This is a genomic window from Desulfovibrio piger (assembly GCF_012843875.1).
Lineage (GTDB): Bacteria > Desulfobacterota > Desulfovibrionia > Desulfovibrionales > Desulfovibrionaceae > Desulfovibrio.
The window spans coordinates 1-40570 of the sequence record NZ_JABAFY010000021.1; the positions used below are offsets into that span (position 1 = coordinate 1).

The following is a 40570-nucleotide window of genomic DNA, read 5'->3' on the forward strand; positions in this document are numbered from 1 at the left end:
CCGGGGGGAGCCGTGGAGTAGGGGGGACGAGAGGGGAAGGGGCGTTTTTTGTAAAAACTGCCCCTTCCCCTCTCGTGCTCTCCCCAACCCCGAAAAAACTTTTGTCAGGGGCTGGCCGTCGGTCCCCGTCGTTGTCCGTCAGTTGCCGGCGACTTTTCATAACCCGGAAAGGATGGAGGGCGGAGGGGATGCCCGTTCTTCCCGGAGGCAGGGAGGGGGGCTGCCGTGGCTGGGCGTGAAACGCTGGAACGGTATGCAGGGGAATAAGTGACGGTGGCGTCCGTATCACCACGTCACGGGGGAAGCAGGTTTTCCGTCTATGGTTCGGCCGCTACATATCTCGTGACTTCCTGTCCGTTTGCAGAGGACGATGCTGACGCTTTTTGTCCGGCGACGGGGACTTTCCCTATCGTTCAGAGAAAAAGCTTTGGGAGGGGAGGGGGATGCAAGGAGGAAGCCTTTTCCCAAAAAGGTCTTCCCGCCCCCTGCGTGCCCTGCATCTTTCCAGAACACTTGCTACTTTCTTTTTGGGAATATATCCTGATAAAAAAGGAGGTACCATGAACTACTGGTTGTTCAAGAGCGAGCCGGGCTGCTACTCCTGGCAGGATCTGGAGGCCGCGCCCGGGCAGACCACGTCCTGGGACGGCGTACGCAACTATCAGGCCCGCAACTTCATGAAGGCCATGAAAAAAGGCGACCTGGGCTTTTTCTATCACAGCGGTGCCGACCCCTCCATCGTGGGCGTGGTGGAAGTGGTGCGCGAGGCGTATCCCGACCATACGGCACAGGACCCTGAGAACAATCATTTCGACCCCCGGGCCACGCCGGAAAAGCCCATCTGGGAGATGGTGGACGTGCGCCTGCACAAGGCCCTGCCTGCCCTGAGCCGCAAGGAACTGTCCGCGCATGCAGCCCTGGCCGGCATGGAGCTCATGCGCCGGGGCAGCCGTCTCTCCGTTCAGCCTGTGAGCGCAGAAGCCTTTGAATATATTATGTATTTGGCGAATGAGAAAAAATAGACAATCTCAAAGCCTGCATAGGGAGCAGAAAAAGTGTTTCCGGAAGATTCTGGACAGGATATAGAAAAATTTTTTGTTTTGATTTCTTACCAGTAAGATAAGTGTGCATGAGAGAGACTGAAGTAATGTGCAAAATGAAGAGCATATTGCATATCTATTCTTTCTCTTTTGTGTGGACGTTCTTTGGAAAAGAGTGATTGTATCATCTGTGTTGCCGCATTTTTTGTACATTTTGCCTTAATAAAAGAAGAGAAGGAGTTTATGGCCGTATTTTATAAAATATTTTTAAAAATACAAGAAAAAGAGGATCCTCTTTTTTCTTTGCAACAGCAGGTTGGGGAGCAGTTTTACCTTTTCAAAAAAAGAAATTCTTGCTAAAAAAATTCATTCGGCCCGGATCAACCTATTCTTCGGAGCAGGTCTTGCTGCGTGCTCTTTTTTTCGTGTTCCGGGTAGATTGGGTGCAGGCCCGGTCGGGAGCCCGGGTTGATGAGCATATTTCATGAGTAACAGGAGGCCCTTATGGCAAGCCAGGCGCTTATCAAAGAATTTGAAGATCTCCTCGGCAAGGAAAACGTGTTCAGCTCCGAAGCTGACCGCCAGAGTTATTCCTATGATTCCGCGGTGCTGCCCCCCGTGGTGCCCGCCTTTGCGCTGCGTCCCACCACCACCGAGCAGCTCGGCATCTGTGTGAAAAAACTCTATGACTACGGCATTCCCATGACCGTGCGCGGTGCCGGTACCAACCTGTCCGGCGGCACCATCCCGGACAGCAAGGAAAGCGTGGTCATCCTGACCAACGGCCTGAACCGCATCCTTGAGATCAACTCCGACGACCTGTACGCCGTGGTGGAACCCGGCGTGGTCACGGCCACTTTCGCTGCCGAGGTTGCCAAGAAAAACCTGTTCTATCCCCCGGATCCGGGTTCCCAGGCCGTGTCCACCCTGGCCGGCAACATCGCCGAAAACGCCGGTGGTCTGCGTGGCCTGAAGTACGGCGTCACCAAGGACTACCTGATGGGCCTGGAATTCTTTGACGCCACCGGCGAGCTGGTCAAGAGCGGTTCCCGCACCGTCAAATGCGTCACCGGTTACAACCTGGCCGGCATGATGCTGCAGTCCGAAGGCACCCTGGGCATCATCTCCCAGGCCGTGCTCAAGCTGGTGCCCCCGCCGCAGGCCTCCAAGGCCCTGATGGCCGTGTTCGATGACATGCAGAAGGCCGCCGAAGCCGTGGCCGGCATCATCGCCGCCCACGTGGTGCCCTGTACGCTGGAATTCCTCGACAACAACACCATCGTGCGCGTGGACGACTACACCAAGGCCGGCCTGCCCCGCGACGCCGCGGCCATCCTGCTCATCGAAGTGGACGGCCATCCCGCCCAGGTGGCTGACGAAGCCGTGGTCGTGGAACGCGTGCTGCAGCAGACCGGTGCCGTGGCCGTGCATGTGGCCAAGGACGCCGCCGAAAAGTTCAAGCTGTGGGAAGCCCGCCGCCAGGCCCTGCCCGTGCTGGCCCGCTGCAAGCCCACCACCGTGCTCGAAGACGCCACCGTGCCGCGCTCCCAGATCCCTGCCATGATGAAGGCCGTCAACGACATCGCCAAGAAGTACAATGTCGAAGTGGGCACCTTCGGTCATGCCGGTGACGGCAACCTGCATCCCACCTTCCTGTGCGACAAGCGCGACAAGGAAGAATTCGCCCGCGTGGAAGCCGCCGTCGACGAAATGTTCGATGTGGCCATCAGCCTGCACGGTACCCTGTCCGGTGAACACGGCATCGGCACCGCCAAGTCCAAGTGGATGGAAAAGGAAACCTCCCGCGGCACCATCCTCTTCTCGCAGCGCCTGCGCCGCGCTCTGGATCCCAAGGGTCTGCTCAATCCCACCAAGCTGGTGGGCATTTAGGGAGACACGCCATGAGCGACCTGAAGAAACTGGCAAAGCGTCTGATGACGCTTGACGACCGCATCATCGCCTGCATGAAGTGCGGCATGTGCCAGGCTGTCTGCCCCATGTTCGGCGCCACCATGATGGAAGCCGACGTGGCCCGCGGCAAGCTGGCCCTGGTGGACAATCTGGCCCACGAAATGATCGCCGACCCCGATGCCGTGGCCGACAAGCTGGGCCGCTGCCTGCTGTGCGGCTCCTGTGAGGCCAACTGCCCCTCCGGTGTGAAGATCATGGACATCTTCATGGAGGCTCGCGAGATCGTGAACATCTATCTTGGCCTGCACCCGGTCAAAAAGATGGTGTTCCGTGCCCTGCTGCCGTACCCCGGCCTGTTCAACTTTGCCATGCGGGTGGGCGCGCCCATGCAGCGCGTCATCTTCCGCAGCAACAAGGACACCCAGAACACGGCCTGTGCTCCCATGCTCAACTTCATGCTGGGCGACCGCCACATCCGTTCCCTGGCCCTCAAGCCCCTGCACGCCATCTACGGCAACCTGGACGAGCCCCGCGTCATGGGCGGTCTGAAGGTGGCCTTCTTCCCCGGCTGCATGGGCGACAAGCTGTACGTGGATGTGTCCGAAGCCTGCATCAAGGTGCTGCACCACCATAACGTGGCCATCTACATGCCCAGCAGCTTCGCCTGCTGCGGTATCCCGGCCCTGTCCTCCGGCGACGCCGAAGGCATGGTGAAGCAGATGGCCAAGAGCCTGGCCGCCTTTGGCGAAAGCAGCTTCGACTACGTGCTGACCGCCTGTTCCTCCTGTACCTCCACCATCAAGGAACTGTGGCCCCGCTACGCCGCCCGCCTGGGCAGCGTGGAACAGCATCAGGCCGAGGCCCTGGCCGCCATCACCATGGACATCAACGAATTCCTGGTGAAGGTGCTCAAGGTCGAAGCCGTGGAAAGCCTGCCCGGCGCCAAGACCGTGACCTATCACGACTCCTGCCACCTCAAGAAGGCCCTGGGCCTCTCCGAGGAACCGCGCACCATCATCAAGACCAACCCCAACTACAAGCTGGTGGAGATGAAAGAAGCCGACCGTTGCTGCGGTTGCGGCGGTTCCTTCAACCTCTTCCACTACGACCTGTCGCGTGTCATCGGCCAGCGCAAGCGTGACAACGTGGTGGCCACGGGCGCCCATGTGGTGGCCGCCGGCTGCCCCGCCTGCATGATGCAGCTGGAAGACGTGCTCTCGCACAACAATGACCCCGTGCAGGTCAAGCATACTATCCAGATCTATGCCGAGACCCTCAAATAGGGTGCGGCATTCATTATAAGGAGACATCAATGGCCCCTGAAGAAATCCAGGATCTTGTTCAGGACTTCACCACCAAAGCCACGGCCGTCAACGCCGTGGTGCAGGAGCTGCCCAACATGGCCGCCGCGCTGCAGTATGTGGTGGACGTGTGCGAAAACAAAGCCCCGTGCGAACTGATGGCGGACGAGGACGTGGAAAAGGGCCCCAACGGCCCCAACGGTGTGCCCACCCGCGTGCAGCGCATCGTGGCCGCTCCTGTCCTGAACGACGAAGACTTCGCCACCCTGGAAGCCGCCTGCAAGGAAAAGGGCTTCCTGTGCATCCGTGAAGGTCTGCGCAACCATCTGGCCGGTATCGACGTGGGGCTGACCTCCGCCGAGATGGGCGTGTCTTCCAGTGCCACCTGTCTGGTGAACACCGACAACGAAAATGCCCGTCTGGCCGGTATGATCAGCGAGATCCACGTGCTGCTGCTGGCCAAGTCCAAGCTGGTGCGCACCCTGCCCGAGATCGCCGGTCGCATGCGTGAGCTGCTCATGGCCAACCCCAAGGGCGGCAACTACACGACCCTGATCAGCGGCCCCAGCCGTACCGCCGATATCGAGCGCGTGGCCGCCGTGGGCGTTCATGGCCCGCTGGAATTGCATATCATTCTTCTGGAGGACTAAGCCATGAGCCACACCGCACCCAAAACCCTTTCGGATTACCGCAAGGATATTGATTCCGCCCTTGAGGACAGCTTTCTGCGCCGTACCCTCGACACCTTTGCCGTGGCCTACCGCGCCAACCGTGAAGCTGTGTTCAAGGAAGTGGACGAACGAGGCCTGATCAAACAGATCGCCGACGCCAAGGACGACGCCTGCAAGCACATGGAAGAACTGTACGAACAGTTCCGCCGTGTGGCCGAAGAGCGCGGCGTGCATGTGCACCGTGCCGCCACTGCCGAGGATGCCAACCGCATCATCGCCAGCATCGCCCGCGAGAACAACGTCAAGCGCGTCATCAAGTCCAAGTCCATGACCGCTGAAGAAATCCAGCTGAACCCCTACCTGGAAAAGGAAGGGTTCATCGTGGACGAGACCGACCTTGGTGAATGGATCATCCAGCTGCGCCACGAAGGTCCCTCGCACATGGTCATGCCCGCCATCCACCTGTCCCGCTATCAGGTGGCCGACGACTTCACCAAGGAGACCGGCGTCAAGCAGGATGCCGAAGACATCCAGCGCCTGGTGAAGGTGGCCCGCGTGCAGCTGCGCCGCAAGTTCATCAACGGCGACATGGGCATCTCCGGCTGCAACTTCGCCGTGGCCGAAATGGGCGCCGTCAGCACCGTGACCAACGAAGGCAACGCCCGCATGGTCACCACCCTGCCTCGCGTCCATGTGGCCATCGCCGGCCTGGACAAGCTGGTGCCCAACCTGGAAGTGGCCCTGACCGCCCTGCAGGTGCTGCCCCGTAACGCTACGGCCCAGCGCCTGACCGCGTACGCCACCTTCATGGCCGGTGCCGGCGAATGCGGCGCCTGTGAGGACAACAAGAAGGTCATGCACGTGGTCTTCCTGGACAACGGCCGTACCGAGATCGCCCGTGATCCGCTGTTCTCCCAGATCTTCCGCTGCGTGCGCTGCGGCGCCTGCGCCAACGTCTGCCCCGTGTTCCGTCTGGTGGGCGGCCACAAGATGGGCTACATCTACATCGGCGCCATCGGCCTGATCCTGACCTACTTCTTCCATGGCAAGGACAAGGCCAAGGTGCTGTGCCAGAACTGCGTGGGCTGCGAATCCTGCAAGAACGTCTGCGCCGGCGGCATCGACCTGCCCCGCCTGATCCGCGAGATCCGCTCCCGCCTGACCGACGAGCAGGGCGGTGGTGTGGAAGGCACCCTGATGGCTGCTGTGATGAAGAACCGCAAGATGTTCCACAGCCTGCTCAAGTTCGCCTCCTACGCCCAGAAGCCCTTCACCGGCGGCACCCAGTTCCAGCGTCACCTGCCTGCCATGTTCCTTGGCAAGCACGGCTTCAAGGCCCTGCCCGCCATCGCCAACGAAGCCTTCCGTGACCGCTGGGCCAAGATCGCCCCGCGCGTGGCCACCCCGCGCTACCGTGTGGCCATCTTCGGCGGCTGCGCCCAGGACTTCATCTATCCCGAACAGCTGGAAGCCTGCGTCAAGGTGCTGGGCGCCCGCGGCGTGGCCGTGGAATACCCCATGGCCCAGACCTGCTGCGGCCTGCCTCTGGAAATGATGGGTCAGCGCAAGACCTCCGTGGATGTGGCCAAGCAGAACCTGGAAGCCTTCGACGCCAGCAAGTACGACGCCATCATCACCCTGTGCGCCAGCTGCGCCTCCCACCTGAAGCATGTGTACCCCCACATCCTGGAAGGCAAGGCCGACGCCGCCCGCGTGCAGCTCTTCTCCGACAAGGTGACGGACTACAGCTCCTTCGTGCATGATGTCCTCGGCCTGACCGAGAAGGACTTCAACAACAGCGGTGAAAAGGTGACCTACCACGCTTCCTGCCACATCTGCCGTGGCCTGGGCGTGACCAAGGCCCCGCGCGACCTCATCGCCGACGCGGCCACCTATGTGCCGTGCGCCGAAGAAGACGTGTGCTGCGGCTTCGGTGGTACCTACTCCATGAAGTTCCCCGAGATCTCCGGTACGCTGCTGGCCAAGAAGCTGAAGCACATCGAAGAGACCGGCGCTTCCCGCGTGGTCATGGACTGCCCCGGCTGCGTCATGCAGCTGCGTGGTGGTGTGGAAAAGCAGGGCATGAAGGTCAAGGTTTCGCACATCGCGGAACTGGTGGCCGAAAACCTGAAGCACTAACCGTAAACGAGCGGCGGCGTGCCTTGTGGCGCGCCGCCGCCTTGCCATGCGGGCCTGACCTGTCCGGGCCTGCAGGGATCGCCGGCCTTGTGCCGGGCCGGGTGCAGCCCAGGGCGCCCCGGCAGCAGGGACAGGAGGGATTTTTGAACGGACACCGGGTTTCCCGGGCGGTTTTGAGGAAGACCGCGGTCTGTTCGAAAACGCCGTATGATCAAGGCCTTTTCCTGGCGAACCTGAAGGAGCGCCGGTGGGCCCACGGCCATGCGGCAAGGTCACGACCGTAATGCGGCATGATGACATGCCGCCGGTTTGGGGAAGGTCACGGCTGCGTGTGGTGCGAAAATATGCGGCCGGGACATGTTCAACATGGACACTTGCAGAGGAGGTCTCATGTCCATCGGTCTTCTGGCATTTCTTGCCTTCATCCCGATCCTGATTGCCCTGATCCTCATGGCCGGCATGCGCTGGCCCTCCACCCGCGCCATGCCCATCGCCTGGCTTGCCGGTGTGGTGCTGGCCTTTGCCTTCTGGGGTCAGGAACCCCTGCGTCTTGTGGCTCTGTCCATCGAAGGCACCATCACGGCTGTGGGCGTGCTGATCATCGTGTTCGGCGCGCTGCTGATCTACTACACCATGCAGTACAGCGGCGCCATGGAAACCATCCAGGCCGGCATGAAGAAGATCAGCCCCGACAAACGTCTGCAGACCATCATCATCGGCTTCATGTTCGCCGCCTTCATCGAAGGTGCCGCCGGTTTCGGTACGCCTGCCGCTCTGGCTGCTCCCCTGCTGCTGGGCCTGGGCTTCCCGCCCCTGTGCGCCGCCGTTATCTGTCTGGCCTTCAACAGTGTGCCCGTGACCTTTGGCGCCGTGGGTACCCCCGTGCTGCAGGGCTTCAAATCCATCGAGACCTTTGCCATGCAGGCCATGAACTTCTCTGACCCTGCCATGGCCTACAAGACCATCGGTGAATACGTCACCCTCATGCACCTGCCCATGGCCATCATCCTGCCCATCTTCATGCTGGGCTTCATGACCCGCTTCTTCGGCAAGAACAAGTCCTGGATGGAAGGTTTCCGCGCGTGGAAATACTGCATCATGGCCTCTGTCTGCTTCCTGGTGCCGTACCTGATCCTGGCCTGGCTGGTGGGTCCCGAACTGCCCTCCATGCTCGGTGGTCTGCTGGGCCTTGGTGCCCTGGTGTGGCTGACCAAGAAGGGCTTCTGCGTGCCCACCGACGGCGTGTGGGACTTTGCCCGCAACGATGAATGGGATCCTGAATGGACCGGTTCCGTGGAAGCCAGCTCCGCTACCGAATACAAGGAACACATGAGCCAGACCATGGCCTGGCTGCCCTATGTGCTGTGCGGTCTGCTGCTGGTGCTGACCCGCGTGCCCGCCTTCCACCTGAAGCCCATCGTCACCGACCCCATCTTTAGCGTGGGCCTGACCAACATCCTGGGTTACCAGGGCGTGACCTCCAAGATCGCCCTGCTCAACCTGCCCGGTACCATTCCCTTCATCCTGGTGTCCATCATCACCATCGGTTTGCACAAGATGAGCGGTGAAAAGGTCCGTCAGGCCTGGGGTACCGCTCTGGAAAAGATGTCCGCTCCCACCATCGCCCTGGTGGCTGCTGTGGCCCTGGTGTCCATTCTTAAGGGTTCCGGCGTCAACACCGCCGGTCCTGACGGCGCGGCCCTGCCCTCCATGCCCATGGCCATGGCCATGTTCGCCTCTGATGTGGCCGGCGGCATCTGGCCCATGCTGGCCGCTGTGGTGGGTGGCCTGGGTGCCTTCATCACCGGTTCCGCCACCGTGTCCGACATGCTGTTCGGTAACTTCCAGTGGGATATGGGCGGTCTGCTGAACTACCCCGCTCTCGGCAAGTACATCATCGTGGCTGCCCAGGGCGTGGGCGGCGCTGCCGGCAACATGATCTGTATCCACAACATCGTGGCTGTGTGCGCTGTGCTGGGCATGATCGGCAAGGAAGGTATCATTCTGCGCCGGACCATCTGGCCCTTCCTGCTGTACTGCCTGGTGGCCGGTACGGTCTGCTTCGTCCTGATTGGCCGCGTCCTGTAGGGCAGCTGTGACTCTGTAAAAGAAAAGGCCCGCTTCGGCGGGCCTTTTTTTATGTCTTTCTGCGGGCGGCACAGCAATAAAAAAACCACCCGAAAGGGTGGTTTCAGCATGGAAGACGCTGAAAGGGAGGAACGCTAATGGCTGGGAAGGGCAGCCGATGTACGCCAGTACCAGTCCGCTACCAGGGTCGTGTCGTCCGGCAGCCATTCCCCGCTGTGTTCGAACTGGAACAGCAGCTCCTCTTCCGCTTCGTCCAGCGGGATGGCCGGATGGGCCAGCTTGCGCAGGTGGACCAGGACGGCCAGGCATTCGAAAAGCGAGAAGAGAGCCTCGGAAGAAAGGTCCGCGGCGGCGATGGTACGCAGCAATTCAGGATGGAAGGGATTGTTGCTGACACGGGCGGCATCATACAGATCGCAATGCCGGCACAGAGAATCCAGAGTATCGGCGACCAGCAGATCCCGTTTTTCCTGAGGGGATCGTTGCCGTAACGCTGCGGCGAACTGGCTGATGGAGGTACGTTTTTCGCGAATGGTCACCGGGAGCTCCTGTTTTCTGATGATTATAGAATAACACATATATAAAAGCAACGTTCTTTAGCACAAGTACGGGGCTGAAGAGCGTACTTTCCTCTCCGGCGGACTGTAATTGGGCACTCGCAACAGTGCACTACGATGCGGCCTTTGCGCAGGGGCAGGATCCCTTTAGTGGCGAGGGTCGAGATAGCGGGGATCTATATGCAGGCGATAGCTCCGTGCCGCCGGATTGCGGCGGGGTGGCAGGGAGATATTGCCCTCGATGGACAGGGGCTTGTCCGAAAGGCCGAAGGGCTGGAGGCCCTGGAGGCCCTGAGGCATGGCGGCCAGCCGGTCGCCCAGGACGTAGAGGACAGGCATGCTGCGCTGGGCGCGACCTGCCAGGAGCATGCTGCCGCCGTGGCTGCTGCCCAGAATGCTGGTAAGCAGGGAGGGCAGGCGCACGTCGGCGCGGCGCAGCAGCTCCAGAAAGTCATTGCCTGTCTGTCCCACGAAGGAAACCAGGGACATGCCGTCGCGGCTCACCAGCAGGCTCACCGGCACGGTACCGCCGTGGATGCCCAGATAGGTGGAGCGGGCGCCCGCGGGCATGGCTGTCCAGCCTTCCGGGAGGGATTGACCGCTGACGGTGGCCGTTTGCTGGGGCGTATCGGCGGTGGTGCTGCCGGCTGCGGTGAACAGGGAACTTTTGTCCAGCGCGGGCCACGCACAGGCCAGGGCGGCCAAGGCCAGCAGGGCGCAGGCCAGCAGGGATTGGAGATGGCGCATGCCGTTATGTCCTTGATACAGGGGTGATTTCCCTTCCTAGGAAGAATGGCGGGACCTTGTCAAGCCAGGGACGGTCTACTCGCCGGTACCGAGGGAGAAGAAGCTCTCCGGGCCTTCCTGGGTACCGAGCCATTCCAGGAAGAATGAGGCCAGTCTGCGGGTCAGCGTGCTGAACAGCTGCTGGCGCAGGGGATCCAGCTCGTCATGGCACATCTCGGGCAGCTCATTGGCCAGGCTGGGCGGACAGGGGGCCATGAGCAGCGACATGTCCGCTTTGTCCAGGAACAGATGGGCGGGCTTTCTGTCCATGCGTTCATACAGGGCCTCGGCATGCAGCGAGGAGATGCTCAGGTCGTCATGCTCAAGGCCCACCAGCAGCAGGTGCGGCTGCTGGCTGGTCAGCCCCTGATGGCTGAACAGCATGCCGAAGGTGGGGCCCACGGCGGCGATGGCCTTGACGCGGGGATCGGTCAGGCTGCGCGGATCCAGCGGGAAATGGCCGCACATGCTGTCCATGCGGGCCCTGGGCTGATCATAGCAGTAGGCATCGTCCTGGGGGGCCTTGCGACAGTAGTCCATCCAGCCGGAGCAGTCGGGCAGGGCGCCGCCCAGCAGCAGGGCGGCCGTAGCGCCGCTGCCGTAGCCCAGGACGCCGATGCGCTTGGGGTCGATGCTGGGGCCGATGTCTTTGTCGGCCAGCAGCAGGTCCATGGTGGCCGACAGTTCCAGAGCCCTGTCCTTGAGCTGTTCCCAGAGGAAAAGATGGTCCATGTTCTCCATGCAGTCGCGGGGATGGGTGGGCGCGGCCACCACGAAGCCGCGGGCCGCCAGGGCTGCCGCCGTATCGTGGAAGGAAAAGCGCGTCCCCGACGAGGGATGGGAGAGCAGGATCAGAGGAAAGCGGCCGGGTACGGGCTTGCCGTTGCGGGCGCCGCGGATGGTCCAGGGCGCGTAGGACAGGGAGCGCGGTGCGCGCACGGACGGATACCAGACGTTGACGTCCACGCGGATGCCGCTTTCCTGCTGCCAGAAGCCCAGAGTGCGGAAACCGGGATTGTAGCCGTTATCGGCCAGGGCCGGGACGGTGATGAACAGGCAGAGCAGGGCCATGATGACGGCGGAACGGACAGGCATGGGACCTCGCGAGACAGGAAAAGGGGTGGAGGCGTCCCCGCAGCGGGAGCAGGGCCGCTGTAGGTGTTGTGCCACAGGCATGGCTGGGATACAAGGGAAAGGCTTTCAGTCTCAAATCCCTATCGAGGTGTACATGGAATTTTTGACATATCTGGTGGACTTCATCCTGCATATCGACGCCCATCTCTTCGAACTGGTGGAACAGTACGGGATGTGGATCTATGCCATCCTGTTCATCATCGTCTTTTGCGAGACCGGCCTCGTGGTCACGCCCTTCCTGCCGGGGGATTCCCTGCTCTTCGCCTCCGGCGTCGTGGCCGGTGCCGGGCTCATGGGCTACGGCCATGTGCTGCTGGTACTGCTGGCCGCCGGTATCATGGGCGACGCGGTGAACTACTTCATCGGCCGTCATGTGGGGCCGGCCATCTTCCAGCGGGATTCCCGCTTCATCAAGAAGGAGCACCTGCTCAAGGCGCATCACTTTTATGAAAAGCACGGCGGCAAGGCCATCATCCTGGCCCGCTTCGTGCCCATCGTGCGGACCTTCGCGCCCTTCGTGGCCGGTATCGCCCTCATGTGCCCGCACCGCTTTTTCCTGTTCAACATCACGGGCTGTGTGCTCTGGGTGGGCGGCCTGGTCTCGGCCGGCTATTTTCTGGGCAATCTGGAATGGGTGCGCCAGAATTTCAGCATCATCGTCTACCTGATCATCATCATCTCCGTGCTGCCGGTGGCCATCGAAGTCCTGCGCGCCAAGCTGGGCAAGAAGCCGGAGCAGGCGGAAGAGTTGAAGAACCCCTTCGAAAAGAAGGATTAAGGCAGTTCTGCGGGGGAAGGGAGGCCCCTTTTGGAAAAGGGGCCTCCCTTCCCCCGGACCCCCATCCCTCTCCGAAAACTTTTCTTCTGGTCCCTGACGGACAAAGTGGTACGGAAGGATGTGCCCTCGGCATCTGTCCCCCGGTGAAGCTGAAAACAGTCTGTCTGTTCTTCACGGTTGTCCGCTATCCCGTCGCCATACTGAAAAAAGCCCCGCACTGTGCGGGGCTTTTTTTGTGGGCGGGTTTTGGGGAAGGAGGGGGGACTGGGGGGAGGAAGACCCTTTTTGCCGCTAGGGAAAGGGTCTTCCTCCCCCCAGAGAATTCCCTATGCCAAAATTTCCAGACGTCCCTGATGCATGCGCGCCCGGCGGTTGATGCAGGACGGCGCGTCGCCCTCGAAGTGGGAGACAAAGACCAGCGAGATGCCGCGGGCGGCCAGCTGGTCCAGCAAATCAAGATACTGGCGGCGGGAGTCTTCGTCCAGGGCGGAGCAGGGCTCGTCCAGAAGCAGGATGTCCGGTTCGCCCATGAGGGCGCGGGCCAGGAACAGGCGGCGCAGCTGGCCGGTGGAGAGCAGGCGGATGGAGCGGTCAGCCAGATGGCCCACGCCCAGTTCGCGCATGACGCGGCGGGCCTGCTCCTGCTCGGCCTTGCTGTAGTCGCGGTAGACGCCCACGGTGTTTTCCAGACCGGTACAGACCAGTTCCAGCGCCGTGATGCTGTAGCCGTAAAGGGCCTGGGAGAGGTCGGAGACCAGACGCACGCCCTTGCGGATCTCTTCCAGCAGCACGGTCTCGCCGCCGTGATGGGGCAGATGACGCACCAGCGTACCGCCCACGGCCACGAATTCGTCCCCGGCCAGCAGACGCAGGAAGGTGGACTTGCCCGAGCCGTTCTCGCCCTCGATGCGCCAGTGTTCGCCCTTACGCAGTGTCCAGTCCACATCGTGCAAGATCTCCTGCCCGTCGATGAAGACCGTGGCATGGCGCACGTCCAGCAGCGGCGCGGAGGGTTCCGGGGCGGACGTCACGGCTCCGGCCAGGCTGATGTCCTCATATTCGCCTTCCTGCGGCGGCAGGGCGCTTCCCGGGGCCAGCAGACGGCCCTGATGGATGACGCGCGTCTTGCGGCACCAGTCCGGCACCTGTTCCGGGCGGTGGCTGCTCATGATGACCGTACAGTGCTCGCGCACGCTGTCCAGCACTTCATAGAAGCGGCGGCTGTGGTCGGCATCCAGCCCATCGCTGCATTCGTCCAGCAGGAGCAGATCCGGCTGCCGGACCAGGGCCCGGCCCAGCAGGAGCAGGCGGAGCTGGCCCTGCGAGACTTCTGGCACCATCCTGTCCAGCAGGTCCAGGGCGCGCAGGCGCCGTGCCATGTCTTCCACCTGCGCATGACGCTGCTCGGAAGTGTTGGTGTAGAGCAGGGGGGTATCTTCGAATGCCGTGAGCAGCAGTTCCCGGCCAGTGATGTACCAGCGCTGGCGCTGGTAGTTCTCCTGCTGGTCGGGCGAGACCAGGGCGCTGACGGCACGGCCCGCGATGGGCGAGGTCTCCTCACCTTCGCTGGTGTGCCAGACGATGCGGCCTTTCGCCGGCCAGAGCAGGCCGTGCATGAGGCGCATGAGCGTGGTCTTGCCGGCACCGTTGTGGCCCAGCAGCAAGTGGTGCTCGCCGCGGCACAGATGCCAGTCGATGTGGTGCAGGATCATTTTCTGCCGGGCATCGCCGGGCAGGAACAGGCTCAGGTCTTCGATGTCCACCAGGGGACTGCCGGGAAGGAGGGGAGACTGGGTTTCCATGAGAGGCTCGTAAAACTGGCGGTACGCATCCGTCCTGCGGACCGCTGAGAGATGGAGAACTGTCCGAAGGACAGCCTGAAAACATATGTACGCGACCGGGCGGGGCCTGTAGCCGTCGGGCCCAGGGAGACCGGAGACGGACGGGTCATCGACTGGGGAGAGTGGGGGAGCGGCCTTGCCCGAGGGTGACCGGGAAATCCGGGCTGGAGGAAAGCCCGGGCCCTCCCGCGCGCCATCTTTGGGATAAAGCGCGCCGGGAAGAGGGCGACTGGGGAAAGGGGGATCCTTCCCGTGCGGGCAACGGCCGGATGGCGGCCCGCAGGGCCGTGCCCGTCAGCGCCGGAGCGGCGTCACGGGCATCGGCAGCGGAGAAGATCTCCCTTTCCCTCCCCAAAATATCCGGGCGCCGTGTTCTTTCCTACAGCGGCAGCACGTACTGCCGGCCCTGCTTGTACCAGACGCTCTGGGTGAAACCGAAGGCGCGGGCATAGCTTTCCAGACGGGGGAAGGCAAAGGCCACGTCGGTGGTGATGTGAGCATCGGAGGCGAAGGTCACGGGCACGCGGAGCTCGGCGGCCAGCTGCATGATGGGCGCGCAGGGGTAGATCTCGCGGCAGGGCTTGCGCAACCCGGCGGACGAGATCTCCATGGCCATGCCCGCATCGCGCAGCTCGGTGAGGGCCGTGCGGATGATGTCGAGGCTGCCGGGCTTGTTGAGCCAGATGTGGAAGCGGTCCACGGAGAAGATCTTGATGAGGTCGGGGTGGGCGGCGATCTGGAACATGCCCGAGGCGATCATCTCGCGCCAGCTCTGGAAGTAGCGCATATAGTTCCGCTCGCACTCTTCCTGCGAAAGGATGTCCCAGTCCGAGGCCTGGTCGTCGAAGCCCCAGTGACCGATGAAATGCACGCTGCCCAGCAGATAGTCGAAATCATAGGCGGTGCAGGCCTGGCGGGCAAAGTCCGCCTGCCCTTCCAGCCAGTCCATCTCCATGCCGAACAGCACCTGACAGGCATCGGGAGCGGCGCTGTCGCGCAGCTCGCAGACCTCGCGGGCATAGGTGGGCATGAAGCGGCTCAGCTGTTCGCGGTATTCGTTGGTATAGTCGAAGCCCAGCGGACGCGGGGAATGTTCGGTGAAGCCCAGCAGTTTGAGCCCGGCCGTGCAGGCGGCGGCGTACATCTCCTGGGGCGTGCTGGCGCCGTGGGAATAACGGGTATGGCTGTGGAGGTCGGCGGTGATCATGATGGTCTCCGGGAGCGCCCCGGCCTGTCAGGGACAGACGGGATGGCCGTGATGACGGCAGGTCGCGGACGCGCTGAGATGGGGGCAGGGCCCGAGGGAAAAAACGGGGAGGGCGGACCCTCCCCGTGATGTGCTGATGCTATGGCCGATTAGCCGAGCAGACGGCGGCAGATCTCCTGACCGGCCCGGCGTCCGGCGCCCATGGCCAGGATGACTGTGGCCGCGCCGGTGACGATGTCGCCGCCGGCGAAGACGTTGGGCAACGAGGTCTCGCCCGTGGCTTCATCCACCTTGATGTAGCCGCGTTCGGTCTTTTCCAGGCCTTCGGTGGCTTCCAGTAGGATGGGGTTGGAACGGGTGCCCAGGGCCACGATGGCCAGGTCGGTGGCCAGTTCGTAGGTGGCGCCTTCCACGGGCACGGGGCGGCGACGGCCGGAGGCGTCGGGCTCGCCCAGTTCCATCTTCTGCAGGGTCACGGACGTGAGCTTCATCTCGGCGTCCCCGTTGAACTTCACGGGGGAGGCCAGCATCTCGAACTTCACGCCTTCTTCCTCCGCATGTTCCACTTCCTCGCGGCGGGCGGGCATCTCGGCCTTGGTGCGGCGGTAGACGATATGCACGCTTTCCGCGCCCATGCGCAGGGCGGTGCGGGCGGCGTCCATGGCCACGTTACCGGCACCGAACACGGTCACATGCTTGCCGAGGTAGGCGGGGGTGTCCTGTTCGGGGAAGGCATAGGCGCGGCCCAGGTTCACACGGGTCAGGTATTCGTTGGCGGAGAACACGCCCACCAGGTTTTCGCCGGGCACGCCCAGGAAGACCGGCAGACCGGCGCCCACGCCGATGAAGACCGCGTCATATTCCTTGCGTAGTTCGTCCACGGTGAAGGTGCGGCCGCCCACGCTGTTGAGGTGGAAGTCCACACCAGAACGGCGCAGGCCGTCCACTTCGGTGGCCACCACGTTCTTGGGCAGACGGAAGGAGGGGATGCCGTAGATGAGCACGCCGCCGGGCTCGTGCAGGGCTTCGAACACATCCACCTTGAGGCCGTTGGCGGCGCAGACGCCCGCACAGGTCAGGGAGGAAGGACCGGAGCCGATGCAGGCCACCTTCTTGCCCTTGACGGGCATGGCACAGGAATTGGTGCCGGTCACCTGTTCACAGGCGCTGGTGGCGATGTAGGTATCGGCCACGAAGCGTTCCAGGCGGCCGATGGCGATGGGCTGGCCCTTGGCGTTGAGGATGCACTTGCCTTCGCACTGGTGTTCCTGCGGGCAGACGCGGCCGCACACGGCAGGCAGGCTGTTGGTGGTCTTGATGATGCGGTAGGCGGCGTCGAAGTTGCCGCGGGCCACTTCGGCGATGAAGTCGCGGATGGGCACTTCCACGGGGCAGCCCTTCATGCAGAGGGGCTTTTTGCACTGCAGGCAGCGGGAGGCTTCCTGCATGGCCATCTCTTTGGTGTAGCCGGTGGCCACTTCGTCGAAATTGTGAGCGCGCACGTCCGCGGGCTGGCAGGGCATGTCCACGCGCGGAGCAATGGTCTTTTGGGGCTTAGTTTCCATGGGTGCTCCTGTACTGGTCGATGGAGACCTTTTCCTGATCGCGGTAGGCGCCCAGACGGCGGCGCAGTTCGTCGAAGTCCACCTTGTGGCCGTCGAATTCGGGGCCGTCCACACAGGCGAACTTGGTCTTGCCGTCCACGGTCACGCGGCAGGCGCCGCACATGCCGATGCCGTCCACCATGATGGGGTTGAGGCTGACGGTGGTGTGCACGCCGTAGGGACGGGTGGTGTTGGCCACGGCGGCCATCATGGGCACGGGACCCACGGCCACCACTTCAAAGACGTCCTTGTCGGATTCCAGGCGGTCGCGGAGCAGGTCGGTGACCAGGCCCTTGTGACCGTAGCTGCCGTCGTCGGTGGAGATGAGCAGCTCGTCCACGAAGCTGGCCAGTTCCTTTTCGAACAGGAGCAGGTCCTTGTTGCGGGCGCCGATGATGCCCACGACCTTGTTGCCGATGCGCGAATGGCCCTTGGCGATGTGGTGCATGGCGGCAATGCCGGTACCGCCGCCCACGCAGATGACGGTGCCCTTTTTCTCGATGTGGGTGGGCTTGCCCAGGGGGCCGCAAACGTCCAGGATCTCGTCGCCGGCCTTGAGGTCTTCAAGGATGGCCGTACTCTTGCCCATGACCAGATAGACGATGGTGATGGTGCCCTTTTCGGCATCCGTATCGGCGATGGTCAGGGGGATGCGCTCGCCCGTGGGGCTCATGCGCAGCATGACGAAATGACCGGGCCGGGCGTGGCTGGCAATGGCCGGCGCATGCAGCACCAGTTTGCTGGTCTTGCCCGGGATGAGGCTTTCTTTTTCCAGAATGGGGGTTGGCATGATGTTCCTGCACTCCTGCTGCGGGATAATGGAAAGTGCCAGCTTACCCAAGCTTTTTGCCGCTTGCAAGCATTGCGGTATGAAATGAGGAATTGTGAAAAGCGGGGGTACCCTCGACGTATGCCACGCAGGCTGGGCAGGGACGCGGCCATAGCGCGCTGCCGTGCCTGGCTGGTGACGGATGGGAAGGATGACTGAGTGATACGGCGATCCGGGAAAAGCCTTGGGCGCTTTCCCGGATCGCTCAATCGTGGTCGGTATGCGGGCCGCAGGTGCGCGGGAGCGGGGCGTCTTCCCCCTCGCCGGGCAGGACGAGGACCACGGTCTGGCGGGAGAGGCCGTTCTTTTCGATGGTCTCGGCCAGCAGGTCGAGGCGGGTGCGGATGAGCTGCTGGTCGGGCCAGCCCAGGCGGAAGGCGCAGATGACGGGCGTGGCGGCGGGCAGGGACTGTTCCAGTTCTTCCTGCATGGCGCGGGCCTGCATGGCGGAAAGATAGACGGCCAGCGTGGTGCCGTGCTTGGCCAGATGGCGCAGGGCCTCCTGTTCGGGCATGGGCGTGCGGCCGGGCATGCGGGTCATGATCAGGCTCTGGGTGGCGCCGGGCACGGTGAAGCTGCATCCGGCAGCGGCAGCGGCGGCGCTGGCGGCCGTGATGCCGGGCACCACCTGCCAGGGGATGCCGTCCCTGTCCAGCAGGGCCAGTTGTTCGCGCAGGGCGCTGTAGACGGCAGGGTCACCGGTATGCAGGTGCACCACCGGCTGACCGGCGCGGGCGAACTGGAGCATGAGGGAATGGCATTCTTCCAGATCCAGCGGGGCGGCGTCGATGACGCTGGCCCGGGGCGATGCCAGATCCAGCAGGGCGGGCGGGATCATGGAACCGGCATAGAGCAGCAGGGCCGCCTCTTCGATGAGGCGTTTCCCCTTGAGGGTGAGCAGTTCCGGGTCACCGGGACCCGCGCCGACGAAACTGACCATGCCTGGCTGCTTTTCCATAGTCTCCTCCAGTAGGCGGGGCCTGTTGTCTCCGCCCCGCGTCCCCGTAATGTCATGCCGGGGGAACGGCGTCCAGAAGGAGGGCTGCCTCCTCCATAAATATACGCCCCCAATGTCCTTCTCTAGTCTTCGTCCTTCTCCTGTTCGGGCTTGTCCACAGCCAGCAGGAAAACAGGGTTGGCGGCGGCCAGGAAAATGTCCTGCCCCAGTGGCCGGGACTGGGCGGACTGTATCTGCATCACCTCGGCGGGCCAGTCCAGGCCCTCGAAGAAGGCACGGCAGCGGGCCAGCGTGTCCAGCAAGATGCAGCTCACCACCAGCCGTCCGCCGGGCAGCAGGCGACGGCAGACCTGTTCCAGCAGGTTGTGGGCCCCGTTGCCGGAAAGACCGCCGCCGATGAAGACCCGGTGCGGGTCAGGCAGGCGCGGCAGGCACTGGGGCACCGTACCCAGACAGACGTCCACCGAGGCGGCCCCGAAGCGGCGGCGGTTCTCCTGGATGTCCAGAGCGCGGGAAGGGGTCCGCTCCACGGCCACCACGCGGCCTTCGTGGGCCAGGCAGGCCGCCTCCAGCGCCACGGAACCGGAGCCGGCGCCCAGATCCCAGACCGTATGCCGGGGCTCGGGCCGCAACAGGGCCAAGGCGGCGGCACGCACGGCGGGCTTGGTCAGCAGGCCGTCCTCGTGCCGCAGTTCGGCGGGCAGCAGGCCGGGATGCGGACGGCGCATCTCGCCCGCGGGCGTCAGCAGCACGGTACAGACAGCCCCGAAGAGGGCCGCGGCGGCTTCTTCCAGGGTGAAATGATGTTCCTGTTCCCCGTCGCTCCCCATGTTATCAAAAACATGCATGGCGAACCAGTCCACGCCCCTGTCCAGCAGATGGCGGGCCAGCAGGTCGGGCGTCATGCGGGCATCGGTGAGCAGGCTGATGGGCCGCTGCCGGTGGATGGCCGCATGGAGGGGCGTCAGATCGTCGCGGCCGTGCAGGGAAAGGCAGATGACGTCATGCCAGGGCAGGCCCAGACGGGCGCAGGCCTGCTGCAGGGAGCTGACCCCGGGCAGGATGCGCACGGCTTCGGGGCCCAGCTGGCGCAGGAGCGTAGTGCCGATGCCGTAGAACAGGGGATCGCCGTCGGCCAGCACGACAACTTTTTTGCCGCCGGCGCGCAGGTGGCTGATGCGGGCCAGCACCGGTTCCAGCGGCGCGGTCAGGGGAAGCTGACGGGCGGGGAGGTCGTCGAAGGCCGCCAGCAGGCGACGGCCGCCACACAGGACGTCGGCCTGTTCGATGAGGTGCAGCCGGGCGGGCGAAAGGCCCTCGCGCAGGGGCAGAGCGCAATCCAGGCCCAGGACCAGCACGGGCTCGGCCGCCGTACCGGCAGGTTCGAAAACGAAGGCGGAGTGCAGCAGGCTCTCCTGCGGGGACCAGGTATCCGTATCGGGCACGGCCGGAGCGGCCGGGGACGGTGCCGGCGGGGTATCGGCCGGACGGGAAGGACGGGGAGCGGGCAGGCTGATGCCGGGGAGGAGGTTCTGCTGTTTCATGTATCTCTGGTTGGAAAGGAACGGGACAGGACGCGCGGAGCGCGCAAAAAAGGGCAGCCGCAGCGACCGGGCGCGAGCCCGGCAGACGGCCGCCCTGAAAAGATCAGGCCTGGGCGTCGGGCAGCCAGACGCGGCCGCGGGCCACGAGGTCCACAGGACCGTCGATGAAGGCCTTGCCCTGGTCATCGTCGGGGATGTGGACATGCAGGGAGCTGCCGCCGGGCTGCATGATGTCCAAAGGCTTGCGGTTGCCCTTGGCGGCCAGCAGCAGGGCCAGGGCCAGGGCGCCGGACCCGCAGGCATTCTCGATGCAGGTGGTGTGGGCATCGCGCACGTGGACCACGGGCAGCATGTCCAGCAGGCCCGCGCGGCGGCCCCACCAGATGACGCCGCTGGCCACTTCGCCGGTCATGCCGTACTGGCGGCGCAACATGCGCGAGGCGGCGATGCAGTCCTCGGGCTGCATGTGCACCTCACCGTCCAGCAGCAGATGGCAGATGCCGGGCAGGCGCACCAGATGGATGCCCTGTTCCGGGTGGGTGATGGGGCAGGGCAGCAATTGCAGCTCGGCGCGCACCTGCCAGTGGGGAGAGGTGCCGCGTACCTGGAGCCGGATGGGGCTCTGCCAGCCGGAGACCTGCACCTCATAGCGGTGCTCGTTGGTCAGCTTCTGGCGGGCGATGCCCTGGAGCGTGGCCTCGGGCGAGGCGCTCTCGCGGAAGGCCAGCAGGGCGCCGAAGGCCCGTGTGGCGTTGACGCAGAACTCACCGCCCGCCATGCGCAGGCGGCGTTCCTCCACAGAGACGAAACCGGCCTGTTCCGCCCCCAGGCTGTCAGGACGCATGGCCTGCCGGGCCAGCTCCGCCTGCCGGGCCGCATCCAGGCCCGCGGCAGGGAAAAAGAGCGTCGTGTTGCCGCCGGGGCTCCATTTGGAAAAATCGAGTGCTGGCATAACCCATCCTTTTGTATCTATTCAGTATGCTACAGGCGGGCCCGACTGTCCAGCCACCGGGCATGCCCGGCAGGTGCCGGGTGACCGCCGGACGGCTCCGTTCCCTGCCGGAAGCCGCGGTGCAGAGGGCGCTGAAAGAAAGAACGCTTGCCCTTTGCTGCGAAACGCGCTAGTTTTTAAAGGTGTCAATACCCTTTCCCATAAAGGAAAAAGGTAGCTGGCGCATATTGCCTGGCATGTTGCAGGCAAAACAATAACTTTTTTGGGAGGCATCATGAAATCTTTCCGCCTGCTGGCCCTTACCGCCGCGGTTCTTCTGAGCTTCGCCGTGGCTGCCGTGGCCGCTCCTGTCTGCAGCAAGAAGGTCAACAGCTTCGACTTCGTCGTGGACTACTCCGGCTCCATGATGATGAAGAATGACAAAATGAAGCAGGACAAGATCGAAGTGGCCAAGATCGCCCTGAAGCGCGTCAACGCCGCCATCCCCGCCCTGGACTTCAAGGGTGGCCTGCATACCATCGCTCCTAACGGCACCGTCATCGAACAGGGCCCCTGGAACCGCGCCGCCATGGATAGCGGTATCAACACCCTGCGCAGCGGCTTTGCCACCTTCGGCCGCATGACTAACATGGGCGACGGCCTGCAGACCTACGAGCCCTTCCTGAGCTCCATGGAACGCAGCGCTGCCCTGATCCTGGTGACCGACGGCGACAACAACCGCGGTATGGATCTGGTGGAAGTGGCCCGTCAGGTGTACGCCACCCAGCGTAACATGGTCATCCACGTGATCTCCCTGGCCGACACCCCCCAGGGCGAAGCCACCGTCAAGGCCATTGCCGGCATGAACCCCGCCTCCGTGCTGGTTCGCGCTGAAGACCTGGCCACCAGCGACGCCGAAGTGGAACGCTTCGTGCTGGCCGTGTTCTGCCAGGAAGAAACCGTGATCGTGCTGCGCGGCGTCAACTTCGCTTTTGACTCCTATGCCCTGGACAGCAAGGCCATGGGCATCCTGGACGAAGCCGCCGGCCTCATCAAGTCCAAGCCCAACACCAAGATCGTGCTGACCGGCTGGACCGACTCCCGTGGTACCGACGCCTACAACGCCAAGCTGTCCAAGAACCGCGCCGAAGCCGTTAAGGGCTACCTGGCCAAGCAGGGCGTGCCCGCCAGCCGCATGACCGCCATCGGCAAGGGCAAGTCCTTCAAGTACAGCAACGACAGCGAAGAAGGCCGCTACATGAACCGTCGTACGGAGATCTCCTTCGACTAAACGACGCCCCCTTTTCCCCCTTCTAACAAAACCCGGCGGAAACGCCGGGTTTTCCATTAAGGAGTGATGACAGATGAAAAAAATCCTGGCAGTCAGCCTGCTGACCAGTCTGTTGTGCGGCGGCTGCGCCCTGTTCGGCGGGGACGAAGGCTCCAGCCCGGCTACGGCCGCCCCTGCTGAAGAAGCCGCCACCGAAACCGCCAAAGCCCCTGAAAAGGCTCCGGCCAAGGCGGCCCCCGTGTCCCAGTCCAAACTGGAAGCCGATCTGTACAAGACCGGCCAGAGCCTGGTGGGCCGTGCTTCCCGCACGGTGATGCCCTCCAAGGCCCACAAGGAAGTGCGCAAGGTGGGCAAGGAATACGTGGCCACCTATGTGGAAGTGGATACCGACAGCCTGACCACCGAAGTGCGCAAGGGCGCCCGTGGTTATGTGGGCTTCATCCGCTATTCCGAGCATGTCTATGAATGTCGCGGTGCCAGCAAGAGCGCTGCCCTTTCCGCTCCCTGCGAAAAGATCAAGACCCGCAATCTCAATGAAATGATCCGTCACGACGGCAAGAAGTGGCAGTACTAGTCCTGCCGCAGCCTGTCTGATGCCACAGCCCTCTTCCCTGCACGGGAAGGGGGCTTTTTTCTGGGCTGTGGGGCATCCTGCGGCCGGCAGGCAGCCGCTTTGGCGCGGCTACCTCGGGCCGCGGGAAGCGTCTGGGCCGTGGAATTCCGGCAAAACTTGAGGGCAGGAAGTCTGGGGAAAGAGGCCGGCAGCACGTGCAGGCGGGCCGCAAGGGGGCGTCCGCGCCGGGAGGGGCGGAGGAGGCCAGCCGTTTTTTGCCGATGCATCCCGTACCGCCCTCGGCTCGTTGCCGGCTCAGGCTCCCGTCTGCGCGCTGCCGGTGTCGATGCGGGTGATGACCGACATGCCGGAGCGGATCTCCGGTAGGCGCTCCTGCCCGGGCTCGAAGGCGATACGCACCGGGATGCGCTGGACGACCTTGGTGAAGTTGCCGGACGAGGTGTCCTTGGGCAGCAGGGAGAAGGTGGCCCCGGTGGCGGGCGAGATGCTCTCCACATGGCCCTTGAAGGTGTGGCCGGGAAGGTGTCGATGAGGATCTCCACGGGCTGCCCAGCCCGGATGTTGCCTATCTGGGTCTCCTTGTAATTGGCCACGATGTAGGGGGGCATGTCCAGCACCAGGGAGACGACCTGCATGCCTTCCCTCACCAGATCACCCACCTGTATCTTGCGGGCACCGGTGTGTCTGTTGCCCGGGGCGGTGATGATGGTGTGCCCCAGGTCGATGAGGGCGCTCTGCAACTGGGCTTCCGCGGCCCGGAGGTCAGCCTCGCGCAGCTGCCTGTCCGCCTTTTGCAGTTCGAGCTTGCGCTCCTGTACCCGGACTTCGGCCAGGGCCTCGCGGTGGCTGTGCTGGGCCGTGCGCAGGTTGATCTCGGCCGAGTCCGCCTCACGGGTGGAGACGGCGTTGCATTTGAAGAGCTTCTGCACGCGGGCGTTCTCGCGGCTGGCCAGATCGAGACGTGCCGCCGCATTTTCCGCAGCCACGCGGGCCTGCCGGATGCAGGCCTCCTGCAAACCTATCTCCAGATCAAGACGCTCCAGATTGGCGGCGCTCTTGTCCCTGACGGCCCGGGCCTGATCCGTGCGGACCCGGTAGTCGGCATCCTGCACGCGCAGGAGCACGTCCCCGGCCTTCACCTGCTGGAAATCGCCAAAGCCCACCTGGGCCACATAGCCGTTGACCTTGGCCTCCAGCACTACGCGGTCGAGCTGGGTATAGGCATTGTCCGTCTCCTGGATGCGCTTGCCGCTCTCCAGCCGGTTGAAGTTCAGCAGGAAGAAAAGGATGACGAGCAGCAGCATGCCCAGGATGATCCACGGCGAGAGCCGGAAAAGGGCCAGCAGGCGGTCATACAGGGCCAGCTTCAGCAGTTCGTCGGCAAAACCGGGTTTGAGGCTGTTCATGACGGTCCCCGTGCGTTCAGTTTCCCGGCGTGCCCAGATCCACGGGGCTGACCGGCGTTGGTTTCATGCCTTGACGAAGGCCAGCAGCAGCATGGTGCCCAGAGCGATGCAGACGCAGAGGGCAAAGACATCGTTGATCCCCAGGATGAAGGCATCGGTCTGCAACTGTTGTCCGAGCTGGTCCAGCGAGCCGCCGCTGTCCAGAAAACGGGCCACGGCCGAGGCGTCTCCGGTCAGGCGGCTGCCTGTCTGGCTGAAGTACAGATCCTCCCGCTGCCGGATGAGCAGCAGGAACAGGGCATTGCCCTCGATGGGCGTGGAGATGCGCGAGACCTGGATATAGGCCAGCAGTCCTACGGCGGTCTTGGCCGTGAAGCAGGCCATGCAGAAGGCCATCAGGGAAAGGAAGACCAGCGGGTGTCCGATGGCGAACAGGATGGCCATGGGGAAAAAGTCGGCGGCCACCCAGTCAGCGGTGATGAAGGTGCCCTGATAGCAGGCCAGCCCCATGAGCAGGACGCCCGTGGCGCAGAGCAGGCGCGTGTCCGCCTTGAGCACCAGAAAGGCGCAGAAGGGCGTGGCCAGCAGCTGCAGCAGGGCCACCAGCAGCAGGGGCAGGCCGCTTTGCAGGGGCCGCAGATCGTGCACCGTGTCCAGGAACAGGGTGATGAGCAGGGAATTGGCGGAGAGGATGAATATATAGATGATGACCATGCCCACGGACATGATGATGTTGAAGTCCGCGAACAGCCGGGGCGGGGCCCAGGGGCGTTCCACCAGCGCCTCGTTGGCGAGGAAAAGGAGGAAGCTGACGATACCGCCGGCCAGGAACACCGTGATGATGCCGGAATCGAACCAGCCCAGGCGTTCGCCCTGATCCAGCCCGGCATAGATGAGGACGACGCTCAGGCAATAGAAGGCCATGCCGGAATAGTCCGGCTTGTGCAGCAGCTCCCTGATGCGTATCCGGGGGCAGATGGCGCTGGAGCAGGACGAAATAGACGAACATGATGAGCCCGGACTGCCAGTAGATCCATTGCCAGCCCATATATTCCAGATAAAAGGCCCCCAGCGAGACGCCGGAATTGATGCCCAGGGAGACACGGAAGGTGAAAAAGGCCAGCACCACCACCCACCACGGCGGCGGCAGATGCTTGAGCATGATCTGTATGGTGGCCGTCACGAAGGAGCCGATGAGCAGCCCCATGAGGGCGTGGGCCACGAGCAGGTTCTCGTAGCCGGAGATGAAGGGGATGCAGAAAGCGACGCAGACGAAGCCGAGGGAAAGCGGCAGGAGCAGACGCCGCAGGCCCAGCGCTGTCAGGAAAAAGGGTAGTATGGGCGCAAGGATGAGCTGTGATGCTGATGCAACGGTACTGATGACGGAGCCTTCATCATAAGATAATCCCCATATACCACGCAAATAAGGCAGCGATGAGATAAGAAGACGGCCATGAAATGTCGTCATGGCTGCGGCAAGACAGATGGCAACAAGTATACCAGCCTGACTTCCACTCAGTGGAGGAAGAAGATGTTTGCATGTATCCATATCTTTACAGGGGTCTAAAAGGCTTTCTGCAGATAAAAGTGCCTATTGACCGATGATACATCGGAAACATGCGTCCGGAAAAATGTCAAGCGGAAAGTGTCATCAACCCGTGGCGGACGTTGGCGGCAGGCCGGGGCGCAATGCGCCATCCCGGTCATGGGAAAAGGGCATAAAAAAGCCTCCGCCCGGAAAGGCGGAGGCCCGTCATGCGAGGATGGCCGCGAAAAGCGGCAAAGAGGATCAGGCCGTGGGCAGGCCGGGCAGGGGAGGCAGATGCTCGGCGATCCAGCGGGCACACTGCTGGGGCGTCTTCTGGCGGGCGTCACAGCGCAGGGTGGCGTAGTGGTTGTAGAGGGCCTCGCGCTCATAAAAAATGTCGGCTAGGGTCTGCCCCGGGGCGATGGCCAGGCCGCGGTCGGGATTGCGGGCGATGCGCTCCTCGATGGTCTCCAGCGGTACGTCCAGGAAGACCACGGGCCCCAGAGTGGCCAGATGTGCCATGGCCTGCGGCCGGTAGACGGCGCTGCCGCCCGTGGCGATGACCGTGCGCTGGACGCGGATGGAGCCCAGGACCACGGCTTCCAGATCCAGGAAGGCCTCCTTGCTCAGGGCGTCGGTGACGGACTGCAGGCGGTCGGCGTACAGGGCTTCCATAAGATAGTCGCTGTCCATGAAGGCCCAGCCCAGGGTCTGGGCCAGGGCCATGCCCACAGTGGATTTTCCCGCGCCGGCCATGCCGATGAGGACCACACAGGGACAGGCGGGCGGCGGGGGCAGCAGATGTTCTGGCGTGGACATGCGGTCTCCTTGGTGATAATGAAATAAAAATTGTGCCGTCGCAGGCACATCCTGTCAAGGCGCAAAAGGCCTTTACCGACAGGCAGGGAGCGGTCCCGCCGGCGTTTTTTTGTTCATTGTCCCGCCCGGGGATGGTGAACAAGCCTTGACGGCGGGCCTTATGCCGTGTATGAAACCCTTTCAAATTTACAGGCTGCAAGGCGTATTCCGTGCAGCGACAGTGCTGCGGGCACGGGCAAGCCTTCCCGCTTATGTCGCGCAAAACTCGCGCCGGGCCACTTGGCCTGCTGTCCGTCGCCGCAGCCACACGCAAGGAGCTAGAGCAATGAAGAGAACATACCAGCCCAGTAAAGTCAGAAGAGCCCGCACCCACGGTTTCCGCGCCCGCATGGCCACCCCCAGCGGCCGCGCCATCCTGCGCCGTCGTCGCGCCAAGGGTCGCAAGCATCTGAGCGCCTAGTCGATTGGGGGCTGCGCCCCGCGATCCCAGAAGCGAGCCATCATGGCCGAACGCCTTTTTCTGCCCCGCCAGAGCCGCATCCGCAAACAAGCGGAGTATTCCGCGTGCTACGAGCGGGGCAGGCGTTACCATACGGAGCATTTCCTTGTTTTTGTACGGCCCCGCGAAAACGGGGCCTGTACGCGTATGGGCATGGCTGTATCCCGCAAGGTGGGCAAAGCGGTCACGCGCAACCGGGTCAAACGTCTGCTGCGGGAATTCTTTCGCCTGCACCGGGCACTTTTGCCCGAACATCTGGATATCGTCGCTGTGGCCAAAAAGCACACCGGCGCGGCGGACCTGAGCCAGGACCGCGTCAACGCCCAGCTGCTGCCGCTGCTGCAGCGCCTGCCGGGCCTGCACCCGGCCAGGAACAACGGCGGCCGGAACAGGGACTAGCCATGCTGCGCCGTCTCTTCGTCCTGCCCATCCGCTTCTACCAGCTGTTCATCTCTCCGGTCCTGCCCCCTGCCTGTCGTTTTTACCCCACATGTTCCGCCTACGCCCTGGAAGCCATCATGACCCACGGCGTATTGCGCGGCGGCTGGCTGGCCTTGCGTCGTCTGGCCCGCTGCCATCCCTGGGGCGGCTCGGGATATGATCCCGTGCCCCCTGCGCGGCGTCACCCGTAGTCTCTGCTTCATGGAGTACCTCCCCGCATGCAAGACGGCAAAAATCTTATCATGGCAATTGTCCTGTGTCTGCTCGTGGTCGTCGGCTGGAGCTATCTGGCCGACTATATGGGTTGGGTGGTCAAACCCGATCCGGCCGAGATAGCCAAGATGGAGGCTGCCCAGGCCGAGCAGGCCCAGAAGGCCCAGGCTGAAGCCGAAGCCAAGCAGAAGGCCCAGGCCGAGCCCCTGCCTGCCTTCACTCCCGCCCCCGGCGTGGACGTGACGGTGGACGCCCCCCTGTACAAGGCCGTGCTGCATTCCGGCGGCGGTGTGCTGCGCTCCTTCGAGCTCAAAAAGTACACCTCCGGCCTGGACGAGGATTCTCCCCGCATCAATATGGTGGATCCCCAGACCGCCGCTGTGGCGCCTCTGGGCCTGGTCATCAACGGTCAGCCTTCGTGGAGCACCGGCAAGTGGGCCCTGGAGTCCGACAGCGGTGTGACCGTGGCTGAAGGCGGCAAGGGCGTCGTCCGCCTGGTGGGCGAGGTCGACAACCTGCGCGTGACCCGTGAACTGACCTTCAATTCCGAAAATTACCTGATCTCCGAAAAGGTGAGCCTGGCCACCCTGGGCACCGACACCCGCAGCGTGCGCGTGCGCTACACCGTGGCCGCCGACACCAGCAATGCCGCCAACACCAACTACGACGCCATGCGCGTGGCCTGGGACAACGGCGGTTCGCTGGGCGAAGAGACCTCCACCGACAAGCTGACCAAGGAAGGCGTGGAAGCCAGCGGCAAGCTCTACTGGGCCGGCCCCATGAGCACCTACTTCCTGTCCGCCGTCATGCCCGGTGACGCCGATGAGGCCCGCATGGTGGGCCGCATGCAGGGCAGCGTCTACCGCGTGGCCCTGGAGCCCAAGGAAGTGGTGGTGGCCCCCGGCCAGGAGACCACCCTCGAAGTTTCCTACTGGATGGGTCCCAAGGAGCGCAAGATGCTGGCCGCCGTGTCCGACCAGCTGGCCCTCAGCGTGGACCTGGGCATGTTCAGCATCATCGCCAAGGGCCTGCTGTGGCTGCTGGAATTCTTCCAGCAGTACACCCACAACTGGGGCCTTTCCATCATCATGCTGACCATCGTCATCAAGGCCGTGTTCTGGCCCCTGACGGCCAAGAGCTACTCTTCCATGGAAAAGATGAAGAAGCTCCAGCCCATGATGGCCAACATCCGCGAAAAGTATAAGGACGACAAGGAAGCCATGAACAAGGAAGTCATGGCCCTGTACAAGACCTACGGCGTCAACCCCGCCAGCGGCTGTGTGCCCATCCTGGTGCAGCTGCCCGTGTTCTTTGGTCTGTATCAGGCGCTGCTGACCTCCATCGAGCTGCGTCACGCGCCCTTCATCACCTATCTGCCCGGCACGGACCTGATCTGGCTGGCTGACCTGTCCTCCAAGGACCCCTATTACATCACGCCCATCATCATGGGCATCACCATGTTCCTGCAGCAGAAGATGAGCCCGCCGGCCACCGATCCCATGCAGCAGAAGATCATGATGTTCCTGCCCATCGTCTTCACCGCCCTGTTCCTGAGCTTCCCCTCCGGTCTGGTGGTGTACTGGCTGGTCAACAACATCCTGTCCATTGCCCAGCAGTGGCGGATGGGCCGCAGAAGCAAGCTGCTGGCCCAGTAGGGTCACGGCCCATGACCGCGTGAGCGGTCTTGCGACACGGAAAAGAGTCCATATGTGGTGGCAGCGGGGTCTCCCCGCTGCCGCCCCTTTTGGGAGAGTTTATGGACGGATTCAAAGAGTTTCAGGGTAAGAATCTGGATGCCGCCATTCAGGAGGCCTGCAGCTATTACAATGCCGCCCGCGAAAAGCTGGAGATTGAGATAGTTCAGGACGCCAAGAGCGGCATTTTTGGTATCGTGGGGGCCCGCAAGGCCAAGATCCGTGCGCGCCGTGCCGCTCTGCGCGAAGCCGTGGAAAGCGTCCTCGGCAAGAAGCGCTGCGATGTCCGGCTGGAACGGCCGTCCCTGGGCCGTGAGGAAGCGCCCCGTCGCTCTGCCGAAAAGATGTCCCCTGCCGCCCGCGAGGAAAGCGTGGCCGCTCCGGCCGCGCCCGCCCCGGAAGAGGCGCGCAAGGAGGCCGCTTCTGCTGAAGAACGGCCCGCCCGCAAGGACGAGAAGGCTGAGAAGAGCGAAAAGGCCGAACGGCAGGAAAAACCCGCCGAGAACGCCCGCCAGCCCCGTGGCCGCGGTCGTGGCCGTGACCAGGCCCGTGCCGCCGCTGCGGCCGAAGCCCCGGCCGAGGAAGCCCCTGCCGAAAATGCGGCTCCTGAAGCCGGCAACCGCCGCGGCGAGGGCCGCCGTGCCCGTCCCCGTCCTTCCGTGCGCGGTGAGGGCGAAGGCCGCCGTCGCCAGCGTCCGCAGGCCCCGGCCGTGCCCGCGCCTGTGGAGAACACCGAAGACGTGCTGGACGAAGTGGAGGAGAGCCTGCCCTTCACCCCTGTGGAGGAACTGGACCCCCAGCGTCTCGAAGCCCTGACCAAGGAAGCCGTGCGCCAGCTCGTCCGCCCCATCGTGGGCGAGGAAGTGACGCTGGAAGTGACCGTGGCCGACGGCCGTGTGCGCGTGGCCGTGGACTGTGAGGAAGATTCCGGCCTGCTCATCGGGCGCGAGGGCCAGACCCTGGCCTCCCTGCAGTATCTGGCTTCGCGCGTGGTCTCGCGCGGCATGAACGCCGCCGTGCGCGTGCAGCTGGATGCCGGACGCTACCGCCAGCGCCAGGACGAGAAGCTGCGCGAGATGGCCCTGGCCCTGGCCGAAAAGGTGCGCCAGACCGGCCGCTCCTATTCCACCCGTCCGCTCAGCTCCTATCATCGCCGCATCGTGCATCTTTGCCTGCAGGATGCCGAGGAAGTGCAGACCCGCAGTTCCGGTGATGGTCCCATGAAGCGGGTCGTCATCATGCGCCGCCGTCCCGAGCGTTCCTGATGCCTACCATCGCCGCCATAGCCACGGCTCCCGGTGCGGGGGGCATCGGCATCGTCCGCATCTCCGGGCCGCAGTCCCGGGAGATCCTTTCCCGCATGTTCAGCCCCGCGTCGGCAAAGTTCTCGGGCTTCCGACCCTGGGTGCTGCACCGCGGGCGCGCCCTGGACCATGAAGGCGCGCCGCTGGATGATGTACTGGCCGTGTTCATGCCCGGTCCGCGCACTTTCACCGGGGAAGACGTGGCCGAGATCCATTGCCACGGCGGCCCCTTCATCGTGCAGGCCATCCTGGAGACGGCCCTGCGTCTGGGGGCACGGGCCGCGGAGCGGGGCGAGTTCTCGCGCCGGGCCTTCGTCAACGGCCGCATGGACCTGAGCCAGGCCGAGGCCGTGGCCGAACTCATCGCCGCGCCTTCGCGCGAGGCCCTGCGCTACAGCCTCAACCGTCTGGACGGCCTGCTGGGCCGCAAGGTCATGGCCCTGCGCCGGCGTCTGGAAGAGCTGCGCGTGCAGATGAGCCTGGCCGTGGACTTTCCCGACGAAGAGGTGGAATGCCTCGCCCCCGAAGCCTTCGCCGCCGTTGTGGAGGACGTGGCCGCCGCCGTGCGCGGTCTGCTGACCGGCCAGCGCCGTGCGCAGGTCATGCAGCAGGGCGCCGTGGTGGTTCTGGCCGGTGCCGTCAATGCGGGCAAGTCCAGTCTGCTCAATGCCCTGCTGGGCCGCAACCGCGCCCTGGTCACGGACATCCCCGGCACCACGCGCGATTTCCTTGAGGAAAGCTGCCAGCTGGACGGCCTGCCCGTGCGCCTGACCGATACGGCGGGCCTGCGCGAGACCGACGAGAGCGTGGAAGAGATGGGCGTGGCCCTGAGCCGCCAGAAGGTGCGTCAGGCCGACGCCATCCTGCTGCTGGTGGACGGCGGCCGTCTGGGCCCTGCCGGGGCCGCTGCCGACATCTGTCCCGACGAGGCCGTGCGCGAAGTGCTGGAACAGGCCGGCGACATCCCCGTGCTGCTGGTCTGGAACAAGGTGGACCTGGCGGAGCCCGCCGTCTGGCCGCCGGTCTGGGGCCATGGCCGTCCCTGCGTGCGCATCAGCGCCAGCACCGGCCACAACGTGGATACCCTGGCCCGCCGTCTGCGGGCCCTGCTGCTGGACGACGGCAGCCATACGCCGCCCTCCGACGGGCTGGCCCCCAACGCCCGCCAGTCGCTGGTGCTGGAACGTGCCCTGCACGAGCTGGACGCCCTGCTGGCGGACATCGCCGCAGGCAGTCCTTATGACTGCTGTTCCGTCCGTCTGGACGCCGCGGCGGCCCTGCTGGGCGAGGTCACCGGCCTGGACAGCCCGGAAGAGGTCTTGAATCGCGTCTTTTCAAGCTTTTGCATCGGCAAGTGATTTGTGTTATAAGGGGCAGGTATGCGCGTACCGCAGGTACGCGGTACCTCCCTTAGGACACAAACCCCCGAACGGCATGAATCTGGAAAGTCTGCGTCGCCGCCTGAGCAGCGACGAAATCAACGCCCTGCCCCTGTGCCATTACAAAGGGCCCATCCATCTGGTGCGCAGCCTGGAAGACTGGGAAAAAGCCCTGCCGGATCTGCAGCAGGAACAGGTGCTGGGCTTCGACACCGAGACCCGTCCTTCCTTCCGCAAGGGCCGGGTCAACCCCCCTTCCCTGGTGCAGCTGGCCACGGCCCGGGCCGTGTATCTGGTGCAGCTTTCCTGGTGGCCTTTCGGGCCCGAACTGGCGGGCCTGCTGGCCGACCCCGCGGTCATCAAGGCCGGGGTGGCCATCGGCGACGACATGCGCGAGCTGGCCCGTCTGTGTCCTTTCAAGCCTGCGGGCATGGTGGATCTGGGCATGGTGGCCCGGGCCCATCAGCTGACCACGCAGGGCCTGCGCACCCTGGCCGCCAACCTGTTCGGGCAGCGCATCTCCAAGGGGCCCCAGTGTTCCAACTGGAGCGTCATGGAGCTGAGCAAGCGCCAGGTCATCTACGCTGCCACCGATGCCTGGATCGGCCGCGCCATCTACCTCAGGATGCGCGAACTGGGCATGACCGGAGAAGCGGCGTGAGCGTCCTCCTGCCCGCCCTTGGTCCCCGGCTGGTCTTCTTCACCGGTGGTACGGCCCTCAGGGGCCTGAGTCGCAGTCTTACCCGTTACACCCACAATTCCGTCCATCTGGTGACGCCCTTCGATTCGGGCGGCAGTTCCGCCGCCCTGCGCGAAGCTTTTGCCCTGCCCGCCGTGGGGGACATCCGCAATCGTCTGGCCGCCCTGGCAGACAGCATGATCCCGCAGAGCGTACTGGACTTCTGGGAGATGCGCCTGCCCGCGGAAGGTGATTCCGAGGCCCTGCGCGCCCGTCTGCGCGCCATGGGCAGCGCCGGGCATCCCTGCTGGCGTCCCCTGCCGTCGGTCATGGCCGATGTGATGCGGGTGCATCTGGGCTATTTCCTGGAGCGCATGCCCGATGATTTCCGCCCCCAGAAAGCCAGCATGGGCAACCTGCTGCTTGCCGGGGGCTATCTGCATTTCCAGCGCAATTTCACGCCGGTGCTGAGCCTGTTCAGCCGTCTTTTGCAGGTGCGCGGCGTGGTCCTGCCCATCGTCAATGCCTGTCTGCATCTGGCTGCCGAGCTGGCCGACGGCTCCGTCCTGGTGGGGCAGCACCATTTCTGTCGCCTGACCCAGCCGGTACGGCGCCTCTACCTCACGGTCCACGAACCGGGGCGCACTTCCACGGCCCTCACGCCCTGCCGTCCGCCCCTGTCGGCCACGGCGGCCACCTATCTGCAAAGCGCCGGGGCCATCTGCTATCCCATGGGCAGTTTCTACACCAGCGTGCTCTCCAATCTGCTGCCCGACGGCGTGGGCCGTGCCGTGGCCGCAGCGCGCTGCCCCAAGATCTACATCCCCAATTCCGGCAAGGATACCGAGGCCCAGGGCCTGACCCTCACCGCCCAGGTGGACATGCTGTTGCGCCACCTGCAGCAGGACGCGCCGCAGGCGGGCCCCGGCGACCTGCTGCATGCCGTGCTGCTGGACAGTCGCCACGGCCGCTATCCCGGCGGCATCGAATGGAAGGAGCTGGAACGGCGCGGCATCGAGGTGGTGGACAGGGAGATGGTCTGCCCCGACGATCCGCAGCATCACGATCCCGAACGGGCCTCCGTGGCCCTGCTGGAACTGGTGGAAGAGCTGCGCGCCCGTGAGCGTGCCCCGGAAGCGGGGACGGCCGCGATCCCGGAAGAGGATGCCTGATGGACGCCCTGTACCAAGACTGTCATGTGGCCGATGCCGCCCTTGCCGGCCAGCGGCTGGACGCGGCCCTGGCCGTGGTACTGGAAGCCCTGGGCCAGCCTGTGCCCGGCCTGCGCGGCCGTCGGCGCCTGCTGGAAGAAGGGCGGGTGCGGGTCAACGGCCGTCAGGCCTCCGCCGCCTACCGTGTCCGTCAGGGCGACAGCATCAGCCTTTCCCCGGCTCTCCCGGAAGTTTTTCCTGATCCTGCTGCCGGTGGAGAAGCTCCACGTGCGCTTTCCCGTCAGGGGCGCTGGCAGGCTTTTTTCAAACCCGCAGGCTGGCACAGCGTCAGTCTGGCCGGGGGCAGCGGCCGCAGCCTTGAGGCCGCCATCCCTTCGCTGTGGCCCGAGGGCGCCGTCCCTCCGGCCTGGGCCCTGCTGCAACGCCTGGATGCCCGGACGTCGGGTATCGTCTGTGCCGCCGTGGCGGATGATGCGGACGGCCTGGACGCCACGGTGCAGGATTTTCGCCAGGCCGAAGCCGGGGGGCGGTGCTGCAAAGGTTATCTGGCCCTGCTGTCCGGTTGTCTGGAGCAGGAGGCCTGCGTGCGCCGGGCCCTGGATATGGCGCAGCGCCGTGTGGTCCGTGTGCTGGATGCCGAGACCGCTGATGCCACCCGCTGGACCTGGTTCCGGCCCCTGTACCGCTGGCAGGGCGAGTCCTGCCGTGATTTCGCCCGCGAACTGTGCCGACGCTTTTCTTTGTCCGTCCCCTCTTTGCCCGACAGTCTGACCCTGGCGGGCTGTACCATCCATCGGGGCGCCCGGCACCAGATCCGGGCCCATGCCGCCGCTCTGGGCCATGCCTTGTGGCTGGATGGCCTGTATGCTTCCTCCCTGCCGCAGTCCTCAGAAGACGGGCAGGGATATTTTTTTCTGCACCACGGCGCCTTGCATCTGTCGGAGGCCCGCTGGCTGCTGCCGCCTGCCTGGCTGCCGGAAGGGGAAATCGCAGCCGCAGGCCGGAAATGGCTTGAAAACGATTTCATGGACACCGTATAATCACTGCAAAGATAATAAACAGATATCATTATCTATTGTAATAAAAGGCGGTACCCGCCCGGAAACACGCATACCGGGCGTACACGATAAGGAATGAAGTCAGGGGATCCCGGTAATACATCCCTTTCGGCCGTTTGCCGCAGGGGCAGGGGACCCCGTCCAGGGATCTTTCACATCAAGAGGAGGGCGCATGTTCGCATCCCTGCTTCCCAAGTCCGCTCCGTTCTTTGAAATGCTGCTGGAGCAAAACAGCCATTTGCGCCACATGTCGCGACTGTTGCTCGCCATGCTGGAGGACCTGTCCAAGATGGACGAGGCCCACAAGAAGATCGCCCTGATCGAGGAAGAGGCGGACAAACTCCATGTGCGCATCATCCGCGACCTGTCGCAGACCTTCATCACGCCCATCGACCGTGAGGACATCCTGCGCATCAACCAGGAACAGGAAGAGGCTCTGGACGGCCTGCACACCCTGAGCACCCGTCTGCACATCTTCGAGTTCCCCACCATGCGCTTCCCCGCCGTGCAGCTGGTGCGCACCATCTGCTCCATGCTGGAGCTGACCGGCGAGATGCTGGACGGCCTGACCCGGCGTGAGGACTGCCACAAGACGCGTGCCTTCCGCTACCTGCGCGGCGAGTGCGACATGCTGCTGGCCGTGGGACTGGCCGAGCTCATGGACGACCAGCAGGAGATCACCCCCGCCCGGCTCATGAACATCATGAAGTGGAGCCAGGCTTACGACCGCATCAGCATGCTTCTGGAAAACGTCAATAATCTGGCTGAAACCATCGAAGAAGCGGTGCTGAAGAATGTTTGAGATCCCTCTCCTGCTCATTCTGATCGTCCTTGTCGCCCTGGTATTCGACTTTACCAACGGCGCGCACGACTGCGCCAATGCCATCGCCACCGTGGTCTCCACCAAGGTGGTGACGCCCCGCTTTGCCGTGGGCATGGCGGCCGCCCTCAACCTGGCCGGGGCCCTGCTGGGCACCGAGGTGGCCAAGACCCTCGGGGCGGGCCTCGTCCTGCCCGAAGTGGTCCAGGGCAGCCATATCCTCGTGCTGGCGGCCCTGCTGGGCGCCATCTTCTGGAACTGCCTCACCTGGTATTTCGGCATCCCCTCGTCGTCCTCCCATGCGCTCATCGGCGGCCTGGTGGGTGCTGCCCTGGCCCATGCCGGGCCCGATGCCCTCAATTTTGCCGGTATCGTCAACAAGGTGCTGCTGCCGCTGGTGCTCTCGCCGCTGGCGGGCTTTGGGGTGGGCTTCCTCATCATGTGGCTCATCTACTGGATCTTCGCGCGGGTCATGCGCAGCAAGGTCAACCGCATCTTCCGCAAGATGCAGCTGGTGTCCGCGGCCTTCATGGCCACCAGCCACGGCCTCAATGACGCCCAGAAGACCATGGGCATCATCACCCTGGCCCTGTTCATCTTCGGCGAGATCGACGAAGTGGCCGTGCCCCTGTGGGTCAAGCTGGCCTGCGCCATGGCCATGGCCGCCGGTACGGCCATCGGCGGCTGGAAGATCGTCAAGACCATGGGCCACCGCATCTTCAAGCTGGAGCCCGTGCACGGCTTTGCCGCCGAGACCTCGGCCGCTCTGGTCATCTCCGGGGCATCCGTGCTGGGCGCTCCCGTGAGCACCACGCACACCATCTCGGCCTGCATCTTCGGTGTGGGTTCCACCAAGCGCCTTTCCGCCGTGCGCTGGACCGTGGCCGGACAGCTGGTCACGGCCTGGGTGCTGACCCTGCCCGCTGCGGCTACCGTGGGCTTCTGTTCCTACTGGTTGCTGCATCTGATCTGGAACTAAGCGGATACCGCCCTGCGGGTCCGTTGCTGAAAAGCCCCGTGCTGTCGTCATGACGGCGCGGGGCTTTTGGCTGTTCCGGGGCAGGGGGGTATCTCGGGGCGCGGCCCGGCTGCGGTCAGGCTTTTTTGCGGCGCAGGGGCAGGCGGCCTTCGGAGATGACCAGACCGAGGATGATGAGGGTCATGCCGGTAAGGGCCAGGCCGGTCAGGCGCTCGCCCAGCAAAAGGGTGGCGGTGATGACCGAGACCACGGGCACGGCGTAGATATAGACGCTGGTCTTGATGGCGCCCAGGATGCGGATGGTGAAATTCCAGGTGGCGAAGCACAGGGCCGAGGCTCCCAGACCGAGGAAGAGCAGGTTGGCCAGCATCTCGGGCTGCGCCAGACGCTCCAGGCCCCAGCGGAAGCCGGACAGCGGCAGGGTTGGCAGCATGAAGAGCAGGCCCCAGCAGAAGATGCGGCGCGTCACTTGCAAGGTATTGTAGCCGTAGTCGCCTATCTTGCGGGTCAGGATGGAATAGAAGGCCCAGGTCAGGGCCGCCAGCAGGGCCAGGACATCGCCCAGCGGGTTGAGCCGGAGCACGGCATTGCTGTTGACGGCGATGCAGACGATGCCGGACATGGCGCAGACGAAGCCCACGAAAAAGCCGGGATGCAGGCTCTCGCCCAGGACGATGCGGGCCAGCAGGGCCGTCAAAAAGGGCGATATGCCCACCAGCACGCCCACGTTGGACGCCGTGCTGTAGCTCAGGGCGATGTTCTCCAGCAAAAAGTAGAGGGTCACGCCGCACAGGCCCGCCAGGGCAAAGGTCACTTCCCGGCGCCGGTCACGCACATGCAGCAGGCGGGGGCAGGCCAGCAACAGGGCACAGGCCCCCAGCAAAAAGCGCAGGAAAAGGATCTCGATGGGCGCAAAGGCCTGCAGCAGCACCTTGGTGGAGGTGAAGGTGGCGCCCCAGATGAGGATGGTCAGGATGGCGGCCGCGTGGGCGGCAAAAGTGGGATTCATGGGGCTGCCTCCTTGGGCAGACGTGCGCCGGGGCGCTCGGAACGGGGCCGCTCCCGGCACGGGCCGGAAACGAAAAAGCGCGCTGCCCGGGGACAGCGCGCCTGAAGGCAAACGGAAGGGGCAGGGATCAGGCTTTGGCGTGCTGTTCCATGCCCAGCTCGATGAGTTTTTCCAGCAGCTGGCCAAAATCCATGCCCAGCTGGGCGGCCTCCTGCGGCACGAGACTGGTGGGCGTCATGCCGGGCAGGGTGTTGACCTCCAGCAGGTGCAGGCTGTCGTCGGGGCCGAGGATGAAGTCGGCGCGGCTGTAGCCCTTGAGGCCCAGGGCCTTGTGGGCGGCCAGGGCCAGGCGCTGCACCTCGGCGGTGACGGCCGGGGAAACGGGCGCGGGGCAGAGCTCGCGCGCGCCGCCGCTGGCGTACTTGCTCTCGTAGTCGAAGTAGTCGCCCGCCACGGGCTCGATGAGGATGGGCGGCATGGCTTCCTCGCCCAGGATGCCGCAGGTGATCTCCTTGCCGGGCAGCTGGGGTTCGATGAGCACACCTTCACCGGCGGCGAAGATCTCGTCCATGAGGGCATCCAGTTCCTGCCGGTTGGTGGCACGGCCCAGACGCAGGGAAGAACCGCCCGTGGTGGTCTTGACGAAGAGCGGCCAGGGCAGGCGCGGTTCCCAGCCTTCGGCGGGACGCACGGGCAGGAATTCCCAGTCGGCCGTGGGCAGGCCGGCCATGCGGAAGATCTGCTTGGCGGCGGCCTTGTTCAGGGCCAGGAAGGAACCGGAAGGCCCGGAGCCCTGGTAGGGACAGCCGGCCTTTTCCAGCATGGCCTGCACCAGACCGTCCTCGCCCGGCGAACCGTGCAGGTTGATGAGGGCAAAGTCATGCTGCCGGGCGGTCTCCAGCAGCTCGTCGAAATTTTCCAGCAGGTCGAAGAAGGTCACGGCGTGACCGCGTTTGAGCAGGGCTTCCTGCATGCCGCGGGCACCGGTCAGGGAGACCTCACGCTCGCTGGACCAGCCGCCCGCTATCAAAAGAATCTTCATGGATGGCATACCCCAGATGCGCCTCGAAGGCGCGTTCGATACATTCGCCCTGCTGCCACGAAAGGCGGATGCCCTTGCGGGCCTTTTCCGTATGGCCGTAACGCACCAGCAGGTCTTCATAGCGCTGGCGCAGGGGCACGCACTGGTCGTGCTTGACCCGCTTGTCAGCGTAGATCACGAAAAACGGGATGGAGAACAGGCGCTCGGGCTCCTGCTCCGGGACGGCCCAGGGCCAGTGGACGTGCAGCAGCACGCCCTGCGCCAAGGCATGGTTGCGGGTCTCGGTCACCACCCAGCTGGCCCCCAGCTGGGCATGGCTGCCGCCGTGCAGGACGCTGTAGGTCTTGGCGATGTCGTGCAGCATGGCGCTGGCGCGCACAGCGGCCACATTGACCGGGAACCCGGCCGCGCGGGCCCGCTGGGCCAGCTCGGTGGCGATATGGGCCACCATGCGCGAATGGGCGCGGATATTGTCCAGCATGCCATATTTGTCCCAAAGGGCCATGCAGGCGGCATCGTCGGGGATGCTGCCCTGCGTGGGGGACTCCAGGGCCGGTTCGGGCAGGCAGGCCAGCGGGTGCACCAGAGGCCATTCGCCGTTTTCCGGCGTGCCGATGACGGGAGTGGATGTGGTGAAGATGGACATGGCGGCAGTATGCCACCGGCCCGGGGGGAAGGCAACGTAAAAGAGGTTCGCCGCTGCGGCAGGAGGAGGATGGACGCTGCGCCGTGCCGGGATAGAGCCGCGTGACGCGGAGGGCTGCCGCACGATGAGCGGCCGTTGCCCGACATCCGGGCTGGTCTGCCTGCGCGGCGAGCGGCAAGGGGCCGGGGCTTGGGCAGCCCCAGGCCCCCTGCACCCCCTGCCCCGCCTCGGTCCCCGGTACTGCGCGGGCGCGCCGGGGCAAGGGCGGCACGACGCCTTCGGCGTACGCCGCCCGATCGGCGCGCTCAATGGATGGGGAAGAAAAGTTGCAGTGATGGCAGAACGGCCGCTGGTTGTGTGGGGGATGCGTAGAGCGCATGCGGAGAGGATGCCGTTATTCAAGGCAGGACGTAGATGGCTTTTAGACAGAACGGGATAGAAGACATGCCTGTCCGTGATAGGCATACCAGGGGCGGGAGGAGGGACTTGCGAAAGTGGTGGCTGCGTTTTTAGCAGTGAAAAGAGGCTCGCTCGAATGGCGGCCCGTAAGGGGCGTGCCCGTTGCGACGAAGGAATCTACGGGCATCGAGGGCAGAGCTGACGGCAAGGGGCCGGGGAAGCGCAGCACGCTTTTTATCCGCCCCGCAGGACAGAATAAAACGCGCTGGGGAGGGGGAGGGGAGTTTGAGGGGGAGGGC

Annotated in this window: 37 protein-coding genes and 1 pseudogene; 21 read left to right on the top strand and 17 right to left on the bottom strand. The window is 64.2% G+C overall.

Annotation, left to right across the window (positions count from 1 at the left end; all coding sequences use genetic code 11):
• The first annotated feature begins 560 nt into the window (after nucleotides 1-560).
• From HF854_RS06800 to HF854_RS06830, 7 genes are all read left to right on the top strand, one after another.
• Nucleotides 561-1022, top strand: a complete 462-nt coding sequence (locus tag HF854_RS06800; protein WP_168935621.1) for an EVE domain-containing protein — start codon at nucleotides 561-563, stop codon at nucleotides 1020-1022.
• A 183-nt stretch (nucleotides 1023-1205) separates the two neighbouring features.
• Nucleotides 1206-1400, top strand: a complete 195-nt coding sequence (locus HF854_RS06805) for a hypothetical protein (protein WP_168935622.1) — start codon at nucleotides 1206-1208, stop codon at nucleotides 1398-1400.
• 144 nt (nucleotides 1401-1544) lie between these two features.
• Nucleotides 1545-2930 (top strand): FAD-binding oxidoreductase, encoded by a 1386-nt coding sequence (locus HF854_RS06810; RefSeq protein WP_006007961.1) that lies wholly within the window; start codon nucleotides 1545-1547, stop codon nucleotides 2928-2930.
• A gap of 11 nt (nucleotides 2931-2941) precedes the next feature.
• Entirely contained in the window at nucleotides 2942-4234 is a 1293-nt protein-coding gene (locus HF854_RS06815; RefSeq protein ID WP_168935623.1) for a (Fe-S)-binding protein, read from the top strand.
• Between the two features lie 29 nt (nucleotides 4235-4263).
• Nucleotides 4264-4902: a lactate utilization protein gene (locus HF854_RS06820; RefSeq protein WP_168935624.1), complete on the top strand. Its 639-nt coding sequence runs from the start codon at nucleotides 4264-4266 to the stop codon at nucleotides 4900-4902.
• 3 nt (nucleotides 4903-4905) lie between these two features.
• Nucleotides 4906-7062, top strand: a complete 2157-nt coding sequence (gene ldhH, locus HF854_RS06825; RefSeq protein ID WP_168935625.1) for an L-lactate dehydrogenase (quinone) large subunit LdhH — start codon at nucleotides 4906-4908, stop codon at nucleotides 7060-7062.
• A 390-nt stretch (nucleotides 7063-7452) separates the two neighbouring features.
• Entirely contained in the window at nucleotides 7453-9150 is a 1698-nt protein-coding gene (locus HF854_RS06830; protein ID WP_168935626.1) for an L-lactate permease, read from the top strand.
• A gap of 134 nt (nucleotides 9151-9284) precedes the next feature.
• Here HF854_RS06830 and HF854_RS06835 read toward each other — a convergent pair whose 3' ends face one another.
• From HF854_RS06835 to HF854_RS06845, 3 genes are all read right to left on the bottom strand, one after another.
• On the bottom strand, nucleotides 9285-9689 hold the full coding sequence (locus tag HF854_RS06835) for a hypothetical protein (RefSeq protein WP_168935627.1): 405 nt from the start codon (nucleotides 9687-9689) through the stop codon (nucleotides 9285-9287).
• Nucleotides 9690-9854: 165 nt separating this feature from the next.
• On the bottom strand, nucleotides 9855-10454 hold the full coding sequence (locus HF854_RS06840; RefSeq protein WP_168935628.1) for a hypothetical protein: 600 nt from the start codon (nucleotides 10452-10454) through the stop codon (nucleotides 9855-9857).
• A gap of 75 nt (nucleotides 10455-10529) precedes the next feature.
• A complete protein-coding gene (locus HF854_RS06845) occupies nucleotides 10530-11588 on the bottom strand; it encodes an alpha/beta hydrolase family protein (protein ID WP_168935629.1) in 1059 nt (352 codons plus the stop codon).
• Nucleotides 11589-11721: 133 nt separating this feature from the next.
• Between HF854_RS06845 and HF854_RS06850 the strand changes: the two genes are divergently transcribed.
• On the top strand, nucleotides 11722-12405 hold the full coding sequence (locus HF854_RS06850) for a DedA family protein (RefSeq protein ID WP_168935630.1): 684 nt from the start codon (nucleotides 11722-11724) through the stop codon (nucleotides 12403-12405).
• Nucleotides 12406-12731: 326 nt separating this feature from the next.
• On the opposite strand, the gene HF854_RS06855 is transcribed toward HF854_RS06850, so the two are convergent.
• From HF854_RS06855 to HF854_RS06885, 7 genes are all read right to left on the bottom strand, one after another.
• On the bottom strand, nucleotides 12732-14207 hold the full coding sequence (locus HF854_RS06855) for an ATP-binding cassette domain-containing protein (RefSeq protein WP_168935631.1): 1476 nt from the start codon (nucleotides 14205-14207) through the stop codon (nucleotides 12732-12734).
• Between the two features lie 418 nt (nucleotides 14208-14625).
• Nucleotides 14626-15453, bottom strand: coding sequence for a histidinol-phosphatase (locus tag HF854_RS06860; RefSeq protein ID WP_168935632.1), 828 nt, complete (start codon nucleotides 15451-15453; stop codon nucleotides 14626-14628).
• 149 nt (nucleotides 15454-15602) lie between these two features.
• Nucleotides 15603-17018: an NADPH-dependent glutamate synthase gene (gene gltA / locus HF854_RS06865; protein WP_168935633.1), complete on the bottom strand. Its 1416-nt coding sequence runs from the start codon at nucleotides 17016-17018 to the stop codon at nucleotides 15603-15605.
• Nucleotides 17008-17847 (bottom strand): sulfide/dihydroorotate dehydrogenase-like FAD/NAD-binding protein, encoded by an 840-nt coding sequence (locus HF854_RS06870; RefSeq protein WP_040369795.1) that lies wholly within the window; start codon nucleotides 17845-17847, stop codon nucleotides 17008-17010. The genes gltA and HF854_RS06870 overlap by 11 nt, the downstream gene beginning before the upstream one ends.
• A gap of 244 nt (nucleotides 17848-18091) precedes the next feature.
• On the bottom strand, nucleotides 18092-18844 hold the full coding sequence (gene cobM / locus HF854_RS06875) for a precorrin-4 C(11)-methyltransferase (protein WP_168935634.1): 753 nt from the start codon (nucleotides 18842-18844) through the stop codon (nucleotides 18092-18094).
• Nucleotides 18845-18966: 122 nt separating this feature from the next.
• Nucleotides 18967-20388 carry a precorrin-6y C5,15-methyltransferase (decarboxylating) subunit CbiE gene (cbiE, locus tag HF854_RS06880; RefSeq protein WP_168935635.1) on the bottom strand — a complete coding sequence of 474 codons (1422 nt, stop codon included), beginning with the start codon at nucleotides 20386-20388 and terminating at the stop codon, nucleotides 18967-18969.
• 103 nt (nucleotides 20389-20491) lie between these two features.
• Nucleotides 20492-21340 (bottom strand): histidine racemase CntK family protein, encoded by an 849-nt coding sequence (locus tag HF854_RS06885; RefSeq protein ID WP_168935636.1) that lies wholly within the window; start codon nucleotides 21338-21340, stop codon nucleotides 20492-20494.
• Nucleotides 21341-21614: 274 nt separating this feature from the next.
• Between HF854_RS06885 and HF854_RS06890 the strand changes: the two genes are divergently transcribed.
• Together HF854_RS06890 and HF854_RS06895 are read left to right on the top strand one after the other, a co-directional pair.
• Nucleotides 21615-22610, top strand: coding sequence for an OmpA family protein (locus tag HF854_RS06890; RefSeq protein WP_168935637.1), 996 nt, complete (start codon nucleotides 21615-21617; stop codon nucleotides 22608-22610).
• Nucleotides 22611-22683: 73 nt separating this feature from the next.
• Entirely contained in the window at nucleotides 22684-23184 is a 501-nt protein-coding gene (locus HF854_RS06895) for a translation initiation factor 2 (RefSeq protein WP_168935638.1), read from the top strand.
• Here the strand turns inward: HF854_RS06895 and HF854_RS06900 are convergent.
• The 4 genes and pseudogenes from HF854_RS06900 to thrB form a co-directional block, all read right to left on the bottom strand.
• A complete protein-coding gene (locus HF854_RS06900) occupies nucleotides 23181-24590 on the bottom strand; it encodes a hypothetical protein (protein WP_168935639.1) in 1410 nt (469 codons plus the stop codon). The two genes, HF854_RS06895 and HF854_RS06900, sit on opposite strands and share 4 nt — an antisense overlap.
• Before the next feature lie 63 nt (nucleotides 24591-24653).
• Nucleotides 24654-25514: an efflux MFS transporter permease gene (locus tag HF854_RS12700; RefSeq protein ID WP_168935640.1), complete on the bottom strand. Its 861-nt coding sequence runs from the start codon at nucleotides 25512-25514 to the stop codon at nucleotides 24654-24656.
• Between the two features lie 85 nt (nucleotides 25515-25599).
• A pseudogene (locus tag HF854_RS12920) lies at nucleotides 25600-26139 on the bottom strand (MFS transporter); the annotation flags it as partial.
• Between the two features lie 240 nt (nucleotides 26140-26379).
• A complete protein-coding gene (gene thrB, locus HF854_RS06915; protein WP_168935641.1) occupies nucleotides 26380-26937 on the bottom strand; it encodes a homoserine kinase in 558 nt (185 codons plus the stop codon).
• Nucleotides 26938-27262: 325 nt separating this feature from the next.
• On the opposite strand from thrB, the gene rpmH reads away from it, so the two are divergent.
• The 11 genes from rpmH to HF854_RS06970 all read left to right on the top strand — a co-directional run bounded on the left by rpmH (nucleotide 27263) and on the right by HF854_RS06970 (nucleotide 37175).
• Nucleotides 27263-27397, top strand: a complete 135-nt coding sequence (rpmH, locus tag HF854_RS06920; protein WP_006007995.1) for a 50S ribosomal protein L34 — start codon at nucleotides 27263-27265, stop codon at nucleotides 27395-27397.
• Between the two features lie 42 nt (nucleotides 27398-27439).
• On the top strand, nucleotides 27440-27835 hold the full coding sequence (rnpA, locus tag HF854_RS06925; RefSeq protein ID WP_168935642.1) for a ribonuclease P protein component: 396 nt from the start codon (nucleotides 27440-27442) through the stop codon (nucleotides 27833-27835).
• A gap of 2 nt (nucleotides 27836-27837) precedes the next feature.
• Nucleotides 27838-28068 (top strand): membrane protein insertion efficiency factor YidD, encoded by a 231-nt coding sequence (yidD, locus tag HF854_RS06930; protein ID WP_006007998.1) that lies wholly within the window; start codon nucleotides 27838-27840, stop codon nucleotides 28066-28068.
• Between the two features lie 27 nt (nucleotides 28069-28095).
• Nucleotides 28096-29745: a membrane protein insertase YidC gene (gene yidC / locus HF854_RS06935; protein WP_168935643.1), complete on the top strand. Its 1650-nt coding sequence runs from the start codon at nucleotides 28096-28098 to the stop codon at nucleotides 29743-29745.
• A 101-nt stretch (nucleotides 29746-29846) separates the two neighbouring features.
• The gene (locus HF854_RS06940) at nucleotides 29847-31049 is read left to right on the top strand and encodes a Jag family protein (protein WP_168935644.1); all 1203 of its coding nucleotides are present in this window, start codon (nucleotides 29847-29849) and stop codon (nucleotides 31047-31049) included.
• Complete coding sequence (mnmE, locus tag HF854_RS06945; protein ID WP_168935645.1) at nucleotides 31049-32446, top strand: tRNA uridine-5-carboxymethylaminomethyl(34) synthesis GTPase MnmE; 1398 nt, start codon at nucleotides 31049-31051, stop codon at nucleotides 32444-32446. The genes HF854_RS06940 and mnmE overlap by 1 nt, the downstream gene beginning before the upstream one ends.
• A 76-nt stretch (nucleotides 32447-32522) precedes the next feature.
• Nucleotides 32523-33128 carry a 3'-5' exonuclease gene (locus HF854_RS06950; protein ID WP_168935646.1) on the top strand — a complete coding sequence of 202 codons (606 nt, stop codon included), beginning with the start codon at nucleotides 32523-32525 and terminating at the stop codon, nucleotides 33126-33128.
• On the top strand, nucleotides 33125-34318 hold the full coding sequence (locus tag HF854_RS06955; protein ID WP_168935647.1) for a GAK system CofD-like protein: 1194 nt from the start codon (nucleotides 33125-33127) through the stop codon (nucleotides 34316-34318). The genes HF854_RS06950 and HF854_RS06955 overlap by 4 nt, the downstream gene beginning before the upstream one ends.
• The gene (locus tag HF854_RS06960; protein ID WP_168935648.1) at nucleotides 34318-35358 is read left to right on the top strand and encodes an RNA pseudouridine synthase; all 1041 of its coding nucleotides are present in this window, start codon (nucleotides 34318-34320) and stop codon (nucleotides 35356-35358) included. Before HF854_RS06955 ends, HF854_RS06960 begins: the two co-directional genes overlap by 1 nt.
• A 190-nt stretch (nucleotides 35359-35548) precedes the next feature.
• On the top strand, nucleotides 35549-36178 hold the full coding sequence (locus HF854_RS06965) for a DUF47 domain-containing protein (protein WP_168935649.1): 630 nt from the start codon (nucleotides 35549-35551) through the stop codon (nucleotides 36176-36178).
• Nucleotides 36171-37175 (top strand): inorganic phosphate transporter, encoded by a 1005-nt coding sequence (locus tag HF854_RS06970; protein WP_168935650.1) that lies wholly within the window; start codon nucleotides 36171-36173, stop codon nucleotides 37173-37175. The genes HF854_RS06965 and HF854_RS06970 overlap by 8 nt, the downstream gene beginning before the upstream one ends.
• A 115-nt stretch (nucleotides 37176-37290) precedes the next feature.
• Here HF854_RS06970 and HF854_RS06975 read toward each other — a convergent pair whose 3' ends face one another.
• The 3 genes from HF854_RS06975 to HF854_RS06985 all read right to left on the bottom strand — a co-directional run bounded on the left by HF854_RS06975 (nucleotide 37291) and on the right by HF854_RS06985 (nucleotide 39872).
• On the bottom strand, nucleotides 37291-38184 hold the full coding sequence (locus HF854_RS06975) for a DMT family transporter (RefSeq protein ID WP_168935651.1): 894 nt from the start codon (nucleotides 38182-38184) through the stop codon (nucleotides 37291-37293).
• A gap of 127 nt (nucleotides 38185-38311) precedes the next feature.
• Nucleotides 38312-39226, bottom strand: a complete 915-nt coding sequence (locus tag HF854_RS06980) for a D-alanine--D-alanine ligase family protein (protein ID WP_168935652.1) — start codon at nucleotides 39224-39226, stop codon at nucleotides 38312-38314.
• Nucleotides 39183-39872, bottom strand: coding sequence for an HD domain-containing protein (locus HF854_RS06985; protein WP_168935653.1), 690 nt, complete (start codon nucleotides 39870-39872; stop codon nucleotides 39183-39185). Before HF854_RS06985 ends, HF854_RS06980 begins: the two co-directional genes overlap by 44 nt.
• Nucleotides 39873-40570: the final 698 nt, after the last annotated feature.

Excerpts from the sequence above, each read along its gene's own strand:
- cobM (WP_168935634.1), bottom strand. The coding sequence starts at position 18,844 with ATGGAAAAGCAGCCAGGCATGGTCAGTTTCGTCGGCGCGGGTCCCGGT.
- rpmH (WP_006007995.1), top strand. The coding sequence starts at position 27,263 with ATGAAGAGAACATACCAGCCCAGTAAAGTCAGAAGAGCCCGCACCCAC.
- HF854_RS06840 (WP_168935628.1), bottom strand. The coding sequence starts at position 10,454 with ATGCGCCATCTCCAATCCCTGCTGGCCTGCGCCCTGCTGGCCTTGGCC.
- ldhH (WP_168935625.1), top strand. The coding sequence starts at position 4,906 with ATGAGCCACACCGCACCCAAAACCCTTTCGGATTACCGCAAGGATATT.
- HF854_RS06970 (WP_168935650.1), top strand. The coding sequence starts at position 36,171 with ATGTTTGAGATCCCTCTCCTGCTCATTCTGATCGTCCTTGTCGCCCTG.
- yidC (WP_168935643.1), top strand. The coding sequence starts at position 28,096 with ATGCAAGACGGCAAAAATCTTATCATGGCAATTGTCCTGTGTCTGCTC.
- HF854_RS06940 (WP_168935644.1), top strand. The coding sequence starts at position 29,847 with ATGGACGGATTCAAAGAGTTTCAGGGTAAGAATCTGGATGCCGCCATT.
- HF854_RS06985 (WP_168935653.1), bottom strand. The coding sequence starts at position 39,872 with ATGTCCATCTTCACCACATCCACTCCCGTCATCGGCACGCCGGAAAAC.
- cbiE (WP_168935635.1), bottom strand. The coding sequence starts at position 20,388 with ATGAAACAGCAGAACCTCCTCCCCGGCATCAGCCTGCCCGCTCCCCGT.
- HF854_RS06965 (WP_168935649.1), top strand. The coding sequence starts at position 35,549 with ATGTTCGCATCCCTGCTTCCCAAGTCCGCTCCGTTCTTTGAAATGCTG.
- HF854_RS06800 (WP_168935621.1), top strand. The coding sequence starts at position 561 with ATGAACTACTGGTTGTTCAAGAGCGAGCCGGGCTGCTACTCCTGGCAG.
- HF854_RS06890 (WP_168935637.1), top strand. The coding sequence starts at position 21,615 with ATGAAATCTTTCCGCCTGCTGGCCCTTACCGCCGCGGTTCTTCTGAGC.
- HF854_RS06980 (WP_168935652.1), bottom strand. The coding sequence starts at position 39,226 with ATGAAGATTCTTTTGATAGCGGGCGGCTGGTCCAGCGAGCGTGAGGTC.
- rnpA (WP_168935642.1), top strand. The coding sequence starts at position 27,440 with ATGGCCGAACGCCTTTTTCTGCCCCGCCAGAGCCGCATCCGCAAACAA.
- HF854_RS06810 (WP_006007961.1), top strand. The coding sequence starts at position 1,545 with ATGGCAAGCCAGGCGCTTATCAAAGAATTTGAAGATCTCCTCGGCAAG.
- HF854_RS06900 (WP_168935639.1), bottom strand. The coding sequence starts at position 24,590 with ATGAACAGCCTCAAACCCGGTTTTGCCGACGAACTGCTGAAGCTGGCC.
- gltA (WP_168935633.1), bottom strand. The coding sequence starts at position 17,018 with ATGGAAACTAAGCCCCAAAAGACCATTGCTCCGCGCGTGGACATGCCC.
- HF854_RS06820 (WP_168935624.1), top strand. The coding sequence starts at position 4,264 with ATGGCCCCTGAAGAAATCCAGGATCTTGTTCAGGACTTCACCACCAAA.
- HF854_RS06870 (WP_040369795.1), bottom strand. The coding sequence starts at position 17,847 with ATGCCAACCCCCATTCTGGAAAAAGAAAGCCTCATCCCGGGCAAGACC.
- HF854_RS06815 (WP_168935623.1), top strand. The coding sequence starts at position 2,942 with ATGAGCGACCTGAAGAAACTGGCAAAGCGTCTGATGACGCTTGACGAC.
- HF854_RS06895 (WP_168935638.1), top strand. The coding sequence starts at position 22,684 with ATGAAAAAAATCCTGGCAGTCAGCCTGCTGACCAGTCTGTTGTGCGGC.
- HF854_RS06885 (WP_168935636.1), bottom strand. The coding sequence starts at position 21,340 with ATGCCAGCACTCGATTTTTCCAAATGGAGCCCCGGCGGCAACACGACG.
- HF854_RS06855 (WP_168935631.1), bottom strand. The coding sequence starts at position 14,207 with ATGGAAACCCAGTCTCCCCTCCTTCCCGGCAGTCCCCTGGTGGACATC.
- HF854_RS06860 (WP_168935632.1), bottom strand. The coding sequence starts at position 15,453 with ATGATCACCGCCGACCTCCACAGCCATACCCGTTATTCCCACGGCGCC.
- HF854_RS06850 (WP_168935630.1), top strand. The coding sequence starts at position 11,722 with ATGGAATTTTTGACATATCTGGTGGACTTCATCCTGCATATCGACGCC.
- mnmE (WP_168935645.1), top strand. The coding sequence starts at position 31,049 with ATGCCTACCATCGCCGCCATAGCCACGGCTCCCGGTGCGGGGGGCATC.
- HF854_RS06845 (WP_168935629.1), bottom strand. The coding sequence starts at position 11,588 with ATGCCTGTCCGTTCCGCCGTCATCATGGCCCTGCTCTGCCTGTTCATC.
- HF854_RS06960 (WP_168935648.1), top strand. The coding sequence starts at position 34,318 with ATGGACGCCCTGTACCAAGACTGTCATGTGGCCGATGCCGCCCTTGCC.
- yidD (WP_006007998.1), top strand. The coding sequence starts at position 27,838 with ATGCTGCGCCGTCTCTTCGTCCTGCCCATCCGCTTCTACCAGCTGTTC.
- HF854_RS12700 (WP_168935640.1), bottom strand. The coding sequence starts at position 25,514 with ATGGCCTTCTATTGCCTGAGCGTCGTCCTCATCTATGCCGGGCTGGAT.
- HF854_RS06830 (WP_168935626.1), top strand. The coding sequence starts at position 7,453 with ATGTCCATCGGTCTTCTGGCATTTCTTGCCTTCATCCCGATCCTGATT.
- thrB (WP_168935641.1), bottom strand. The coding sequence starts at position 26,937 with ATGTCCACGCCAGAACATCTGCTGCCCCCGCCGCCCGCCTGTCCCTGT.
- HF854_RS06950 (WP_168935646.1), top strand. The coding sequence starts at position 32,523 with ATGAATCTGGAAAGTCTGCGTCGCCGCCTGAGCAGCGACGAAATCAAC.
- HF854_RS06975 (WP_168935651.1), bottom strand. The coding sequence starts at position 38,184 with ATGAATCCCACTTTTGCCGCCCACGCGGCCGCCATCCTGACCATCCTC.